The sequence below is a fragment of the Streptomyces sp. 3-6 genome (assembly GCF_056323165.1).
In genome coordinates this window covers 111,034-166,331 of record NZ_JBWHZP010000015.1, presented here as the reverse complement: position 1 = coordinate 166,331, position 55,298 = coordinate 111,034, and the positions used below count along the sequence as shown (strand labels likewise).

Annotated in this window: 54 protein-coding genes and 1 pseudogene (2 of these 55 only partly in view); 32 read left to right on the top strand and 23 right to left on the bottom strand. The window is 74.0% G+C overall.

Translation table 11 applies throughout. From position 1 onward, the window contains the following. Positions 1–119, top strand: the 3' end of a protein-coding gene (locus AC02VZ_RS20205; protein ID WP_362101243.1) for an inorganic phosphate transporter. Its footprint begins 880 nt before the window's first position; only the last 119 of its 999 coding nucleotides appear in the window; the start codon falls outside the window, past its left edge; its stop codon occupies positions 117–119. A gap of 266 nt (positions 120–385) precedes the next feature. Here the strand turns inward: AC02VZ_RS20205 and pstB are convergent, their stop codons facing one another. The 8 genes from pstB to AC02VZ_RS20165 form a co-directional block, all read right to left on the bottom strand. Continuing rightward, complete coding sequence (gene pstB / locus AC02VZ_RS20200) at positions 386–1,162, bottom strand: phosphate ABC transporter ATP-binding protein PstB (RefSeq protein ID WP_362101245.1); 777 nt, start codon at positions 1,160–1,162, stop codon at positions 386–388. 49 nt (positions 1,163–1,211) lie between these two features. Beyond that, complete coding sequence (gene pstA / locus AC02VZ_RS20195) at positions 1,212–2,273, bottom strand: phosphate ABC transporter permease PstA (protein ID WP_432054836.1); 1,062 nt, start codon at positions 2,271–2,273, stop codon at positions 1,212–1,214. Next, complete coding sequence (gene pstC, locus AC02VZ_RS20190) at positions 2,270–3,277, bottom strand: phosphate ABC transporter permease subunit PstC (protein ID WP_476476045.1); 1,008 nt, start codon at positions 3,275–3,277, stop codon at positions 2,270–2,272. The genes pstA and pstC overlap by 4 nt, the downstream gene beginning before the upstream one ends. Before the next feature lie 136 nt (positions 3,278–3,413). Further along, on the bottom strand, positions 3,414–4,541 hold the full coding sequence (gene pstS, locus AC02VZ_RS20185) for a phosphate ABC transporter substrate-binding protein PstS (protein WP_476476044.1): 1,128 nt from the start codon (positions 4,539–4,541) through the stop codon (positions 3,414–3,416). A 639-nt stretch (positions 4,542–5,180) separates the two neighbouring features. After that, positions 5,181–5,636: an NUDIX hydrolase gene (locus AC02VZ_RS20180; protein ID WP_432054833.1), complete on the bottom strand. Its 456-nt coding sequence runs from the start codon at positions 5,634–5,636 to the stop codon at positions 5,181–5,183. A 103-nt stretch (positions 5,637–5,739) separates the two neighbouring features. Continuing rightward, positions 5,740–7,023, bottom strand: a complete 1,284-nt coding sequence (locus tag AC02VZ_RS20175; RefSeq protein ID WP_476476043.1) for a CHAD domain-containing protein — start codon at positions 7,021–7,023, stop codon at positions 5,740–5,742. Next, positions 7,004–9,238: an RNA degradosome polyphosphate kinase gene (locus AC02VZ_RS20170; RefSeq protein WP_476476042.1), complete on the bottom strand. Its 2,235-nt coding sequence runs from the start codon at positions 9,236–9,238 to the stop codon at positions 7,004–7,006. Before AC02VZ_RS20170 ends, AC02VZ_RS20175 begins: the two co-directional genes overlap by 20 nt. A 471-nt stretch (positions 9,239–9,709) precedes the next feature. Beyond that, on the bottom strand, positions 9,710–10,114 hold the full coding sequence (locus tag AC02VZ_RS20165; RefSeq protein WP_432054853.1) for a GntR family transcriptional regulator: 405 nt from the start codon (positions 10,112–10,114) through the stop codon (positions 9,710–9,712). A 134-nt stretch (positions 10,115–10,248) separates the two neighbouring features. Here AC02VZ_RS20165 and AC02VZ_RS20160 point away from each other — a divergent pair, with 134 nt between their 5' ends. From AC02VZ_RS20160 to AC02VZ_RS20140, 5 genes are all read left to right on the top strand, one after another. Continuing rightward, positions 10,249–10,794: an RNA polymerase sigma factor gene (locus AC02VZ_RS20160; protein ID WP_432054830.1), complete on the top strand. Its 546-nt coding sequence runs from the start codon at positions 10,249–10,251 to the stop codon at positions 10,792–10,794. Further along, a complete protein-coding gene (locus AC02VZ_RS20155) occupies positions 10,791–11,744 on the top strand; it encodes a cupin domain-containing protein (RefSeq protein WP_432054829.1) in 954 nt (317 codons plus the stop codon). Before AC02VZ_RS20160 ends, AC02VZ_RS20155 begins: the two co-directional genes overlap by 4 nt. A 184-nt stretch (positions 11,745–11,928) precedes the next feature. Further along, positions 11,929–12,789: an ABC transporter ATP-binding protein gene (locus tag AC02VZ_RS20150; protein WP_432054828.1), complete on the top strand. Its 861-nt coding sequence runs from the start codon at positions 11,929–11,931 to the stop codon at positions 12,787–12,789. Further along, the gene (locus AC02VZ_RS20145; RefSeq protein WP_476476041.1) at positions 12,786–14,315 is read left to right on the top strand and encodes an ABC transporter permease; all 1,530 of its coding nucleotides are present in this window, start codon (positions 12,786–12,788) and stop codon (positions 14,313–14,315) included. The genes AC02VZ_RS20150 and AC02VZ_RS20145 overlap by 4 nt, the downstream gene beginning before the upstream one ends. Positions 14,316–14,371: 56 nt before the next feature. After that, positions 14,372–15,136 (top strand): ABC transporter, encoded by a 765-nt coding sequence (locus tag AC02VZ_RS20140; protein ID WP_476476040.1) that lies wholly within the window; start codon positions 14,372–14,374, stop codon positions 15,134–15,136. A 200-nt stretch (positions 15,137–15,336) separates the two neighbouring features. On the opposite strand, the gene mshD is transcribed toward AC02VZ_RS20140, so the two are convergent. Then, on the bottom strand, positions 15,337–16,263 hold the full coding sequence (gene mshD, locus AC02VZ_RS20135; RefSeq protein WP_432054825.1) for a mycothiol synthase: 927 nt from the start codon (positions 16,261–16,263) through the stop codon (positions 15,337–15,339). 238 nt (positions 16,264–16,501) lie between these two features. Between mshD and AC02VZ_RS20130 the strand changes: the two genes are divergently transcribed. Next, the gene (locus AC02VZ_RS20130) at positions 16,502–18,331 is read left to right on the top strand and encodes a bifunctional metallophosphatase/5'-nucleotidase (RefSeq protein WP_432054824.1); all 1,830 of its coding nucleotides are present in this window, start codon (positions 16,502–16,504) and stop codon (positions 18,329–18,331) included. A 288-nt stretch (positions 18,332–18,619) separates the two neighbouring features. On the opposite strand, the gene AC02VZ_RS20125 is transcribed toward AC02VZ_RS20130, so the two are convergent. The 6 genes from AC02VZ_RS20125 to AC02VZ_RS20100 all read right to left on the bottom strand — a co-directional run bounded on the left by AC02VZ_RS20125 (position 18,620) and on the right by AC02VZ_RS20100 (position 25,209). Next, positions 18,620–19,201, bottom strand: a complete 582-nt coding sequence (locus AC02VZ_RS20125) for a hypothetical protein (RefSeq protein ID WP_476476039.1) — start codon at positions 19,199–19,201, stop codon at positions 18,620–18,622. Between the two features lie 179 nt (positions 19,202–19,380). Further along, positions 19,381–20,844 (bottom strand): sensor histidine kinase, encoded by a 1,464-nt coding sequence (locus tag AC02VZ_RS20120; protein ID WP_432054822.1) that lies wholly within the window; start codon positions 20,842–20,844, stop codon positions 19,381–19,383. Continuing rightward, complete coding sequence (locus AC02VZ_RS20115; RefSeq protein ID WP_432054821.1) at positions 20,841–21,593, bottom strand: response regulator transcription factor; 753 nt, start codon at positions 21,591–21,593, stop codon at positions 20,841–20,843. Before AC02VZ_RS20115 ends, AC02VZ_RS20120 begins: the two co-directional genes overlap by 4 nt. 221 nt (positions 21,594–21,814) lie before the next feature. Beyond that, on the bottom strand, positions 21,815–22,981 hold the full coding sequence (locus AC02VZ_RS20110) for a S1C family serine protease (RefSeq protein WP_432054820.1): 1,167 nt from the start codon (positions 22,979–22,981) through the stop codon (positions 21,815–21,817). 288 nt (positions 22,982–23,269) lie between these two features. After that, complete coding sequence (locus AC02VZ_RS20105; protein WP_476476038.1) at positions 23,270–24,292, bottom strand: LacI family DNA-binding transcriptional regulator; 1,023 nt, start codon at positions 24,290–24,292, stop codon at positions 23,270–23,272. 128 nt (positions 24,293–24,420) lie between these two features. Further along, a complete protein-coding gene (locus tag AC02VZ_RS20100; RefSeq protein ID WP_432054819.1) occupies positions 24,421–25,209 on the bottom strand; it encodes a winged helix-turn-helix transcriptional regulator in 789 nt (262 codons plus the stop codon). A gap of 225 nt (positions 25,210–25,434) precedes the next feature. On the opposite strand from AC02VZ_RS20100, the gene AC02VZ_RS20095 reads away from it, so the two are divergent. The 8 genes from AC02VZ_RS20095 to AC02VZ_RS20060 all read left to right on the top strand — a co-directional run bounded on the left by AC02VZ_RS20095 (position 25,435) and on the right by AC02VZ_RS20060 (position 31,766). Further along, on the top strand, positions 25,435–26,463 hold the full coding sequence (locus tag AC02VZ_RS20095; RefSeq protein ID WP_432054818.1) for an alpha/beta hydrolase: 1,029 nt from the start codon (positions 25,435–25,437) through the stop codon (positions 26,461–26,463). A 39-nt stretch (positions 26,464–26,502) separates the two neighbouring features. Further along, a complete protein-coding gene (locus tag AC02VZ_RS20090) occupies positions 26,503–26,757 on the top strand; it encodes a MoaD/ThiS family protein (RefSeq protein ID WP_362101304.1) in 255 nt (84 codons plus the stop codon). Between the two features lie 3 nt (positions 26,758–26,760). After that, complete coding sequence (locus tag AC02VZ_RS20085) at positions 26,761–28,320, top strand: hypothetical protein (protein WP_476476037.1); 1,560 nt, start codon at positions 26,761–26,763, stop codon at positions 28,318–28,320. 248 nt (positions 28,321–28,568) lie between these two features. Continuing rightward, positions 28,569–29,309: an LmeA family phospholipid-binding protein gene (locus AC02VZ_RS20080; protein WP_476476036.1), complete on the top strand. Its 741-nt coding sequence runs from the start codon at positions 28,569–28,571 to the stop codon at positions 29,307–29,309. A 612-nt stretch (positions 29,310–29,921) separates the two neighbouring features. Then, complete coding sequence (locus AC02VZ_RS20075; RefSeq protein ID WP_355172694.1) at positions 29,922–30,002, top strand: putative leader peptide; 81 nt, start codon at positions 29,922–29,924, stop codon at positions 30,000–30,002. A 139-nt stretch (positions 30,003–30,141) separates the two neighbouring features. Beyond that, positions 30,142–30,987, top strand: coding sequence for a sulfurtransferase (locus tag AC02VZ_RS20070; RefSeq protein WP_432054815.1), 846 nt, complete (start codon positions 30,142–30,144; stop codon positions 30,985–30,987). 42 nt (positions 30,988–31,029) lie between these two features. Beyond that, positions 31,030–31,317: a DUF1416 domain-containing protein gene (locus tag AC02VZ_RS20065; protein WP_006348354.1), complete on the top strand. Its 288-nt coding sequence runs from the start codon at positions 31,030–31,032 to the stop codon at positions 31,315–31,317. Positions 31,318–31,505: 188 nt separating this feature from the next. Then, positions 31,506–31,766: a DUF3099 domain-containing protein gene (locus AC02VZ_RS20060; protein ID WP_432054814.1), complete on the top strand. Its 261-nt coding sequence runs from the start codon at positions 31,506–31,508 to the stop codon at positions 31,764–31,766. A 98-nt stretch (positions 31,767–31,864) separates the two neighbouring features. Here the strand turns inward: AC02VZ_RS20060 and AC02VZ_RS20055 are convergent, their stop codons facing one another. Beyond that, the gene (locus AC02VZ_RS20055) at positions 31,865–32,227 is read right to left on the bottom strand and encodes a DsrE family protein (RefSeq protein WP_432054813.1); all 363 of its coding nucleotides are present in this window, start codon (positions 32,225–32,227) and stop codon (positions 31,865–31,867) included. Positions 32,228–32,391: 164 nt separating this feature from the next. On the opposite strand from AC02VZ_RS20055, the gene AC02VZ_RS20050 reads away from it, so the two are divergent. The 6 genes from AC02VZ_RS20050 (at position 32,392) to ygfZ (ending at position 37,734) form a co-directional block, all read left to right on the top strand. Beyond that, entirely contained in the window at positions 32,392–33,201 is an 810-nt protein-coding gene (locus AC02VZ_RS20050; protein ID WP_476476035.1) for a hypothetical protein, read from the top strand. Then, entirely contained in the window at positions 33,198–34,034 is an 837-nt protein-coding gene (locus tag AC02VZ_RS20045) for a hypothetical protein (protein WP_476476034.1), read from the top strand. The genes AC02VZ_RS20050 and AC02VZ_RS20045 overlap by 4 nt, the downstream gene beginning before the upstream one ends. A gap of 473 nt (positions 34,035–34,507) precedes the next feature. Then, on the top strand, positions 34,508–35,353 hold the full coding sequence (locus tag AC02VZ_RS20040; protein WP_476476033.1) for a hypothetical protein: 846 nt from the start codon (positions 34,508–34,510) through the stop codon (positions 35,351–35,353). A gap of 231 nt (positions 35,354–35,584) precedes the next feature. Then, on the top strand, positions 35,585–36,160 hold the full coding sequence (locus AC02VZ_RS20035) for a heme-binding beta-barrel domain-containing protein (protein ID WP_362101329.1): 576 nt from the start codon (positions 35,585–35,587) through the stop codon (positions 36,158–36,160). 161 nt (positions 36,161–36,321) lie between these two features. Next, the gene (locus AC02VZ_RS20030; RefSeq protein ID WP_476476032.1) at positions 36,322–36,759 is read left to right on the top strand and encodes a Fur family transcriptional regulator; all 438 of its coding nucleotides are present in this window, start codon (positions 36,322–36,324) and stop codon (positions 36,757–36,759) included. 9 nt (positions 36,760–36,768) lie between these two features. Next, positions 36,769–37,734, top strand: a complete 966-nt coding sequence (ygfZ, locus tag AC02VZ_RS20025) for a CAF17-like 4Fe-4S cluster assembly/insertion protein YgfZ (protein ID WP_432054808.1) — start codon at positions 36,769–36,771, stop codon at positions 37,732–37,734. Positions 37,735–37,795: 61 nt separating this feature from the next. Here ygfZ and dtd read toward each other — a convergent pair whose 3' ends face one another. Then, positions 37,796–38,221 carry a D-aminoacyl-tRNA deacylase gene (gene dtd, locus AC02VZ_RS20020; protein WP_432054807.1) on the bottom strand — a complete coding sequence of 142 codons (426 nt, stop codon included), beginning with the start codon at positions 38,219–38,221 and terminating at the stop codon, positions 37,796–37,798. A gap of 190 nt (positions 38,222–38,411) precedes the next feature. On the opposite strand from dtd, the gene AC02VZ_RS20015 reads away from it, so the two are divergent. The 3 genes from AC02VZ_RS20015 to AC02VZ_RS20005 all read left to right on the top strand — a co-directional run bounded on the left by AC02VZ_RS20015 (position 38,412) and on the right by AC02VZ_RS20005 (position 41,851). Beyond that, entirely contained in the window at positions 38,412–39,053 is a 642-nt protein-coding gene (locus tag AC02VZ_RS20015) for an RsiG family protein (protein WP_476476031.1), read from the top strand. A gap of 72 nt (positions 39,054–39,125) precedes the next feature. Beyond that, positions 39,126–40,220: an asparaginase gene (locus AC02VZ_RS20010; RefSeq protein ID WP_476476030.1), complete on the top strand. Its 1,095-nt coding sequence runs from the start codon at positions 39,126–39,128 to the stop codon at positions 40,218–40,220. A gap of 371 nt (positions 40,221–40,591) precedes the next feature. Beyond that, on the top strand, positions 40,592–41,851 hold the full coding sequence (locus tag AC02VZ_RS20005) for a GNAT family N-acetyltransferase (protein WP_476476029.1): 1,260 nt from the start codon (positions 40,592–40,594) through the stop codon (positions 41,849–41,851). Between the two features lie 215 nt (positions 41,852–42,066). Here the strand turns inward: AC02VZ_RS20005 and AC02VZ_RS20000 are convergent, their stop codons facing one another. Next, positions 42,067–42,252 carry a hypothetical protein gene (locus AC02VZ_RS20000; RefSeq protein WP_432054803.1) on the bottom strand — a complete coding sequence of 62 codons (186 nt, stop codon included), beginning with the start codon at positions 42,250–42,252 and terminating at the stop codon, positions 42,067–42,069. A 178-nt stretch (positions 42,253–42,430) separates the two neighbouring features. Between AC02VZ_RS20000 and AC02VZ_RS19995 the strand changes: the two genes are divergently transcribed. Further along, positions 42,431–43,339, top strand: a complete 909-nt coding sequence (locus tag AC02VZ_RS19995; RefSeq protein ID WP_476476028.1) for a winged helix-turn-helix domain-containing protein — start codon at positions 42,431–42,433, stop codon at positions 43,337–43,339. Between the two features lie 188 nt (positions 43,340–43,527). On the opposite strand, the gene AC02VZ_RS19990 is transcribed toward AC02VZ_RS19995, so the two are convergent. Beyond that, the gene (locus AC02VZ_RS19990) at positions 43,528–43,716 is read right to left on the bottom strand and encodes a hypothetical protein (RefSeq protein ID WP_432054801.1); all 189 of its coding nucleotides are present in this window, start codon (positions 43,714–43,716) and stop codon (positions 43,528–43,530) included. 141 nt (positions 43,717–43,857) lie between these two features. Between AC02VZ_RS19990 and AC02VZ_RS19985 the strand changes: the two genes are divergently transcribed. Further along, positions 43,858–44,739 carry a GntR family transcriptional regulator gene (locus tag AC02VZ_RS19985; protein ID WP_476476027.1) on the top strand — a complete coding sequence of 294 codons (882 nt, stop codon included), beginning with the start codon at positions 43,858–43,860 and terminating at the stop codon, positions 44,737–44,739. Next, on the top strand, positions 44,739–45,494 hold the full coding sequence (locus AC02VZ_RS19980) for an HAD family hydrolase (RefSeq protein WP_476476026.1): 756 nt from the start codon (positions 44,739–44,741) through the stop codon (positions 45,492–45,494). The genes AC02VZ_RS19985 and AC02VZ_RS19980 overlap by 1 nt, the downstream gene beginning before the upstream one ends. Here the strand turns inward: AC02VZ_RS19980 and AC02VZ_RS19975 are convergent. After that, positions 45,485–45,667, bottom strand: coding sequence for a hypothetical protein (locus AC02VZ_RS19975; protein WP_432054798.1), 183 nt, complete (start codon positions 45,665–45,667; stop codon positions 45,485–45,487). The two genes, AC02VZ_RS19980 and AC02VZ_RS19975, sit on opposite strands and share 10 nt — an antisense overlap. 172 nt (positions 45,668–45,839) lie before the next feature. Here AC02VZ_RS19975 and AC02VZ_RS19970 point away from each other — a divergent pair, with 172 nt between their 5' ends. Further along, positions 45,840–46,772 (top strand): winged helix-turn-helix domain-containing protein, encoded by a 933-nt coding sequence (locus tag AC02VZ_RS19970; RefSeq protein ID WP_432054797.1) that lies wholly within the window; start codon positions 45,840–45,842, stop codon positions 46,770–46,772. Here the strand turns inward: AC02VZ_RS19970 and AC02VZ_RS19965 are convergent. Then, on the bottom strand, positions 46,738–47,496 hold the full coding sequence (locus tag AC02VZ_RS19965) for an HAD family hydrolase (protein WP_432054796.1): 759 nt from the start codon (positions 47,494–47,496) through the stop codon (positions 46,738–46,740). The genes AC02VZ_RS19970 and AC02VZ_RS19965 overlap by 35 nt on opposite strands. Positions 47,497–47,876: 380 nt before the next feature. Between AC02VZ_RS19965 and AC02VZ_RS19960 the strand changes: the two genes are divergently transcribed. The 4 genes from AC02VZ_RS19960 (at position 47,877) to AC02VZ_RS19945 (ending at position 53,802) form a co-directional block, all read left to right on the top strand. Then, positions 47,877–48,935, top strand: coding sequence for a phosphotransferase (locus AC02VZ_RS19960; RefSeq protein WP_476476025.1), 1,059 nt, complete (start codon positions 47,877–47,879; stop codon positions 48,933–48,935). 92 nt (positions 48,936–49,027) lie between these two features. After that, positions 49,028–51,328 carry a phosphotransferase family protein gene (locus AC02VZ_RS19955; RefSeq protein ID WP_476476024.1) on the top strand — a complete coding sequence of 767 codons (2,301 nt, stop codon included), beginning with the start codon at positions 49,028–49,030 and terminating at the stop codon, positions 51,326–51,328. A 455-nt stretch (positions 51,329–51,783) separates the two neighbouring features. Continuing rightward, entirely contained in the window at positions 51,784–53,064 is a 1,281-nt protein-coding gene (locus AC02VZ_RS19950; RefSeq protein ID WP_476476023.1) for an aminotransferase class V-fold PLP-dependent enzyme, read from the top strand. Positions 53,065–53,208: 144 nt separating this feature from the next. Further along, positions 53,209–53,802 (top strand): hypothetical protein, encoded by a 594-nt coding sequence (locus AC02VZ_RS19945; RefSeq protein ID WP_432054792.1) that lies wholly within the window; start codon positions 53,209–53,211, stop codon positions 53,800–53,802. A gap of 127 nt (positions 53,803–53,929) precedes the next feature. Here the strand turns inward: AC02VZ_RS19945 and AC02VZ_RS19940 are convergent. Together AC02VZ_RS19940 and AC02VZ_RS19935 are read right to left on the bottom strand one after the other, a co-directional pair. Continuing rightward, positions 53,930–55,011 (bottom strand): annotated as a pseudogene (locus AC02VZ_RS19940) (MerR family transcriptional regulator). 182 nt (positions 55,012–55,193) lie between these two features. Next, positions 55,194–55,298, bottom strand: the 3' end of a protein-coding gene (locus AC02VZ_RS19935) for a GNAT family N-acetyltransferase (RefSeq protein WP_432054791.1). It continues 405 nt past the right edge of the window; 105 of the gene's 510 nt are visible here — the last part of the coding sequence; its start codon lies beyond the right edge, outside the window — the gene reads right to left on this strand; its stop codon occupies positions 55,194–55,196.

Below are 55,298 nucleotides of genomic sequence, written 5' to 3'. Positions count from 1 at the left end.
TCAACGCGGTCCGGTGGGGCGTCGCCAAGAACATCGTCATGGGCTGGTTCATCACCATGCCGGCGGCCGCCCTGGTGGCCGCGCTGTCGTTCTGGGTGGTGCAGCTGGCGTTCCTGTAGCGGTGCGCGGCGCGGGGTGCCCGCGGCACGGCAGGAGACGTACGGCGGAGCAGCACGGCGGACGACCTACGGCAGAGGGCGTGCGTCGGAGGACGTACGGCCCGGCCTCCGGCGCGGGGTGCGGGCGCGGCGGGGATCCGCGGCGGACGTGCGCAGGAGTGGGGACGCGCGCAGGAGCAGGGAAAGGGCCCGCCCCCGGTTCTCGGGGGCGGGCCCTGTGCTCCTCACGGTGGCACCGCCATGCAGCACCGTGAGGGGACCGCGGGTCAGCCGAAGCGGCCGGAGATGTAGTCCTCCGTGGCCTGGACCGACGGGTTGGAGAAGATGCGCTCGGTGTCGTCGATCTCGATCAGCTTGCCGGGCTTGCCGACCGCCGCGAGGTTGAAGAACGCGGTGCGGTCGGAGACCCGGGCCGCCTGCTGCATGTTGTGCGTGACGATGACGATGGTGAACCGCTCCTTCAGGTCGCCGATCAGGTCCTCGATGGCGAGGGTGGAGATCGGGTCCAGGGCGGAGCAGGGCTCGTCCATCAGCAGCACCTTCGGCTCGACCGCGATGGCGCGGGCGATGCACAGCCGCTGCTGCTGGCCGCCGGACAGGCCCGAGCCGGGCTTGTTGAGGCGGTCCTTGACCTCGTTCCAGAGGTTGGCGCCCCGCAGGGACTTCTCGACGATGTCGTCCAGCTGCGACTTCTTGTACTTGCCGTTCAGCCTGAGGCCCGCCGCCACGTTGTCGTAGACCGACATGGTGGGGAAGGGGTTGGGGCGCTGGAAGACCATGCCGACCTCGCGCCGCACGGCCACCGGGTCGATGCCGCTGCCGTACAGGTTCTCGTCGTCGAGCATGACCTTGCCCTCGACCCGGCCGCCCGGCGTGACCTCGTGCATGCGGTTGAGGGTGCGCAGGAACGTGGACTTGCCGCAGCCGGAGGGGCCGATGAAGGCCGTGACGGAGCGGGGCTCGACCGTCATCGAGATGTCCTCGATGGCGAGGAAGGAGCCGTAGTAGGCGTTGAGGCCGCTGATGTCGATGCGCTTGGCCATGGGAATCACTGCTTCTTTCGGGTCGCCGGCGGTCGTCGCCGTGGCCGCGTCAGCGACCGGTCTGCGGGGCCTTCCAGCGGGCGATGCCGCGGGCCGCCAGGTTGAGGATCATGATGAACGCGATGAGCGTCAGGGCCGCCGCCCAGGCACGGTCGTAGGCCGCGCCGGAACCTCCGCTGTTGGCGTACTGGAGGTAGATGTACATGGGCAGCGACTCCTGCGGTCCCTGGAAGGGGTTGGCGTTGATGAAGTCGGTGCCCCACACCAGCAGCAGCACGGGCGCGGTCTCACCGGTGATGCGGGCCACGGCCAGCATCACGCCGGTGGTGATGCCTCCGATCGACGTGGGCAGCACCACCTTGAGGATGGTGCGCCACTTCGGCACGCCGAGCGCCAGGGACGCCTCGCGCAGCTCGTTGGGCACCAGTTTCAGCATTTCCTCGGTGGAGCGGACGACCACGGGGATCATCAGGATCGACAGGGCCATGGAGCCGGCGAAGCCGGACGGTCCCATGCCGAGGATCAGCACCCAGAGGCTGAGGATGAACAGGCCCGCGACGATCGACGGGATGCCCGTCATGACGTCGACGAAGAAGGTCACCGCCTGGGCGAGCCGGCCGCGCCCGTACTCGACGAGGTAGATCGCGGTGAGCACGCCGACCGGCACGGAGATCAGGGCGGCGAGGCCGACCTGCTGCAGGGTGCCGAGCATGGCGTGGTAGATGCCGCCGCCGGGCTCGGCGTCGGCGACGGTGCCCATCGAGTGGGTGAGGAAGTAGCCGTCGAGGACCTTGACGCCCTGCTCGACCGTCTCCCACAGCAGGGAGGCGAGCGGGATCACGGCCAGCAGGAAGGCGACCCACACCAGGCTGGTCGCCAGGCGGTCCTTGGCCTGGCGGACGCCCTCGACCTTGGCGGCGACGGCGAACGAGCCGCTCACGAACAGCACGCCCGCGATCAGGGCCCACTGGATGTCGCTCTGCAGCCCGGCGGCGGCGCTGATGCCGTAGCCCAGCGCGGCGGACGCGGCGGCCACCGCCCAGGGGAACCACTTCGGCAGGGTCGCGCCGCGCAGGGAGCTGCGCTGCGGGGACAGGGTTGCGTGGCTCATGCGTTGGCCCCCGAGTACTCCTTGCGGCGTGCGATGATCAGCCGCGCCGCGCCGTTGACCAGCAGGGTGATGACGAACAGGACCATGCCGGAGGCGATCAGTGCGTCCTGGCCCATCACGTTGGCCTCGTTGAACTTGCTGGCGATGTTCTGGGCGAAGGTGCCGCCGCCGGTGTCGAGCAGGCTGAGGTTGATGTCGAAGGACGGCGAGAGCACCATCGCGACGGCCATCGTCTCGCCGAGCGCGCGGCCGAGGCCCAGCATCGACGCGGAGATGACGCCGGAGCGGCCGAAGGGCAGCACCGACATGCGGATGACCTCCCAGCGCGTGGCGCCGAGGGCCAGGGCGGCCTCCTCGTGCATCCGCGGCACCTGGCGGAACACCTCGCGGCTGACGTTGGTGATGATCGGCAGGATCATGATCGCCAGCAGGATGCCGATGGTGAACAGCGAGCGCGGGGCGCCGTCGTTCCAGGCGAAGACGCCCGTCCAGCCGAGGTAGTCGTCGAGCCAGCCGTAGAGGCCGTTGAGGTGCGGGACGAGGAAGAGGGCGCCCCACAGGCCGTAGACGATCGACGGGACCGCGGCGAGCAGGTCGATCACGTAGGCGATGGTGCCGCCGAGGCGGCGGGGCGCGTAGTGCGTGATGAACAGGGCGATGCCCACCGAGATCGGCACCGCGATGATCATCGCGATGACCGACGACACGACGGTGCCGAAGGCCAGGACGGCGATGCCGAACTCCGGCGGGACGCCGGTGGGGTTCCACTCGAAGGTGGTGAAGAAGTTCGCCTCGTCCTTGCTGATGGCCAGGGAGGCGCGGTAGGTCAGGAAGGCCGCGATGGCGGCCATGAGCACCAGCACGAAGATGCCGGACCCGCGGGAGAGCCCGAGGAAGATCCGGTCACCGGGGCGGGTGGCGGCCCGTGCGGCCCGCTTCTGCTCGGCCGTGGCCGGCAGGGGGGCGGTGGGAGGGGCGGTGGGTGTCTGTGTCGTGGTGTCCATCGGGTTCTCCGGTCTGCGGAGCCGTCCGTGGCGGGCGGCTCGGTCGGAGCCGTCCGGGGGCCGGGGGCTCCTGATGGCGGTGCACCGGACGGTGTGCGGACCGGACCCGGTGGGGGGCCGGTCCGCACACGCGGGGTCAGCTCAGGCTCGCGATGGTGTCGCGGACCTTGGTGATGATCTCGTCGGGCATCGGGGCGTAGCCGGCGTCGGCCAGCAGGCCCTGGCCGTCCTCGGAGGCCATGTAGTTCAGGAAGGCCTTGGTGGCGGGCAGGGTCTCCGCCTTGTTGCCCTTGTCGCAGACGATCTCGTAGGTGACCAGGACGATCGGGTAGGCGCCCTCGGCGTTCGGGGTGTAGTCCAGCTCCAGCGCCAGGTCCTTGCCGGTGCCGACGACCTTGGCGGCGCCGATGGCCGCGGTGGCGTTCTCGACGGTGGCGGCGACCGGCTCGGTGGCCTCGGTCTTGAGGTCGACGGTCTTGATGCCGTCCTTGGCGTAGGAGAGCTCGAAGTAGGAGATGGCGCCCGCGGTCTGCTTGACCTGCTGGGCCACACCGGAGGAGCCCTGCGCGGACTGGCCGCCCTCGGCCTCCCACGACTTGCCCGGCTCGTACGTCCAGTCCTTGGGCGCGGCGGCCTTGAGGTACTTGGTGAAGTTGTCGGTGGTGCCGGACTCGTCGGAGCGGTGGAACGCCTGGATCTTCAGGTCGGGCAGCTTGGCGTCGGGGTTGAGCTTCTTGATCGCCTCGTCGTTCCAGTTGGTGATCTTGTTGTCGAAGATCTGGGCCATGGTGGCCGCGTCCAGGGTGAGCTTGTCGACGCCCGGGACGTTGAAGCCGACCGCGATCGGGCCGCCGACCATCGGCAGGTCGATGCCCTGGCCGTCGGTGCAGATCTTCTTCGACGCCTCGACCTCCTCGGGCTTCAGCGCGGAGTCCGAGCCGGCGAAGGCGGTCTGGCCCTGGGTGAAGGCGGTGATGCCGGCGCCGGAGCCGGTCGGGTTGTAGTTGACCTGCACGTCCTTGCAGGCCGCGGTGAACTGCTTCACCCACGCGTCGATCGCGTTCTTCTGCGCGGACGAGCCGGACGCCTGGAGCTGGCCCCGGGCGTCGTCGCACTTGATGTTCCCGGCCTGCGCGGCGGCGGACGCGTCGCCGCCGTTGCCGCCGGAGGTGTCGTCGGAGCCGCACGCCGTGAGGGCCAGGGCGCCGGAGACGGCGAGAGCGCCGAGAGCGAGGGCCCGCCGGTTCTTGCGCTGAAGCTTCACTTGAATTCCTTCCAGGTGCCGCCGTCCTGATTTCGGCGGCGTGCGCGAAGTGTGGGTGATGCGGACGCCCGGGCGCCGGGCCGGGGGACGGGCCGCATCGTGCACGGCCGAAATTAGGCAGAACAGGTGAAGCCGCCGATGGCCGTACATGAACGAGGGGTGAACCCCTGAGGACGGTGCGGTGAGGTCACGGAACGCTCACGTCCCGGACACGGGCCGGTACCGGCCGGAAGGGGTCGGTCCGGTGGACGCCGCCGTGACGGGGGGCGGCGCGGGGGTCGGGCACGGCGGCCGGGCACGGCGGCCGGGCATGGGGGTCGGGTCGGACCGGGTCGGGTCCGGGCTGCCGCGCCCGCCGTGGCGACCCGGTCCGGCGGGTCCGTCCGGCGGGTCGGCGGGTGCGGTGGTCCGGTGCGCCCGGCGGGTCCGGTGGGTCCGGTGCGCCCGGTGGGTCCGTGCGAGGCGGTGCGAGGCGTGCCGTCGCCCGGCCGGGCAGCCGTGTGGCCCGGGCCGGGCGTTCGCACCGGGGCCGTACGGCCGGGGGCGCACCGGGGCCGTAGCGGAGCCGTACGGGCGGGGCCGTACCGGGGCCGGGCGCAGGGCGCACCGCGCCCGGTGGCGGTGAGGGCCGAGGAGGCCCTACGCGGGGCTCGCGGGCGGCCGGCCGTCCCGGTCGCCGGAGGTGGCGAGGTGAGCGAGCAGGTCGTCCACGAGGTCCGCGTCCCGCGGTGCGGTGAGGCGGGGGCGAGCCCGGTCCGGGGGAAGCCACAGGACGCGGTCCACCTCGTCGTTCGGGGTGAAGCCGCCGGAGACGGCTCGCGCGGCCCAGTAGCGGACCCGCTTGGGCCGGCCGTCGGCCAGGTAGTGCACGGAGGGCAGCTCGGCGCCCGGGACGGCCGTGTGGCCGGTCTCCTCGGCGACTTCGCGCAGGGCGCCGGCGAGCGGGTCCTCGCCGCGCTTGAGCTTGCCCTTGGGCCAGGACCAGTCGTCGTACTTGGGACGGTGAACGAGACACAGCTCCAGCTCACCCGTCACGGGCGAGTACCGCCACAGGACACAGCCCGCCGCCTGGACCGTGAGAGTGCCGTGCGCCATGGGTGTGCCGCCTTCCTGGACCTCGGCCGGTGCTCCGCCCGCGCGGGGCAGGGGCGCTGTCCGCGGGGCCGGGGCTTCCGCTTCCGGCCTGTGGTCCGCGTGCCTACGGCGCCCCGAGGACATCCTTGCGCCAGCAGCGCTGGAACGCGTACCGCGCGGCCTCCACCTCGTGCCGCTGGTCGGCGTGGAGCACGCCGAGCGCGTACGCCGTGGCGGGGGCGATGCGCGGGGTGCGGGCCGCCTGCGCGGCGGCGGTCGCGGCCTCGGCGGCGTCCCGGTGCCGGTCCAGGGCCGCGGCGGCGGCCGGCAGACCCGCGTCGGCGGAGGCGGGCGCGGCCCCGCCCGGGAGGCCGTGACCGTGGTCGCCGCCGTCACTGTGGCCGCCGTCGCCGTCCCCGTGGCCGTCGCTGTCGTCGTGGTCGCGCAGCACCTCGCGTGCGTAGCGGTGCAGGCGCAGCAGCAGGCGGACCTGGTGCCAGGGGGCGTCCTGCGGGTGGGGGGCCGGGTCCGGGGACAGCCCGTGGATCAGCGCCTGGGCGTTGTACGGGCTGCCCGCGGTGACGAGGGGCAGCGCGGCCACGGCGTCGGCGAGGCGGTCCCGGGCGGCGGCGGCCGGGTCCCGCAGGTCGGCCCGGTGCGCGGCCGGGGCCAGCGGGACCTCGCTGGCCAGCACGGCGACCTGGTCCGCGACCGCGTGGAAGCGGGAGGAGCGCAGCGCCTGGAGGGCGGTGGAGTGGGCCCGGGTCCGGGCGAGCGTGAGCTGCCGCTCCAGCAGCGCGCCCGCCTTGACGGCGCCCACGGTCAGGTTGCCCCGGTCGGGGAGGGGGAGGGCGGTGCCGGGGGGCGGGGCCGTGGTGGTGGCCGGGGACGGCGGCGGGGCCGTCGCCGTAGCGGTGCGGGGCCGGGCCGGGGCCGGCGCGTCGGTGCCGGGGCGGGCGGGCGACGGGGTGGCGACCGGCGCCCGGGGGGCCACGGCACGGGCCGGGGCCGCCACGGGTGCGGGGGCGGCTGCCGCCTGGGCCGGGAGCACGGGGGCGCCGGAGAGGCGGTGCAGGGCCGTCAGCAGCCGCTCCAGGCGGGCCGTGCAGCCGTGCTCCACGGCCAGGGTGCCGGAGACCCAGGCGAGTTCCGGGCTGAGGGACTGGGCCCAGTCCCGGTCCAGCAGCGGCTGGAAGGTGTGCAGCCCGGCGCTGATGCGGCGGGCCGAGCGGCGCAGCGCCCGGGCCGCCTCGGCCGCCTCCTCCGGCGTGGCGCCCGGGCCGGTCTCCCGGTGCAGGCGCAGCGCGCGGAGGAAGGCGGTGGCCTGGGCGCGCAGGTGGCGCTCCAGGGCGGCGACCGGCACGGGGCCGGTCGCCGGGTGCGTCGGGTCAGGGTGTCGCTGTGCCACGCCGGCGCCTCCGGGCGTCTATGAGCATCTCCTGGATGTTGCGCAGGGGCCGGCCGTCGGCGTCGGTGGCGTGCCGGGTCCACTCGCCGTCCGCGTCCAGGTGCCAGGACGCGGTGGCGTCGGACATGCCCGTCTCCAGGAGACGGTTCAGGGAGCCCCGGTGGGCCGGGTCGGTGACCCGCACCAGGGCCTCTATGCGGCGGTCGAGGTTGCGGTGCATCATGTCCGCGCTGCCGATCCACACCTCGGGTTCGCCGCCGTTGCCGAAGGCGAAGACCCGGGAGTGTTCGAGGAAGCGGCCGAGGACGGAGCGGACCCGGACGTTCTCCGACAGCCCCGGCACGCCCGGCCGGATCGCGCAGATGCCGCGCACCCAGATGTCCACCGGCACGCCCGCCCGGGACGCCCGGTAGCAGGCGTCGATGACGGCCTCGTCGACCATCGAGTTGACCTTGATGCGCACGTAGGCGGGGCGTCCGGCGCGGTGGTGCTGGGCCTCCTTGTCGATCCGGGAGACCAGGCCGTCCCGCAGTGACTTCGGGGCGACCAGCAGCCGCCGGTAGGTCTCCCGGCGGGAGTAGCCGGAGAGGCGGTTGAACAGGTCGGAGAGGTCCGCGCCGACCTGCGGGTCGGCGGTGAGCAGGCCGAGGTCCTCGTAGAGGCGGGCCGTCTTCGGGTGGTAGTTGCCGGTGCCGACGTGGCTGTAGCGGCGCAGCGTCTCGCCCTCCTGACGCACCACCAGGGACAGCTTGCAGTGGGTCTTCAGGCCGACCAGGCCGTAGACGACGTGGCAGCCGGACTCCTCCAGCTTGCGCGCCCACTTGATGTTGGCGTGCTCGTCGAAGCGGGCCTTGATCTCGACCAGCACCAGCACCTGCTTGCCCGACTCGGCGGCGTCGATGAGGGCGTCCACGATCGGGGAGTCGCCCGAGGTGCGGTACAGGGTCTGCTTGATCGCCAGGACGTCCGGGTCGGAGGCGGCCTGCTCCAGGAACGCCTGCACGGAGGTGGAGAAGGAGTCGTACGGGTGGTGCAGCAGCACGTCGCGGCTGCGCAGCGCGGCGAAGATGTCGGGGGCGGAGGCGGACTCCACCTCCGCGAGGTCCCGGTGGGTGCCGGCGATGAACTTCGGGTACTTCAGCTCCGGCCGGTCCAGGCTGTGGATGCGGAAGAGGCCGGTGAGGTCGAGCGGGCCGGGCAGCGGGTAGACCTCGGCCTCGCTGATCTTCAGCTCGCGCACCAGGAGGTCCAGCACCTCGCGGTCGATGGACTCCTCCACCTCCAGGCGCACCGGGGGCCCGAAGCGGCGCCGCATGAGTTCCTTCTCCAGCGCCTGGAGCAGGTTCTCCGTGTCGTCCTCCTCGACCTCCAGGTCCTCGTTGCGGGTGAGCCGGAAGGCGTGGTGCTCCAGCACCTCCATGCCGGGGAACAGCTCCTCCAGGTGGGCGGCTATGACGTCCTCCAGCGGGACGTAGCGGCCGGGGGAGCTCTCCAGGAAGCGGGACAGCAGCGGCGGCACCTTCACCCGGGCGAAGTGCTTGTGCCCGGTGACGGGGTTGCGGACGACGACGGCCAGGTTCAGGGACAGGCCGGAGATGTACGGGAAGGGGTGCGCCGGGTCGACCGCCAGCGGGGTCAGCACCGGGAAGATCTGGTGCCGGAAGAGGGTGAACAGGCGGGCCTGCTCCTTCTCCGTCAGCTCGTTCCAGCGGACCAGGTGGATGCCCTCCTCCGCGAGTGCGGGGGCGACGTCCTCGTGGTAGCAGGCGGCGTGCCGGGCCATCAGCTCGCGCGAGCGGGCCCAGATCATCTCCAGCACCTCGCGGGGCTGGAGCCCGGAGGCGGAGCGGGTGGCGACCCCGGTGGCGATGCGGCGCTTCAGGCCGGCCACCCGGACCATGAAGAACTCGTCCAGGTTGCTGGCGAAGATCGCGAGGAAGTTGGCGCGCTCCAGCAGCGGGGTGTCGGGGTCCTCGGCCAGTTCGAGGACGCGCTCGTTGAAGGCGAGCCAGCTGCGTTCCCGGTCGAGGAAGCGGTCCTGCGGCAGGGCGGCGGCGCCCGCGTCCGGCAGCTCGTCGTAGCCGTCGAGGTCGGCGTCGATGTCGGGTTCCAGATCGGGGACCACGCCCGCCACGGTGTGCGGACGGTGCGCGGCGATGGAGCCCACGGAGGGCTGCGCGTGCTGTACCTGTGCCTGGGCATTCGGCTGGCTCATGGACCCATTGTTCCGCGCGGACCCCGTCCGGGGCGCGCCGGAAACCGCGGGCGACAACCGTGGGGCCGCCGGGGCGTGCCCGTTCCGCCCGTTCCGCCCCGCGGGCGGCGCCGGCTCTGACGCGACGGGATGCATGCGCCGAGGGTCCCAAGCCCGTCTGAATCGACGGTTACGGCGACATGACGTCCGGGGGAGCGCGAGGCAGAGCGCGGGGCGCCGCCTTCGGGGCCCGCGGGGGTGCGGCGGCCGCCGTGGGGGAGGGAGCGGGGGACCGTCGTGCGTGGGGCAGGGGCGCGGAGCCCGTCGTGGCCGGGGTGTGAGGCTCGTCGTGCGTGGGGCCGGGGCGGCCGGGGAGGGGGCGGTGGGAGCCGGTGAGGCCCGGCCGTTCCGGTTCCGCCCGGCGCCCCGGCCCGGGCGCCCTCGGGACAGCGGGTCCGCCGGGACAGCGGGTCCGCCGGGCGGCCGGGCCGGTCAGGACGGGTCCGGTCCGGGGGTCGTGCGGTGGTCCGGGTAGTGGGTGTCGAGGACGGCGGTGAAGAGGGCGGCGACGTCCTCCCGTTCCAGCCCGGACTGCCGGGCCCGGGCCGTCCAGTCCTCCAGTTCCGCGCGCAGCGGGGAGCCGGCGGCGGTGCCGAGACCGCGCCGGACGAAGGTGCCGAGGCCGCGCCGCGCCTCCACCAGGCCCTCGCGTTCCAGTTCGCGGTACGCCTTCAGCACGGTGTTGGGGTTCACGGCAATGGCCTCGACGACCTCCCGGGCCGTGGGCAGCCGGTCGCCGGGCCGCAGTCGTCCCAGCCGGAGGGCCTGCTTGGTCTGCTGCACGATCTGCAGGTGGGTGGCGACGCCGGAGTGCCGGTCGATGCGGTAGGCGACCACGCGATCCACCACCCTTTCCCCCACCCTTTCCCTCATTGAGTAGTGGAAGGGTGGTGGAGGGGGCCGGAGAAGTCAACGGAAATGTCCGGGGGCGGCAGTGAACCGATCGGCCCCGCTCGCGCGATGAGGGGGACGTGAGCGAAACGAGAAGCGACGGCGAGCTGTTGGCCGCCGTCGCCGAGGAGCGGGACCGGGGCGCCTTCGAGGAGCTGTACCGGCGGTACGCGCCGTGGCTGACCGCCCGGATGCGCAGCCGGTGCTCCGACGCGGGGGTCGTCGACGACGTGGTCCAGGAGACCTTCCTGGCCGTCTGGCGCGGCACCGCCCGCTACCGGGAGACCGGGGCGGACGCCGCGGGCTGGTTGTGGCGGATCGCCTCCCGGCGGCTCGTCGACGCCCTGCGCGGCGCCGGTGCCCGGGGCCGGCTGCGGCAGACGCTGGCCCGGCTGCGGCACCGGGACGAGGCGTCGGCGGAGGAGCGCGTGCTCGCCGGGGTGGAGCACGGGGACCTGGCGGGTGCGCTGGTCCGGCTCTCCCCGGAACTGCGCGCGGTGCTCCAGGCGACGGTGCTGGACGGGCTGACCACCCGTGAGGCCGCCGTGCTGCTCGGCATCCCGCCGGGCACGGTCAAGACGCGGGCGATGCGGGCCCGCAAGCAACTGCGGGAGGCGCTGGCATGACGTACACACCTTCACACGACCCGGCCGGCGACGACCGGGACGGCGGTGTGCGGGGCCCCTCCGGCGGGGACCCCGCCGGGAGCCGCGCGGGGCGTTCCTCCGGTGCGGCGACCGGCTGGCACGTGCCCGAGGAGGACCTGCGGGCCTACGCGCGCGGCGAGCTGGCGGCGCCGATGCTCTGGTCGGCCGACAGCCACCTCACCGCCTGCGCGGCCTGCCGGGCCGTGCTCGCCGAGGCCGCCGACCCCGTCGCCCTGGACGCCGGCTGGGAGCGGCTGGACGCCGCCCTGGACGCGCCCCGCACGGGCCTGCTGGAGTCCCTGCTGGTGCGGGCCGGCGTCGCCGACCACACCGCGCGGCTGCTCGCGGCCACCCCGGTGCTGCGGCGTTCCTGGCTGGGCGCGGTCGTCGTCGTCCTGGCGCTCACCGTGCTGGCGACGCACGCCACCCGGGACACCGCCTCGCCCACCCTCTTCCTGGTCCTCGCGCCGCTGCTGCCGCTCGCCGGGGTGGCGCTGTCCTACGGCCCGGCGCTGGATCCCACGTACGAGATGGCGGTGGTCTCCCCGACGCACGGGTTCCGGCTGCTGATGATCCGCACGGTGGCGGTCCTGGCCGTGGCGCTGGGCCTCAACGGGCTGGCCACCCTCGCCCTGCCCGGGTACGGGCCGCGGGCCCTGGCCTGGCTGCTGCCCGCGCTCGCGCTCACCGCCACGTGTCTCGCCCTGACCCCCCGGCTCGGCCCGGCCCTGGCGCCGCTGCTCGTCGGCGGCGGCTGGGTCGCGGTGCTGGTCGCCGCGGACGCCGTCCGGACGGGCGCCGACGACCCGCTGGCCCCGTTCACCGCGGTGGGACAGGGCGCGTCCGCCCTGGTCGCGGCGGTCGGCGCCGCACTCATCCTGCTGCTGCGCGAACGCTTCGACCTGGGCGGCGGCCCGGCGGCCGGCTGACCGGCGCCACCGGCCCGGCCGGTCCCGGCCGGCGTGACACACCGTCCCGGGCCGGCGTGACCGCCCCGCCCCACCCCGCCCTTCCCCTGCCTCCGCGGTGCGCGGCCCCGCGCCGCGCGCTCCACCCCTGCCCTTCCCACCGTCCCTTCGCGGCCCCGCGCCGCGCGATCCACGGGAGTTCCGCATGACCCCTGCCGTCTCCGCCTCCGGGCTGAGCCTCCGCTACGGGGGCACCCGCGCCCTCGACGACGTGTCGCTGACGCTGTCCACCGGCGTCACCGGGCTGCTCGGGCCCAACGGCGCGGGCAAGACCACGCTGCTGCGGGTGCTGGCCACCGCCGTGCCCGCCGACCGCGGCGCCTTCACCGTGTTCGGTCACGACCCGGCCACCTCGCGCGGACGCCAGGAGGTCCGGCGCGCCCTCGGCTACCTGCCGCAGACGCCCGGCTTCCACCCCGATTTCACCGCGTTCGAGTTCGTCGACTACGTGGCGATCCTCAAGGAGCTGACCGACCGTTCCGCCCGGCACCGCGAGGTGCGGCGGGTCCTCGACGAGGTGGGCCTCGGCGACGTGCGCGGCAAGCGCATCAAGAAGCTGTCCGGCGGGATGCGGCAGCGGGTCGCCCTGGCCGCCGCCCTGGTCGGCGACCCCGGGTTCCTCGTTCTGGACGAGCCGACCGTCGGTCTGGACCCCGAACAGCGCATGCGGTTCCGCGAGGTGATCGCGCGGGCCGGCGAGGGCCGCACCGTGCTGCTGTCCACGCACCAGACGGAGGACGTGGCGATGCTCTGCCGCCGGGTGGTCGTCCTGGCCGCCGGCACCGTCCGCTTCGAGGGCACCCCGGCCGAACTGACCGCCCGGGCCGAGGGCCGGGTGTGGAGCAGCGCCGAGCGCGCCCCCGGCGCCCGGGCCGGCTGGCGCACGGGTCAGGGCTCGTACCGCAACGTCGGTGACCCGCCGCCGGGCGCCGAACTCCTCGACCCCACCCTGGAGGACGGCTACCTGCTCACCCTCGACGGCGCCGGCGCGGAGGTGACGGCGTGACCACAGCGACCCGTACCCCGGCCCCCGCCCCGCAGGCCGTGTCCGCCGCACGCGGCGGGCACCTGGCGGCCGTGCTCGCCCTGGCCGCCTTCGAGACCCGCCGGCTGCTCCTGCGGGTGCCCGTCCTCGTCGCCTTCGCCCTGTACGCGGCCTACGTGGTGTGGCACACGCGCACGTCCTGGGACGGCTACCCCGCGCTGCACGACGCCGACCGCGCCACCCAGGGCGCCCCGCTGCTCGTCGGCCTCGCCGTCCTGCTCGGCGTCAACCAGGCCATGCTGCGGTCCCGGCGCCACGACACCGAGCGCCACCTCGGGGTGCTGGTGCTCCCCCAGTGGTGCCGTACCACCGCCCACCTGCTGTCCGTGGCGGCCGTGGCGCTGCTCACGGCGGTGTGCGTGGCGGTGCAGTTCACCTGGGAGGCCCTCAAGCCCGGCGCGGTCGGGCAGGGGGCGCCGGGCGAGCTGCTCGTGGGCCCGCTGTGCGTGCTGCTGCTCGGCGCGTCGGGTGCCGTGCTGGCCCGGCTGGTGAGGTCGGGGCTCGCCGCCCCGCTGGCGATCGTCCTGTGCCTGTTCTACGTCCTGCTGTCGTCCGCCGAGACCGGGGAGGACAGCGCGAGCCGCTGGCTGCTGCCGCTGGTCCGGGAGACCGGCGGCCACACCTACCCGTCCGTCCTGCTGGGCCGGCCCGCCGCCTGGCACGCCGTCTACCTCGCGGGGCTCGCGCTGACCCTCGCCCTGACCGCCGTGCTGCTGTCCGGCGCCGCGCGGCTGTGGTCCGTGCGGGTCGCCTGCGCGGGGGCGGCGGTGCTCACGGTGGTCGGGGCGGTGGGGCAGTCCGGCGGGCTCCCCCCGGCGACGGAGCAGGCCCGGGTGCGCTACTCGGCCACCCCGCAGGAGGTGCACGAGTGCACCGACCACGACGGCGCGCGGTACTGCGCCTTCCCCGAGTGGACCCCGCGCACCGCCGACTGGGACCGCGCCCTGAAGGGGGTCACCGCCCTCGCCGGTGACGCCGCCGGCGACCGCGCGCTGGTGGTGCGCCAGCGGGTGGAGGCCCGCCACGGCCTGTCCAGCGACTCCGCGATCCCCCCGCTCGGCGCGCCCGGTGAGGTGACGGTCGGCACGTCCTGGGGAGGCAACCACGTCCCGGAGTTCACCACCGCCGTGGCCGGTGTGCTGGTCGCGGGCAGCGAGGAGGACGCCGCGACGGTGTGCGACGGCCGGACGGTCACCGTCATGTGGCTGGCGCTCGCCGGACGGCCCGACCCGGTGGCCGACCTGCGCCGGGTGCGCCTGGACGACAGCGACACGGGCAGCGCCCTCGTCATCTCGCAGACCGAGCCGACGTACATGACGGCCGCGCACACCGAGGTGGTCCGGGAACTGCTGGACCGTCCCCGCGCCGAGGTGGCCGCGAAGGTCCGGGCGAACTGGCGGGAGCTGACCACCCCGAAGGTCACCACCGACCGGGTCGCCGAGGTGCTGGGACTCGACGCGCCGGAGGGTGAGGACTCGTGCCTGTGAGCGGACGACGGCCCTCGCCGGCCCCGGCGCCCGTGCCGGCACCGGGGCCGGCACCCGTGACCGCTCCGGATCCGGTTCCGGCCCCGGCGGGCGGGCCGGCGGCGGGGCCGGCCGGCCTGCGGCGGCTGGTGCCCGCGCTGGTGCGGCCGGTCGCGCGGACCCTGCCCTGGCGGGCGCTCGGGGCGGGGAGCGCGGTGGGCCTGCTGCTCGCCGCGATCCCCCGGATGACGCAGGACCCGTCACCGTGGTCCACGGTCAAGGCGCTGCGGGCGTCCGCCGTGGCGTTCGCGGTGGGCCTGGCCTTCCTGCTGGACGACCCGGCCCGGCACACCACGGCCGCCGTCCCCACCCGGCGTGCCGTCCGGCACACCCTGCGGCTGGTCCTCGTCGCCCCGGTCGCCGCCCTGTGGTGGACGGCCGCCCTGCTGCTCGTCCCGCCGTCCGTCCGGCCCCCGGCCGGGGACCTGACCCTGGAGGCGGCCACCGCCGTCGCGCTGGCCCTGGCCGGCGCCGCCTGCGCGGTGCACCGCTCCGACAGCCCCCGGCCGGGGCAGGCCGTCGCGGGGGCGCTGATCGCCTCGGCCGTCGTGGCACTGCTGCTGTGGCCGGAACGATGGCCGCTGTTCGTCGCCCCCGGCGACGACCGGTGGGCGGCGGCGCACGACCGGTGGGCGGTGCTGCTGGGCGCGGCGGTCCTGCTGTGGGCGGTCTGCTCGGCGGAGCCGCTGCGGCGCCGGGGTCCGCGCAAGGGCGTAGCGGGCCGCGCCGCGCCCCGCGCCGGCGGGTTCACGGGCGGTTCACGGCCGAAGGTGCGGCCGTGAATGGCCTTCTCGGGGACCGGCGGGACGGAGACGGGCGCCCGGTGGGACGGGGGTGGCCGCCGGCAGGACGTACCCGTCGGCGTGAGGTGCGGGCCCGTCCGACCCGCGGGACGGACGGCCTTCGGGACGGACGGCCTGCCGTGCCCCTGGGGTGCCCCCGCCGTGCCCCCGCGGGACGACCGTGGACGCCCGGCCGCCGGTCAGCTCTCCGTGCGGTACATGAGGTCGGTCTCGTGGGTCGTGAACCCCAGGCGTTCGTAGACCCGCACGGCCGCCTTGTTGTCGGCGTCGACGTAGAGCATCGCCGTGGGCAGTCCGCGCTCGGCGAGGTGCCGCAGGCCGACCGTGGTGAGGTACGTGCCGAGCCCGCTGCCCTGTTCGTCCGGTCCGACCCCGACGACGTACACCTCGCCGAGGCCCTCCTCCCGGTGCTCCTTGGTCCAGTGGAAACCGACGAGCCGGCCGTCCCGTTCGGCGAGGAAGAAGCCCTCGGGGTCGAACCACGGCTCGGCCTTGCGGTCGTCCAGGTCCCGCTGGGTGAGCGAGCCCTGCTCGGGGTGGTGGGCGAAGGCGGCGGCGTTCAGCGCCAGCCAGGCGGTGTCGTCCTGCCCGGGGACGAAGGGACGCACCGTCACGCCCTCGGGGGCCATCGGGTCCGGCAGCGGGAAGCCGGTCAACGGCCGCCGCATCTGGCGCAGTTCGCGGAACAGGGTGAGCCCGAGGACCTGGGCGAGGTGCCGGGCCGCGGAGTGACCGCCGTGCGCCCAGACGCGCAGCCGCTTGCCGGAGGCGGCGAGCAGCGCGGTGCCGAGGGCCCGGCCGTGTCCCCGGCCGCGGTGCGAGGGGTGCACGACCAGTTCCGCGGCGGGCGGTTCCACCGGGTCGGTGTCCTCCAGCTGTGCGTAGCCGACGAGTTCACCGTCGACCGTGAGCAGCAGGTGGGACACGCCCTCGCGGCGTCCGCCGCGCAGCTGGAGCCGTCCCTGCTCGGACACCGCCTGCTGCCCGTCCGTGCGGGCGGCCTCCGCGAGCAGGGCGAGCACCGCCTCGGTCTGCTCGGGGGAGAGCGCGTCGAGGGTCTGGAGCGAACGGGGGCTTCCGGGCCGTGCGATGTCGTCGCTGGTCATGCGTACGAGGGTAAGGGGCGGGGCGGCGATCCGGCGGGCGGCGGCGGACGGGTCGCCCGTGCGGGCGGGGCCAGGGGAGCGGACCGCCCTCCGCTGCCCTCGGGCGCGGCAAAGATAAACCAGGCTGTAACCGGGAAACCCCTGTCGCGCTACGCGCGTTGACCCTAGGCTGCTGCGCCGGGCGGCCCGCCGTGTCCCACGGCCCCGCCCGGACCCACGTCGACCCACAGGGGGGCGCATGCCAGCCACATCCCCGGCGCACCAGCCGCGCCGCAGACGCCGTACCACCCGTCTTCTCGCCGCCGCCGGTGTGCTCACCGCCGGGGCGCTGGCCGCGGCGGCGCTGCCGGGGGCGGCGAGCGCCGGCGAGCACCACGGCGGCAAGGGCGGTTCCCACGGCCACCACCACCCGAACCGCTACCAGGACATCCAGCTGCTGTCCTTCAACGACCTGCACGGCAACCTGGAACCGCCGACGGGGTCGTCCGGCCGGGTCACCGAACGCCGGCCGGACGGCACGCAGAAGACCATCGACGCGGGCGGTGTGGAGTACCTGGCCACGCACCTGCGCGAGGCCCGCAAGGGCAACCGCTACTCCATCACCGCGGCCGGCGGCGACATGGTCGGCGCCTCCCCGCTGCTGTCGGGCCTCTTCCACGACGAGCCCACCATCGAGGCGCTGAACAAGCTGGACCTCGACGTCACCTCGGTCGGCAACCACGAGTTCGACGAGGGCGCGCGCGAGCTGCGCCGCCTGCAGTACGGCGGCTGCCACCCCACCGACGGCTGCTACACGGACAAGAAGTTCAAGGGCGCCGACTTCCCCTACCTGGCCGCGAACGTCGTCGACGACAGGTCGAGGAAGCCGCTGCTGAAGCCGTACTGGGTGTGGAAGAAGCGGGACGTCAAGGTCGGCTTCATCGGCGTGACCCTGGAGGGCACCCCGGACATCGTGTCCGCCGAGGGCGTGAAGGGCCTGTCCTTCAAGGACGAGGTCGCCACGATCAACAAGTACGCCCGGGAACTGCGCCGCAAGGGCGTGAAATCCATCGTGGCGCTGATCCACGAGGGCGGCTTCCCGGCCTCCCAGGACTACAACTACGACTGCGACTCCCCGGGCGCCGGTGACGGCATCTCCGGTCCGATCGCGGACATCGCCGAGAACGTCACGCCGGACGTCGACGCCCTGGTCACCGGCCACACCCACGCCGCGTACGCGTGCACGATCCCGGACCCGTCGGGCAAGCCGCGCACGGTCACCTCGGCCGCGTCCTTCGGCCGCCTCTACACGGACACCACGCTCACCTACGACCGCCGGACCGGGGACATCGCCCGTACGGCCGTGAAGTCCGCGAACCACGTCGTCACCCGGGACGTCCCCAAGGCGCCCGACATGACGCGTCTGATCGCCCAGTGGAACACCCTGGCCGCCCCCATCGGCAACCGCGCGATCGGCCACATCTCCGGTGACATCGTGCGCGACGGCATCGAGTCCCCGCTCGGCGACCTCATCGCCGACGCCCAGCTCCAGTACGCCAGGACGCTGGACCCGGAGACCGACCTCGCCCTGATGAACCCCGGCGGCATCCGCGCCTCCCTCACCCACGCGGCGAGCGGCGGCGAGGGCGACGGCGTGGTCACCTTCGCCGAGGCCTTCACCGTGCAGCCCTTCGCCAACACGGTCAACCTCCAGACGTTCACCGGCGCGCAGCTGATCCAGGCGCTCCAGGAGCAGGTCAGCGGACCGAACGAGGCCGCCCCGAAGATCCTCCAGGTCTCCGCCGGGCTCACCTACACCCTGGACCTGACGAAGTCGGGCGCGGACCGTGTCGTGACGGACTCCATCCGGCTCGACGGCGCTCCGATCGACCCGGACGCCTCCTACCGGGTCGCCACCAACAGCTTCCTCGCGGGCGGCGGCGACGGGTTCCCGACCCTGGGCGAAGGCACCGACGACCTCGTCGGCGCCGACGACCTGACGGCGCTGGAGCAGTACCTGACGGCCAACTCCTCGGCCTCCTCCCCGCTGGCCCCGCCGGCCGCGGACCGCATCACGATCGTGCAGTGACCGTCCGATCGTCGCGGTGACCGCCTGACCCCGCCTGACCCCGCCCGGGGCCGGCACGGGACGCGTCCAGCGCCCGTACCGGCCCCGCGGCACGTCCGTCCGGTGCACGGCACGCCCCGGACGGTTCCCGTGCGCCGGGGGCCGTCTTCGGAGGACTTCACCGCCCGGCTCCGTGAGCAGTCACGCCCCGGGTGTCCGCCGGGCGCTCATCCGAGCGCACCCCGGCCGCGAGCCCGTGCGTAAGCCCGTGCGGGGCCGGACGCCCCGGGCACGCGCGGGCCGATCGGCTCACGCGGGGGCCCACGCGGCCGCCGGCCAGTCGTACGCGTCGAAGCCGTCCGGCACCGTGCCGCAGGGGGCGCTGACGGACACCGCGTAGGTTCCCGTGGGCCGGTACCAGGCCACGTCGACCGCTTCCCCGGTCCGGGGGTGCGCGAAGACGAAGCCGACGCCCGCGCGCGGGTTGTGCTCGTGCGTCAACGTCCAGCCGTCCCGCTCCAGTCGACGCCGGGCCGGCTCCAGTGCACGTCGGGCTGCCGCCTCCGGCACCCCCGTCACCCGCCACCTCAGGGTGAAGCTGTACACGTCGTCCCGATTCTCCGTGACGTGGGCGAGGGCCCGGAGGCCACGGTAGGGGCAGGTGTTCGTGTCCACGCGTGCCGGTGCGGGACGGTCCCGGGGCAGTGCCGCCTCGTCGAGCACCTGCTGGGCGTGGTCCTTCAGCCGTACGGCGACCCGGTCGGGGTCGGCGGCCGGGTACGGCTCCCCCTCCCAGAGACCGCGGGCGGTCACCGCCGCGCCGGCCAGGAGGAGCCCGCCGACGGTCCACGCGAGGGCCCGACGAAGGCGTGTCCGCATCACCGCGTTCATGATCACGACGGTAGGGGCCCCGGGGCCCTCCCCGCCCGAGTGCTCCTACTCAACCGGGGTGAGTAGGAACCCGGGACCATCAGGGACCGGGGGCCAGGGACCCGTCCGTGCCGGGCACGCGCGCAGGCGCGACCGCCGCTCCGGGCACCGCACGCCCGGGCGGCCATCACCCGCCCCGCCTACGGCACCTCCGGCGGAGGCGTCGGTGCCCCCGGCAGCCGTAGGGTCGCCACCGTGCCCTCGCCGTCCTCGGCGGGGGTGAGGGTGACGTCGCCGCCGGCCTGCTGGACGGCGCGGGCGACGATGGACAGGCCCAGGCCGGAGCCGGGGAGGGCGCGGGCGGTGGGGGAGCGCCAGAACCGGTCGAAGACGTGGGGGAGTTCGTCGGCCGGGATGCCCGGGCCGTGGTCGCGGACGGTGAGGACGCCGTCGGCCAGCCGGACGTCGACGGTGCTCCCCGCGGGGCTGAACTTCACCGCGTTGTCGAGGACGTTGACCACGGCCCGTTCCAGCGCGCTCGGTTCGGCGCGGACGTACCAGGGGTGGAGGTCGGCGGTGAGGGTGAGGTTCGGACCCCGCAGCCGGGCGCGGCGCAGGGCCGCCTCGACGGTGTCGTGCCAGGCGACGATCCGGGTCCGGCCGGCGTGCTGGCCGGTGTCGGGGCGGGACAGTTCCTGGAGGTCGCCGATGAGCGACGCCAGTTCGGTCATCTGGGCCTTCACCGAGGCGAGCAGGGCCGCGCGGTCGGCCGGCGGGATCGGACGGCCGGTCTCCTCGCTGCGGGTGAGGAGTTCGATGTTGGTGCGCAGGGAGGTCAGGGGCGTGCGCAGTTCGTGCCCGGCGTCCGCGATGAGCTGCTGCTGCAGGTCGCGGGAGCTGGCCAGGGCGGACGTCATGGAGTTGAAGGAGCGGGACAGGCGGGCGATCTCGTCGTCGGCCTCCTCGTCCACCGGGATGCGGACCCCCAGGTCCTCGGTGCGGGCGACGTGTTCGACGGCCTCGGTGAGCCGGTCGACGGGGCGCAGCCCGGTCCGGGCGACGGCGAGGCCGGCGGCGGACGCGCCGACCACGCCCACGCCGGAGACGAGCAGCAGGATCAGGGCGAGGTCGTCGAGCGTCGCCTCGGTGCCCTTCAGGGGGACCGCCACCAGGACGGCCGCCTTCGAACTCGTCAGCGTGGACGGGTTGTTGATCACCAGGGGGAGGGTGAGCACCCGGACCGGGTCGCCGTTCTGGTCGGTGCCGTCGCGGTGCACGCCGGTGGAGGCGGTGCCCGCGCTCGCGATGACCTTCCGGTCCGATCCGGTGACGTCGATCCGGCCCGCGGAGCTGGGGAACAGGCAGACGGTGCCGTCGGCGCCGACCACCTGGGAGTAGGTGTCCTGGAAGCTGCCGTCGACGGTGTCGCGGGGCGTGTCCGTGCAGGTGTTGAGGGCGCTGCGGATCTCGCCCTCGCGCTGCGGGCCCTGCAGGACGGTGGCCTTCTGCAGATCCTCGTCGAGCTGCTCGTACAGCCTCCCCTGCACGATGAACCAGCAGGTCACCGACACCGCCGCCACCGCGAACGCCACCGCGGCCGCCACCAGCAGGGACAGCCGGGCCCGGATCGGGAGCGTGCGGAAGCGGTGGAGGGGACCGCTCACTCCGCGCCGCCCTGCCGCAGGACGTAGCCCACGCCCCGCACGGTGTGCACCAGACGCGGCTCGCCGCCCGCCTCGGTCTTGCGGCGCAGGTACATGACGTAGACGTCGAGCGAGTTCGACGACGGCTCGAAGTCGAAGCCCCACACGGCCTTGAGGATCTGCTCGCGGGTGAGGACCTGGCGCGGGTGCGCCATGAACATCTCCAGCAGGGTGAACTCGGTGCGGGTCAGCTCCACCGCCCGCCCGCCCCGGCTGACCTCCCGCGTCACCAGGTTCATGCTGAGGTCGGCGAAGGTGAGGACGTCGTCCGTCTCGGCCGAGGCCGCCACGGCCGCCGCGTAGGAGCTGCGGCGCAGCAGGGCCCGGATGCGGGCGAACAGCTCGTCCAGCTCGAACGGCTTGACCAGGTAGTCGTCCGCCCCGGCGTCCAGTCCGGTGACCCGGTCGCCGACGGTGTCGCGGGCGGTGAGCATCAGCACGGGGGTGGTGTCGCCGGTGGCCCGGATGCGGCGGGCGGCGGTCAGGCCGTCCATGCGGGGCATCTGGATGTCCAGGACGAGCAGGTCGGGCCGGTAGGACGCGGTCTTCTCCAGGGCGTCCACGCCGTCGACGGCGACCTCGGTGTCGTACCCCTCGAACGCCAGACTGCGCTGGAGCGCCTCCCGCACGGCCGGCTCGTCGTCCACGATCAGGATGCGCTGGGGACCACGGTCCCGGTCACGGTCGCCGTCGGCGGGCAGGGAGCTCATGGAGTCGGCTTTCCTCTGTCGGTCGGGTGCGGGGTGCGGGGTGTGAGGTGCGGGGGTGCGGACGGTCCCGGGGGCGGGCGTCCGGTGGCCCGGATCCCGGTCCCGTACGGGTTCCGGGCCGGGTTCCGTCCGGGTTCCGTTCGGGGTCCCTCTGCGGGTGCCGTACCCGTGGTCCGGGGGCCCGGGGTGTCAAGCCTCGCACGTCCGCCGGCCGTCCCGGATCACCCGGTGGCGCCCGAGCGGAGCGCCGGCAGGTCCGCCTTGACGTCGTTCACCGGGATGGCGAAGCCCAGGCCCGCGCTGCCCGCGTCGGAGGACGAGCCGCCGGCCGAGTACATCGCGGAGTTGATGCCGATCACGTGGCCGTTCATGTCGATCAGCGCGCCGCCGGAGTTGCCGGGGTTGAGGGAGGCGTCGGTCTGGATGGCCCGGTAGGTCGTGGTGGAGGTGCCCGTGTCGCCGTTGAACTCCCGGCCGCCGTACTCGAAGGGCCAGCCCTCGCCCTGCTGCCACTGCTGCTGCCCCCGGCCCTCCTCCGTCGCGACGGTCACGTCCCGGTCGAGGGCGGAGACGATGCCGCTGGTCACGGTGCCGGTGAGCCCTTCGGGGGAACCGATCGCCACCACCTGGTCGCCGACCTTCACCGCGTCGGAGTCGCCGAGGGTGGCGGCCTTCAGCCCCGAGGCGTCCCGGAGCCGGATCAGGGCGAGGTCCTTGCCGCTGTCGGTGCCGACGACCTCGGCGGTGTAGGAGGTGCCGTCACTGGTCCGGACGGTGATCGAGGAGGCGCCCGCGACGACGTGGTTGTTGGTGACGACCTCGCCGTCCTCGCTGATGACCACACCGGAGCCGGTCGAGGTCCCCGAGCCGGTGGCGGCCTTGATCTCGACGATGCTCGGGCCGACCGCGGCGGCCACCTGGGACACGGTGCCCTTCTGCCCGGCCGGGACCGCGTTCGCGGACGAGGCACTGCCGGTGGCGACCGTGTCGGGGCCGGTGAGTTCCTGGATGCCGTAGGCGGTGCCGCCGCCCACCGCCGCCGCGACGATCGCCACGGCGGCGAGCAGGGCCGCCGGACCGCGGCGCCGCCCGCGCCCCGTGGGCCGGGGGCTCCGCTGCTCGCCGGAAGGGGGCTGCGGGGGGTGCGGGGGCACGGGCGGCCACGCCGCGTGCGCCGCACCGCCCGCCGACCGGTCCTCCGCGCCCCGCGGGCCCTCCGTACCGTCCGTCGGCAGGAACTCCGCACCGTGCGGGTCCTCCGTGCCGCTCGGGCGCTGCCGCGCCGGCGACGGGGGCTGCTGCGCGTGCGGGTACGGCTGCGGGGCGCGCGGGTCGGCGGGCCGCTCGGTCTCGTACGGGTCGCTCGGGCTGCGAAAGGTCTCGTTCATGTCAACGAGGTTCGTGTCCGTCGATGAGAACGACCTGAGGAACGACTGAGAAGTCCGGCAGAACCTCGTATGCCCGATATAAAGGCCGCCCGGCGGGCCACCCGGCGGACTGTCCGGCGGCCGGCGCCCAGCACCCGGCTGGCGCCGACGTCGGTGTCACCTCACCCGGAGCCGCCGTCGGTGTCGGCGTACCCAGCACGGAGTCCGCCGTCGGCTCGGCCCGCCCGGAGCCCGCCACCTGCCCGGCCAGCCCGGAGCCCGCCGTCGGCCCGGCCCCGCCCGCTGCCGCTACCCGCAGCCGCAGGAGCGGCGGACCACCAGGCGGGAGGGGAACACCTTGAGGCGCTCGCGCCGCGACCCGGCCACCCGCAGGCCGTCGTCGAGGACGAGGTCGACCGCGGCCCGGGCCATCGCCGAGCGGTCGGAGGCGACCGTGGTCATCGGCGGGTCGGTGAGCGCCGCCTCCTTGATGTCGTCGAAGCCGGCGACGGCCAGCTCGCCCGGGACGTCGATGCGCAGTTCGCGCGCCGCCCGCAGCACGCCGATCGCCTGGTCGTCGGTGGAGCAGAAGATGGCGGGCGGGCGGTCCGGGCCGGAGAGGATGTCGAGCCCGATCCGGTAGGCGTCGTACCGGTTGTACGGGGCTTCGAAGAGACGGCCGTCGGTCGGGACGTCGGCCTCCTTCATCGCCAGGCGCCAGCCCTCGACGTGGTCGGAGACCGGGTCGCCGACGGCGGGGGTGTCCGCGGTGCCGCCGAGGCAGGCCACGTAGGGGTAGCCGTGTTCCAGCAGGTGGCGCACGGCCAGCTGGGCGCCGCCGAGGTCGTCGGTGACGACGGCGACGTCGTCGATCGCCTCGGGGCGTTCGTGGAGCAGGACGACCCGGGCGTCCCAGGCGTCTATCTCGGCCGCGGCCAGGTCGTTGAGGGCGTGGCTGACCAGGATCAGCCCGGAGACGCGCATCCCCAGGAAGGCGCGCAGGTAGTGGACCTCGCGCTCGCCGATGTAGTCCGAGTTGCCGACCAGCACCATCTTCCCGCGCTCGGACGCGGCCTGTTCGACGGCGTGGGCCATCTCCCCGAAGAAGGGCTGCCGGGCGTCCGGCACGATCAGACCTATGAGGTCCGTGCGCCGGGACGCCATCGCCTGGGCCACGCGGTCGGGCCGGTACCCCAGTTCCTTGATCGCGGCGAGGACACGCTCGCGCGTGGCCGGGGCGACCGGCCGGGGTCCGTTGTTGATGACATAGCTGACGACGGCGGTGGAGGTGCCCGCCAGCCGCGCCACGTCATCCCTGGTTACCTTGGCCACGCGCGGAGTCTACGCGGATATACCGAATGCGGGCAGGGCGTGCGGACGGCTCCGCAGTCCACCGGACGGGTGCGTCCGTCCGGGGGCGGCGCTCGTCCGCGGGCGCGGTGCGCTCATGCGTGCGCCCCTCACGCCTCGGCCCGGACCCCGGTGGCGTCGCGGGCGGCCGTCTCGTCCGCATCCGCCCGCTTCCGGGCGGCGGACCGGGTGGACGTGGCCTTCGTCTCGTCCGGGGAACGGTCGCCCTTCTCCGGTGTAACGAATCGATAACCGACGTTCCGGACCGTGCCGATCAGGGACTCGTGCTCGGGTCCCAGCTTGGCGCGCAGCCGCCGGACGTGGACGTCGACCGTGCGGGTGCCGCCGAAGTAGTCGTAGCCCCAGACCTCCTGCAGCAGCTGGGCGCGGGTGAAGACCCGGCCGGGGTGCTGGGCCAGGTACTTCAGCAGCTCGAACTCCTTGAACGTGAGGTCCAGGACGCGGCCCTTCAGCTTGGCGCTGTAGGTCGCCTCGTCGACGGAGAGGTCGCCGTTGCGGATCTCCATCGGGGAGTCGTCCTCGGTGATCTGCCGGCGGCCCATCGCCAGCCGCAGCCGCGCCTCGACCTCGGCCGGGCCCGCGGTGTCCAGGAGGACGTCGTCGATGCCCCAGTCGGCGGTCACGGCGGCCAGACCGCCCTCGGTGACCACCAGCAGCAGGGGGGACCCGGGGCCGGTGGAGCGCAGCAGCCGGCACAGGCTGCGCACCTGCGGGAGGTCGCGGCGGCCGTCGACCAGGATCACGTCCGCGCCCGGGGTGTCCACCAGGGCGGGGCCCTCCGCCGGCGCCACCCGGACGTTGTGCAGCAGCAGACCGAGGGCGGGGAGCACCTCCGCCGACGGCTGGAGGGCGTTGGTGAGGAGCAGCAGGGAGCTCATCGCGCCCCACCTCCCCGGCCCGGGGCTTTCCGTTCGTGCACGCTTCGCTCGCCCATAACGTCTGTTCCTCCTCGGCGGTCCCTGCGAGGACGTTTATGGATTGCTCCGTGCGTTTCGACGGCCCCGTACGTCGGCGGTCTCCCGCGTCGTATACAACGCTTCCGAAAGCACAAAAGGACCCGGGGGCTTCGCTGCCCGAGTCCTCTTCCCAGCAGAATAGCGGACATGAGCAGCGGTTCGGCAGGTCGTGTGGCACGTACCACCCCTCGTCCGTACGACGGAGCACCCGGGACGGCGAACGCCGGTACGGCGGTGCGGACGTTCCTGCGCACCGCCGACGGCGTCCGGATCGACTGCCGCTACGAGCCCGGCGGGACACCGGGGCCGGGGCTCCCGGGGACGGCGGCGGGCGACCGGGAGGACGGCCCGCACGGGGTGCGCGCCGACGCCCCGGAGGGCGCCCCGGTCTTCGTGGTCGCGCACGGTTTCACGGGGGACGTGGACCGGCCGCACCTGCGCCGGGTGGCGCGGGCACTGCGCCGGCACGGGGCGGTGCTGACGTTCTCCTTCCGGGGGCACGGCGCCTCCGGAGGGCGGTCCACGGTCGGCGACCGCGAGGTGCTGGACCTGGCGGCGGCGGTCGGCCGGGCCCGGGAACTGGGGCACACGCGGGTGGTGACGGTCGGCTTCTCCATGGGCGGCTCGGTGGTCCTGCGGCACGCCGCGCTCGGCGCGGGGGCGGGCGGAGGCGGGGGGCCTGCGGGACCGGCTGAACCGTCAGGGCCGACGGGGGCTGCGGGGCCGGGTGAGCCGTCAGGGCCGGCGGGGCTGTCAGGGCTGTCTGGGCTGCCGGATCGACAGGGCCGTCCCGACGCGGTGGTGTCGGTGAGCGCCCCGGCCCGCTGGTTCTACCGGGGCACGGCGCCCATGCGGCGGCTGCACTGGCTGGTCACCCGGCCCGAGGGGCGGCTGGTCGGCCGGTACGGGCTGCGCACGCGGATCCACCACCGCCAGTGGGACCCGGTGCCCCTGTCCCCCGTCCAGGCGGTGCCGCGGATCGCGCCGACGCCGCTGCTGATCGTGCACGGCGACCGGGACGGCTACTTCCCGCTCGACCACCCCCGGATGCTGGCCGCGGCCGCCGGTGACCAGGGCGAGCTGTGGATCGAGCCCGGCATGGGCCACGCGGAGAACGCCGTGACCGAGGCCCTGCTGCACCGGATCGGGGACTGGGCGGTCTCCCGGGCGGGCTAGCCTGACCGTGTCCACCGTCAACGATTGAGGAACCAGCAGATGGCAAAGGTCACGGTGCGGTACTGGGCCGCAGCCAAGGCCGCGGCCGGGGTGGCCGAGGAGCCGCACGAAGCGGACACGCTCGCCGAGGCGCTCGACGCGGCCCGCGAGCGGCACCCCGGTGAACTCCCGCGCGTCCTGCGGCGATGCTCGTTCCTCGTCGACGGTGACCCCGTGGGGACCCGCGCGCATGAGACGGTACGGCTGGCCGACGGCGGCACGGTCGAGGTGCTCCCGCCGTTCGCAGGAGGGTGAGCGATGACCGATCAGCCGTACGAGGGCCACGACCCGTACCCACCCCGGGGGCCGTCACAGCCGTACCCGCACCAGGCCGCCCCTGAGCAGCAACACCAGTACCAGCAGCACCAATACCAACAGCCCCACGGGTACCCCCACCCGCACCCTCACTCCCCACAGCCCCAGCCGGGACACGCGCCGCCCGCGCCGCACCCGCAGCAGCGGTACCAGGCACAACAGCCGTACCAGGGGCAGCAGGCACAGCAGCCGTACCAGGGGCAGCAGGGGCAGCAGGGGCAGCAGCAGGGGTATCCGCCGCCCGCGCAGCCGCAGGCGTGGCCCGGGGAGCAGGGGCCGGCGGCCGACCGGTTCTTCGACGAGCAGCACACCCAGCAGTGGCAGGGCCAGACCTGGGAGACGTCCGTCCAGCCGCCGGTGCCGGCCGCTGCCGAGGAGACCGCCTACCTGCCGCCGCAGGGGCCCGCCGGACCGGTGGACGCACCCGCCCCGCACGCGGCCCACGGCGGCGCCGAGAGCTACGGCGGGGCCGGGAGCTACGGCGGGGCCACGCCGTACGGGGCGTCCCCGCCCGGTCCGCTGCCCCGGCCGGAGCCGATGCCCGCCGCCTCTCCCGCCCCGCCCGCGGCCCGGGCGTCCCACGCCCCCGCCGCGCCGGGCCTCGCCGGCGGGTACGGCGGGCTCCCGCACCCGGCCGCGTCCACCCCGACGCCCGCCCCCGGGCCCGCCCCGGCGGCTCCGGAGGTCGCGCCCGACGCCGAGGGACACGGGCCCGCGTACGGCCCGGCCACCCTGGCCGGGAACTCGCGCGTCACCGACGCGCAGCGCGCCCGCGCCGAGGGCCGGTCGCCGATCATCGAGCCCGGCATGCAGCCGGCCGCGCTCACCGCGGCGCTGGGCCTGCTGCTGGCCGGCGGTGCCGCGCTGGGCACGTACGCGCTGCTCCTGCCGCTGATCGCGCTCCAGGGCCTCACGGCGGCCGGCTGGTTCCGGCTGAACGGGATGTGGCCGGCCCGTCAGGGCATCGCCCTCGGCTTCCTGGGCGCGCTGGTGGCCGACGTGGCCCTGCTGGCGTCGGACCGGTCCCCCGGCGCGCTCCTCGGGACCCTGGGCGTCTGGGTGCTGCTGTCGCTGGTGCTGCAGCTGCGCTCGCACGCGGATCCCGACGAGCGGATGTACGGCCTGACGGCGACGGTCGCGGCGGCGGCACTGGCGATCCTCGCGGGCGGCTACCTGGCGGCCGACGCGGACGCGGTGACGGTCGGCGCGGGCGCGGTGGCCGTGGCGGCGGTGGTGCGGGCGCTTCCGCTGCCCACCCCCGCCTCGGTGGCTGCCGCGCTGGTGGCCGCGGCGGGCGCGGGAGCGGCGCTGGGCGGGCTGAGCGGACCGGGTGCCGGTGCCGGTGCCCTGCTGGGCGCGGGGGTGGCGGTCTGCGCCCTGATCGGCCACCGGGTCGCGAGCTACGACTACCCGTCCCGCTTCGTCCACTTCACGGCCGGCGTGGCGCTGCCCCTGGCCGCGGCTGCCCCGGCGGCGTACCTCCTGGGCCGCATGGTCGCCTGATCCGCGTGGCCGCCTGATCCGCGTGGCCGTCTGAACCGCGTGGTCGCCCGACCCGCACCCCCGCACCCCGCAGCCACGGCGGCGGGGTGCGGGGGTGCGGCCGGTACGGCACCGCCCCGGCCGCCCCCGCGCGTCACAGGTGATCCACAATCCTCGGGAGAGCGCTCCCCTGCGGGTTACGCTCGCGCTGGACGGCCGCCCCGGTCGTCGGGGACTGCCGTCGGAACGTCTAGGTGGGGGAACACCGCATGCGCGCACTGCGAATACTGCTGGTCGTCGTCGTGATACTCGGCGGGCTCTTCGTCATCGTGGACCGCGTGGCGGTGAACTTCGCCGAGGGCGAGGCCGCCGACCGCCTGAAGGCCGGCGAGAACCTGTCCTCCACACCCGACGTGTCCATCAAGGGCTTCCCCTTCCTCACCCAGGTCGCGGCCGGCACCCTCGACGACATCGAGATCGGCATCCAGGACTACGAGGCCACCACCGGCGACGACGGCCGGAAGATCCGCATCGCCGACCTGCACGCCGACATGAAGGGCGTCGAGTTCTCCGGCACCTTCAGTTCGGCCACCGCCGCCAGCGCCACCGGCACCGCGTCGATCTCCTACGACGAACTGCTCAAGACCGCCCAGTCGGAGCCCCAGCAGGTGGCCCCGGGGGTGACCGCGAAGGTCGTCGGGCTCTCCGACGGCGGCAACGGGAAGATCAAGGTCGAGGTCGAGGCCACGGTGCTGGGAGCCAAGCTGCCCGAGCCGGTCTCCGTGCTCAGCTCCGTGACCGTGGTGGACGGGAACACGGTGCGCGTGAAGGCGGACGCGCTGCCCAAGTTCGGCGGGGTCACGATCGCCGAGTCCCGGGTGCGCAGCATCACCGACTTCGAGCAGAAGATCGACGGTCTGCCCGGCGGTATCCGGCTCGACAAGGTCGAGACCTCCCGGGCCGGGGTCGGCATCACGGTGAAGGGCTCCGACGTCCGCCTGGCCGGATAGCCGGACAGCCGGCGAGGCCGGAGGCCGGGGACGAGGACCGAAGGGCAGGGGGGCTCGAAACCGACGTCGGAGGCCGAGACGACGGGACGAAGGCGCCGGGAGCCCAACTGCCGGGAGCCGCAAGGCCGAACGGCCGGGGCCCGGGAGGCCGGGAGCCGCTGGGGACGAGCGTCCAAGAGCCCGGCAGCCGACAGACCGAACGGCTGAGTGAGGCAGGAGCCGACGAACCGGGAGGCCGACCCGCTGGGGGCGAGGGGCGACGAGTCGAGGGGCCGACCGGCTGGGGCGAGGGGCGAGGGTCGACGGACGCCGACCGGCCGGGCCGAGGCGTCGACGGCCCTCGCCCGCACCGGCGCAGCGCGTCCGGCGGCTCGGGCGGGAGGACCAGGCGTCGGAACCGCGTCCCGCGGGCGGGTCCCCGCATCTCCGTCCGAGGAGCGAGACGGCGTCGTCCGCATGACAAAGGTGATGCCCGGCACATCCGGCCGAGGAGCGTTCCGCACGGGGCCCGACAGCCGCCGAACGGTCCCTGATCCCGCTATGCGGACGATCGCGTCTCACCATCCGACACACCGGTGACACGCCCGCCCCGCTCTCCTTACCATCGGGGCCATGAAGCGACAGGCGGATCTCACGAAGCGGCGGGCAGTAGACCTGTGCCGTGTCGCCGCCATGCTCTGTCGCGCCTTCTGAGCCGACGTCGTCGATGACGACGACGATGTCCGCCTTCCCCTCGCCCTGCTGAAGGGCAACCCCGCGCCTGGCCGCCGTAGCGCCGTGCGCCCTGTCCCACCCCGCACACCCCGCCGCAACTGCCCCGGAGGAGAAAAGCATGAGCCGCAGCGACGTCCTGGTCGACGCCGACTGGCTCCAGGAGCACCTGGACGACCCCAGCATCGCCATCGTCGAGGTGGACGAGGACACGTCCGCCTACGAGAAGAACCACATCAAGAACGCCATCCGGATCGACTGGACCCAGGACCTGCAGGACCCGGTCCGCCGTGACTTCGTCGACCAGGAGGGCTTCGAGAAGCTCCTGTCCGACAAGGGCATCGCCAACGACCACACGGTCGTCCTCTACGGCGGCAACAACAACTGGTTCGCCGCCTACGCGTACTGGTACTTCAAGCTCTACGGCCACGAGAACGTCAAGCTGCTCGACGGCGGTCGCAAGAAGTGGGAGCTCGACGCCCGCGAGCTGGTCCCCGGCGACGAGGTGCCCGAGCGCCCGAAGACCGACTACAAGGCCAAGCCGCAGGACACCTCCATCCGCGCCTTCCGCGACGAGGTCGTGGACGCCATCGGCAAGAAGAACATCGTCGACGTGCGGTCGCCCGACGAGTTCTCCGGCAAGCTGCTCGCCCCGGCCCACCTGCCGCAGGAGCAGTCGCAGCGTCCCGGCCACGTGCCGACCTCGCGCAACATCCCGTGGTCGAAGAACGCCAACGACGACGGCACCTTCAAGTCCGACGACGAGCTGAAGAAGCTCTACGAGGACGAGCAGGTCGACCTCGCCAAGGACACCATCGCCCTGTGCCGCATCGGTGAGCGCTCCGCCCTGTCGTGGTTCGTGCTGCACGAGCTGCTGGGCGTGGAGAACGTCAAGAACTACGACGGTTCCTGGACCGAGTACGGCTCGCTGGTCGGTGTGCCGATCGAGCTGGGCCCCGCCAAGTAAGTCCCCCGACCGACCTCTTCAGACCCCGACAGGAGCAGCTACATGTGCGGTGCGAAGGCCGGCGGCCCGGACGCCTCGACGATCAAGCCCGGTGAGACCACCATCCAGGGTCAGGTGACCCGCGACGGCGAGCCGGTGACGGGCTACGTCCGTCTGCTGGACTCGACCGGCGAGTTCACCGCGGAGGTCCCGACCTCCGCCACCGGTCAGTTCCGCTTCTACGCGGCCGAGGGCACCTGGACCCTCCGCGCGCTGGTGCCCGGCGGCACCGCCGACCGCACGGTCGTCGCCCAGCAGGGCGGACTGGCCGAGGTCGCGATCGCGGTCTGAGGCTCCGGCGAGGAACCCGGCCGCCCGGCCGCGCACCTCACGGGCTCGTGACGGCCGAAGGGCCGCGTCCCACGGGTTGGACACCCGGGACGCGGCCCTTCGGCGTGTGCCGGGGGCACCGTGCGGGCCTCGCCCGACCGGCCCGTCCGCCCTGCGCCGGGCGGGCCGATCGGACCTACGCTGGAGGCATGTACGCGCGCAGGCGGCACGTCTACTTCGCCCTGATGGGCACGTGCATCGCGCTCTTCGTCCTCGCCTGGGCCGTCGTGCGGCTCTGGTCGGTGCCGGTGGCCGTGGGCATGTGCGTCGTCGCCATGGTCATCCCGCCGGTCGCCGCGGTGCTCGCCAACCGGCGCGGGCCCGACGACCGCTGGTGGGACGACCCCTCGGGCGACCCGCAGTCGGACGAGTGGTGGGACGAACTCGACGGCAGGAAGCGGCCCCGCTGAGCGGCCGAGCCGCCGCCCGGTCCGGGACAGGCGACTCGGCAACCGGGGGCAGGCCTCGGCAGCCGTGGCACGCGTCTCGGCAGCCGTGGGCAGGCGTCTCAGTAGACGAGCGCCTGGGTGTCGTCGGCCAGCGCCTCCTGGACGAACACCTGCGCGCCCGCGATGCGGACGCCCTTCAGGACGTCCTCCTCCGTGATGTCGCGCCGGGCCGCGCACTGCGTGCACAGGGTGACCCGGCCGCCCGCGAGCAGCGAGTCCAGCAGGTCGGGCAGGGGAGCGGCGTGCGGCAGCTCGAACTCGGCGGCCCGGTCCGGGAGCGCGAACCAGGCGGACTCCCCGGTCAGCCACAGGGAGACGTCCACCCCGCTGGCCACGGCCACCGCCGCCACCGTGAAGGCCTGCGAGCAGCGTTCGGGGGCATCGGCCCCCGCGGTCACCTTGATCACGAGCTTCTTCGCCATGCCTGAATCGTAATCGCCTCGCCCACAACCACCGGTGTGACGTATGAGTCTCCTGGGAGGCGCGATACGGAACGCGCCCTTCACGTTCTGAGGGGGACTGAGTGGAAGACGCCGATAGACCCGGGAAAGCCGGATCTGCACCCGGGAAGGCCGGATCCGGCCCGGTGACGGCTGTGGTGGGCGAGATCGGGGAGATCGAGTTCGCCGGGGAGCACCAGGAGCCCGGCACCGCCGGGGAGACGGGTGACGTCGCGAGGGCGGCCCGGCGCCCCCGGGGCCGCACCACACTGATGATCGCGGCGGCCGCCGTGCTGGGCGTGGTCGCCGGCACCTGCGCCGGCTACCTGATCCAGGCCGAACGCCCGCCCACCGCGCTCCCGTCGCTGTCCCAGCCCGTCGTCCCGCGGGCGAAGGGCGAGGCGTACCCGCTGCCGGCGTCCCAGGACCGCCAGGTGCGGCTGGACGGCGACCTGCGCGAGCTGCTGATCGACCGGCCCCGCAACGCCCGGGACGTCGACGACGTGCCGGACGACGACGGCTGGATGGGAATCTCCGAGTACGCGAAGCGGTACGAGGACCCGGCGTCGACCTTCGCCGGCCTGGTCGCCGACGACTTCCGCCGCTCCGCGAGCGTGTCCTGGCGCTTCGACCAGTACGGGGGCGTCTACATCAACCTGACGCAGTTCCGCCAGGTGAGCACCCTGGGCGCGTCGATCTGGGCGGAGAACGGCTTCCACTGGGCCGGCCGCGAGGCCGGCACCCGCAGCTGGCCGATCCCGGGCACCGGGGAGCACTCCGGGACGGCGTACGTCCACGACACCCCCGACCGGAAAGCGGGGTACCTCCCGTTGTACTCGGCACAGGCGCACGCCTGGCGCGGCGACGTCTACGTCGAGATCTTCGTCTTCGACACCAAGCCGGTTCCCAAGGCGAAGATCATGGACCTGGCGAAGCGGCAGGTGGGCAAGCTGTGACCGAGAACTCCGAACCCACCCCCGAGGTCATCGAGGGGACCGTGGCGGAGCCCGCCGTCGACGGCGTGGCCGCGCGGGTCGCCCGCAGCGCGCGCGTGCGCCGCGTGGCCACCGTTGCCGGATCGGTTCTGCTCGCCGGTGCGATGATCGGCGGCGTCGCGTACACCGCGGTGACGGTGCAGGACGCGGACCGCAGTGCCGGCAAGCCGGTCTGGAAGCTCCCGCCGGCCGACGTCGGGGCCGGGACGCCCGACGGCGGGGCGGACGAGCAGGGGCTGCGCGCCCTGCTCCTGCCGTTCGAGGACGGGGCCCGCTTCCCGGGCCCGGACGTGCGGAACTTCGGCCACGACACCGAACTCAGCGGCGCCGAGGCCACGGCCCTGCGCAAGGAGTCCTTGAAGGGGCTTCCCGGTCCGGTCAGGCGGGAATTGGGGAAGCTGATCGAGAAGCAGGACATCAAGGGCATGGCCCTGCGCAGCTACGCGGTCCACGACGGCGACTACGAGGGCGAGGCCTTCACGGCCGAGGTCACCCTGCAGCGCATGGGCAACCGGTCCGCGGTGCGGAACACGGCGGGTACCGCCCAGCGGTTCATGGAGAGCAGCGGCGCGTTCCGCGAGGCGCCGAAGGTCAAGGGCCACCGGAACGCCCGGTGCTATCTGTCGCCGAAGGCGAAGAAGGACGGGCTGGAGGGCGTGTTCTGCGTCAGTCACGTGGGTGACGTCCTGGTCAACATGGTCGTGGACTCGCCCGGGCCGGTCGACCGCAAGGGCGTCACGGCGTTCTTCGCCGCTCAACTCGACCGCATCGACAACCCGGGGCTGGCCGTATGACCACCGAGCACGCACAGACGACGGCCCCGGCCGACCCGACGCCCGCCCCCGAGGGGGTTGCCCAGCAGCCGCAGACCGGGGCGCAGCCTCCGGCCGGTGCGGAGGTGCGGACCGGGGCGGAGCCGCCGTCGGGGGCCGAGGCGCGGCCTTCGGAGCAGCCGCAGACAGCTGAAGGGCCGCAGGCAGCGGTGGGCCCGCAGTCCGGGGAGCAGCCGCGGGCCGAGGCCGAGGCGCTGAGGACGGAGCAGCCGCGGACTGAGCCGCGGTCTCCGGATCAGGCACCGTCCGTGGCACCGGAGCCGGCTGCTCAGGACCGGGCGCCCGCCCCGGACACCAGCGGCGCCCCGGCAGCCCTGCCCGCCCCGTCCGACCCGGCAGTCCTGTCGGCCCCGTCCGACCCGCCAGTCTTGTCGGCCCCGGCAGCACCACCGGCCCCCGTCACCCCACCGGACCCGGACGCTCCGGGAGCCTCCGTGACCCCGGCGGTACCCGCCCAAGCCCCGGACCCCGCCCAAGCCCAAGTCCCGGACCCGGCCCCGGCCCCGACCCGGGTCCGGTTCCGGGACCGGCACCGGCTGCGGGCGGCCCTGCGCTGGACCGCCGTGGTGACCGTGTTCGCCGCGTTCGGGGCGGGCACGGCCTACGGGATCACGCGCATGGAGCGCACCGACGTCCCCGGACTGGCGACCGAACCGGACGGCCGCTGGGACTACCCGCGGATCACCAGGCCGCCCCTGCCCGCCGGCGCCGCCCCGTACGACCACGAGGACCCGGCGAGCGTCCACGCGGCCGACCTGCGGGCCCTGCTGCTGCCCGCACCGGCGGGGGCCACGGAGGACAAGGCGCTGAAGGGCGAGGACGGCTGGCTGCCCACCGGGGACTTCCTCTCCGTGTTCGCGGAGAAAAAGGACCGGGCCGAGGTGAAGCAGTTGCTGACCGACCACGGCCTGCGGCACCTGGCGGCCCGCGGCTGGACGACGCCGGACGGCACCCGTACCCGGATCTTCCTGCTCCGCTTCGCGACGGCCGAGGTGGGGGACACGGTCTACGGCGGGCTGACCGGGTACGGGGGCGCCACGTACGCCCTCGCCGGCGCGGAGCGTGTCGAGTTCGACGAGCGCTTCCCGTCGGCCGCCGACCCGGGCGGAGTCACCCGGTACGCCTACGACGAACTCAAGCCGCGCGGCGCGGAGCACGTGCGGCAGGTGTACCTGCGCGCCGGGGAGGTGGTGGCCCTGGTCGTGCAGTCCCGCAAGGGCACCGCGGACGCCGTCCCGTTCCAGCAGACGGTGACGTTGCAGGGCCAGCTCCTGAGCTGACCGGAGGCGAGGAGCGACCTCGTACGGAGGGCCGGGCCCCGGCCGCGTAAGCTGGGGCCCGGCCCTGTGCACTACCGCACCCCCCGCTCAAGGAGCACCCCGTGGTTATCTTCTTCGAAGCCCTGCTGGTCCTGGTCGCCGTCGGCGTTCTCGCCTTCGCCGGGCTGACCGTGAAGAAGCTGTATCAGGGCCAGCGCTGACCTGCCCGACCACGTCCAGGAACTGCCTCTCATGATCGAGATCCCGTCCGACCTCCACAAGGACCTCGTCCCCCTCGCCTTCCTGCTGGGCAACTGGGCGGGTGCGGGCGTGCACGACTTCCCCGGCGCCGAGAAGTGCAACTTCGGGCAGGAGGTCAGTTTCACCCACGACGGCCGGGACTTCCTGGAGTACGCCTCCCACACCTGGGTGCTGGACGGCGACGGCAACAAGGTCCGCCCCCTGGAGTCCGAGCACGGCTTCTGGCGGATCGACGCCGAGCGCAAGGTCGAGGTGACGATGACCCGGGACGACGGCGTCATCGAGATCTGGTACGGCGAGATGGCCGACCAGAAGCCGCAGATCGACCTCGTCACGGACGCCGTGGCGCGCACGCCCGCCGCCCGCCCCTACACCGGTGGCAAGCGGCTGTACGGGTACGTCAAGAGCGACCTGATGTGGGTCGGCGAGAAGCAGACCCCCGAGGTCGAGCTGCGCCCCTACATGTCGGCGCACCTGAAGAAGGTCGTCACCCCGGAGGAGGTCGAGCGCTGGGCCAAGGCCCTGCCCGACGACATGCCGGACGACGGCATCGCCTTCTTCAAGTAGGTCGCCTTCTCCGAGTACTCCGAGCCGGCCGGCCCGCGCTCTTCCCGGGCCTTCCGGCATCCCTCCCGGGCCTCCCGGGCCTCCCGGGCCTTCCGGCGCCCCTCCCGGGCCTTCCGGCGGGCCCGGTCCGATCGGGCCGGGTCCCCTCTAGACTCGTCACTGTGGTGAGCACCGACTGGAAGAGCGACCTCAGGAAGCGCGGCTACCGGCTGACGCCGCAGCGCCAACTCGTGCTCGAAGCCGTGGACACCCTGGAGCACGCGACCCCCGACGACATCCTCGTCGAAGTGCGCAAGACCGCGTCGGGGGTGAACATCTCCACCGTCTACCGCACGCTGGAGCTCCTGGAGGAACTGGGCCTGGTCAGCCACGCCCACCTCGGGCACGGAGCGCCGACCTACCACCTCGCCGACCGGCACCACCATCTGCACCTGGTGTGCCGCGACTGCACCGACGTCATCGAGGCGGACGTGGAGGTGGCCGCCGAGTTCACCGCCAAGCTGCGCGGGACCTTCGGCTTCGACACCGACCTCAAGCACTTCGCGATCTTCGGCCGGTGTGAGACCTGCACCCGGAAGGCGTCGACCACCGGGTCGTAGGCTGGAGGCATGAAGAGCCCCCTGCTGACCCTGCCGGGCGCCGTCCCCGCCGAAGGCGTGGACGAAGGCGTGGCGGCGCACTACGGCGACCTGTTCCGCGAACAGCGCGCCCTCGCCGAAGGCACCGGCTTCGTCGACCTGTCCCACCGCGGAGTCGTCGCCGTCTCCGGGGCGGAACGGCTGACCTGGCTGCACCTGCTGCTCACCCAGCACGTCAGCGATCTCCCGCCGCACCGGGCCACCGAGGCGCTGATCCTCTCCGCGCACGGCCACATCGAGCACGCGCTCTACCTCGTCGACGACGGCGAGACCACCTGGGCCCACGTCGAGCCCGGGACCCAGGAGGCGCTGATCGCGTACCTGGAGTCGATGAAGTTCTTCTACCGGGTCGAGGTCGCCGACCGCACCGCCGACTTCGCGGTGGTGCACCTGCCGGCCGGCTCCATCACCGAGGTCCCCGAGGGCACCGCCGTGCGGGAGACGCCGTACGGCCGCGACGTGTTCCTGCCCCGCGCCGACCTGGAGCGGTTCGCCGCGCAGGCTGGCCCGCCCGCCGGAATCCTCGCCCACGAGGCGCTGCGGGTGGAACAGCACCGCCCCCGGCTCGGCTTCGAGACCGACCACCGCACCATCCCGCACGAGCTGGGCTGGATCGGCGGCGCGGTGCACCTGCAGAAGGGCTGCTACCGGGGGCAGGAGACTGTCGCCCGGGTGCAGAACCTGGGCAAGCCGCCCCGCCGGATGGTCTTCCTGCACCTGGACGGCAGCGAGGTCCACCTGCCCACGCCGGGCACGGAGATCCGCGTCGCGGACGACGGCCCCGAGGGGCGGCGGATCGGCTTCGTCACGACGTCGGTGCGCCACCACGAGCTGGGACCGGTCGCCCTCGCCCTGGTCAAGCGGAACGTGCCCGTCGACGCCCGGCTGCTGGCCGGCGACACGGCCGCGGCGCAGGAGACCGTGGTGGAGCCCTGACCGGCCCGGCCCCCGCGCGGGAGCCCTGACCGGGCTCCCGGGCCGGACCCTGAGTCCTCCCTCAGATCTCCAGCAGGACGGTGAACGGGCCGTCGTTGGTCAGCGACACCCGCATCCGCGCGCCGAAGCGGCCCGTCGCCACCGTCGCGCCCAGCGCGCGCAGTTGCGCGACCACCTCGTCCACCAGCGGCTCGGCCACGTCACCGGGCGCCGCGGCGTTCCAGGTGGGGCGCCGGCCCTTGCGGGCGTCGCCGTAAAGGGTGAACTGGCTGATCACCAGGAGGGGCGCGCCGACGTCGCTGCAGGACCGCTCGTCCTGCAGCATCCGGATCGACCACAGCTTGCGGGCGAGCTGCGCCGCCTTCTCCTTGGTGTCCTCGTGGGTCACCCCGACCAGGACACACAGGCCCTCGCCCTCGATGGAGCCCACCGTCTCGCCGTCCACGACGACGCTCGCGCCGTCCACCCTCTGCACCACTGCACGCATACGACCATGATGCCGGGTGCCCCGAGGCCGTCCGAGCGCCCCCCGAGCGGGTCGGCCGGGGGTCTCCGGTCGGGCTATTTTTACTCCTTAACACCCCATCTGGGGCTGTTCGGGACCACTCGGTCACCGGGGGGCCGTGAGGGGTGGCACGATGCATGGCACACGCCGGTCGAGGGGACGGTAGAGGCACATGAGCACACCAGGGACCGGGTGTCCGGCGGGGGCCGGCACGCCCATCGGAGCGGGCGCCGGCGAACCGGCGTTCCACCGGCCGCCCACGCAGCGAACGGACAGCCCCGTGATGCCCGACAAACAGCCCGCACACGATCTGACGGCCCTGAGCCTGCCCGAATTGCGCGCCCTGCGCAGGGAGGCGCAGCGCGACGAGGCCGACCTCAGCTACGTGCGGCGGCTGCTCCAGGGGCGGATCGACATCCTGAACGCCGAACTGCTCCGGCGCACCCCGCTGGGGGCGACGGCCACCGCCGCGCCCCCGGAGATGCCGCCCGCCTCCGTGGTGGAGCGGCTCCCGGAGATCCTGCGGGACGCGCCGACGCGGCACCGTTCCTCCGCCCGCCACGTCACCCTGGGCACCCCGCAGAGCGAGGAGTACGGGCGGCTGGCGGCCGAGATGCTCGCCGAGGTGGAGCTGTCCGACCTCCGGGCACGCACCGACGCGGAGCTGCACGCGGCGATGGGCCGGCTGGTGCGGTACGAGGAGCGGGTGTCCCGGCGGCGGCAGGGCCTGCAGCGGACGGCCGACGGGTGCAGCGCGGAGATCGCCCGCAGGTACCGTGAGGGGGAAGCTCAAGTCGACGACCTGCTCGTGTGAGGCGAGGCAGGCCCGGTGATCCCGGGCCCTCGCGGTGGGCGGGTCGTCCCGCGCCCCGGAAGGCCACCGCCGATGCCCGCACCGTCGTCCCCCTCCTCGCCCGCCGCCTCGCACGCCTCCGCGCCGTCGTCCGGTCCGGCGTCCGGCCCTTCGTCCGCTCCGGAGCCCGGCCCGTCGTCCGGTCCGTCGTCCGCTCCGGCGCCCGGTTCGTTCGGAGCGGGGCCGTCGGCGCCACCGGTGCTGGCGGAGGTGGTCCGCTCCGGGTTCCTCGAAGGCCGGCACCGGGGGAACCTGGTCCTGCTGGCCGCCGACGGGTCGGTGGAGCTGGCGCTCGGCGAGGTGACGGCGCCCGTCTTCCCGCGCTCCAGCAACAAGCCGATGCAGGCCGCCGGGGTGCTGCGGGCGGGCCTGGAGCTGTCGGGCGAGCGGCTGGCGCTCGCTGCCGCCAGCCACTCCGGAGAAACCTTTCACCGTGATCTGGTCCGCACCATGCTGGCCGAGCACGGACTGAGCGCCGATCAGCTCGCCTGCCCGCCCGACCTGCCGCTGGACCCCGAGGAACGGGAGACCTACCTGGCGTCGGGCGGGGTGCGCGACCGGGTGACCATGAACTGCTCCGGCAAGCACACGGCCATGCTGGCGGCCTGCGCGCGCAACGGCTGGCCGCTGGAGGGCTACCTCGACCCCGGCCACCCGCTCCAGCGGCTCATCCACCGGGGCGTGGAGGACGCGGCGGGCGAACGGGTCGCGGCGGTCGGCACCGACGGCTGCGGCGCACCCCTCCTGGCGATCGGCCTCACCGGCCTCGCCCGCGCCTACCGCTCCTTCGTCCTGGCCGCGCCGGGCACGCCCGAACGCCGGGTCGCCGACGCGATGCGGGCCCACCCCGAGTACGTCGCGGGCACCCGCCGGGCGGACACCTGGCTGATGCGGGAGGTCCCCGGGGCCCTGTCCAAGATGGGCGCGGAGGCCGTGCAGGCGGTCGCCCTGCCCGACGGCCGGGCCCTGGCCTTCAAGGTGGAGGACGGCTCCCTGCGCGCCCTCGGCCCGGTCCTCGCGAGGGCGCTGCGGCTGATGGGGGTGGACGGACCGGTGGTCGACCGGATCGGCGCCGCACCCCTCACCGGCGGCGCGGAGGTGGTGGGGGAGGTCCGGGCGGTGTTCTGAGCGGGGCAGGCCCGGGCGGTGTTCTGACCGGGGCGGGTCCCGGCGGTTCTCCGTGGGGGGCGGGCCGGGGCCGGTGGCGGGCGGGGAGCGAGGGGCCCGCTCGGGGCGGTCCGTGGGCCCGGGAGGTCCGTGGACCCGGGCGGTCCGGGGCCGTCCTTGTGCCGTGGACCCGCGGCGGCCGACGGCCCCGAGGTGACCGACGGCCCCGCGGCGGCCGACGGCCCCGAGGTGACCGACGGCCCCGAGGTGACCGTCGGCCCTCGGCGCCCGAGCGCCCCTGTCGCCCCTGCCGCCCCGGGCGGTCGTCCGGCGGCTCCGGGCACCGGAAAAACCCCACGACACCCCGCTCCCCCTCCCCCTACCGTGGGCCCATGACGTCCCCCCGTTCCGGCCTCGACGTGCGGCCGATCACCGAGGCCGAGTTCCCCGACTGGGTCCGGGTGCTCAACACCGGGTTCCTGCGGGAGCCCACCTCGTCCGACGACGTCCTGGAGGCGCGTCGCCTGCGGTTCCGGCCCGGCCGCTCGCTCGGCGCCTTCGACGCCGGCCGCTGCGTGGCGACGCTCCGCTCGTTCGCCCAGGAACTCACCGTGGTCGGCGGCGCGGTGGTGGCCGCCGACGCCGTCTCGAACGTCGCGGTGTCCCCCACGCACCGCCGGCGCGGCCTGCTCGGCCGGATGATGGCGCAGGACCTGGCCGCGGCGAAGGAGCGCGGGGACGTGGTGGCGACCCTGATCGCCGCCGAGTACCCGATCTACGGCCGCTACGGCTTCGGCCCGGCGACCTCCGCCACCGAGTGGACGGTCGACGTGCCGCGCAGCGGTCTCGACCCGCGGTGGTCGGGTCCCGAGGACGGCGGCCGGATCGACCTCGTGGACGGTACGGACGTGCGCAAGCTCGGCCCCGAGCTGCACGAGCGGCTGCGGCGGACGCTCCCCGGCGCGGTCAGCCGGGACGAGCTGTGGTGGCAGCTGGTCACCGGTGCCGTACGCCTCGACACGTCCTGGAGCGAACCGTTCTTCGCCGTGTACCGCTCGGCGGACGGCGAGGTGCAGGGCATGGTCTCCTACAGCGCGGACGACCACTGGGGCGACGCCAAGCAGCCGCTGAACACGGTGAGCGTCGAATGGCTGACCGCCGTGACCCCGGCCGCCGAGCGGGCGCTGTGGCGGTACCTGTGCTCGATCGACTGGGTGGTGCGGGTCAAGAGCAGCTGGCGGGCCCCCGACGACCTGCTCCCGCACTTCCTGCCCGATCCGCGGGCGGCGGCGGTCACCAGTCACGTGGACTGGCTGTGGGTGCGGATCCTGGACGTCGTCCGGGCCCTGGAGGCGCGCACGTACGGGGCGGTGGGCACGCTGGTGCTGGAGGTGGCGGACGCTGCGGGCCTGACCGGCGGCCGTTACCGGCTGGAGGCGTCCGCGGACGGCGCGGGCAGCTGTACGCGGACCACCGACCGTGCCGATCTCGCCCTGGACGTCGCCGAGTTGGCGACCCTCTGGCTGGGGGACGAGTCGGCGGTGCGGCTCGCGGCCCTCGGCCGGGTCCGGGAAGAACGAGCGGGCGCCGCCCGTGAGGCCGACGCCCTGCTGCGCACGTCCAGGCGGCCGTGGTGCCCGGACATGTTCTGAGCGTCGGCGGCTTCGGCCGCCGCGCCCCTGGTGATGCCCTCTGTCGGCGCTGTCCGCTCGCCTCCTTCGTCCGGGTGCGGGTGGGTGCTCATCCGTAGCGAGCTGTTCGGTTGTGGTGGTGCCGGGTCGCGCCGTCGGCGCGACCGGTGCCGTTCGACGGGCTCCCGGCTCCCCTCCGGAGGGGAGCCCGCTCGACGGCCCGGTGGAGTGCCCGCTCAGCCGGGCTGGGCGAGCAGCAGGACGAGGACGACCGCGCCGATGCCGCTGATCAGGCCGTTCCTCGCCTTGATGCCGACGGTGAGGGCGACGAAGGCGATGATGCCCATCGTGCCGAAACGCCATTGCAGGACCTGTTCGAACCCCACGGCCAAGGCGGCGAGGACGATGGCGACGAGCGGCATGACGGTCCCCCTCACGTCGTGGTCCCCAACCGTCACCCTGGTGGCCAACCCTCCGTCGCGTCGACCATGTTGTTCAAATTGGTTACCAACTTCTCCTGAGTTATCTCCACTTGGACTCGGCTCATAACCACCTGCCCGGCAACCCCCCGAAGATGGCGTGAAGTTGTAGGGTCGGGATGTGGACCCGGAACACGGCTCCGTCCCCGGACGGGCGAGGTCACAACGGCCACGGCCCACCCCCCGTGAGGTGGCCGACGTGTTGCGCGCCCGGATCAGGACCGGAGCGCTGCGACCGGGCGACCGCATGCCCACCCAGGCCCGGCTGGCCGACGAGTTCGGGGTGGAGCGGAGCGTGGTGCGCCGTGCGCTGCGGATCCTGCAGTCCGAGCAGCTGCTCGCCAACGTCTCCAAGGGCGCCCCGGCGACCGTCGCCGAGGCTCCCCCCGGGCCGGCCCCCGTCGGCCCGGCGGCACCGCCCCAGCCCACGACCGTCGCCCTGGCCTCCCGCGTCACGGCGGCCTTCGAGGCGGACCACGTGGAGATCGACGCCGTCTGCCTGACCGCGGTGTCGCTGACGCTGGCCATCGGTGAACCGCTGCGCCGCATCCACGCCGGACGGCAGAAACCGGCCAAGGTCGACGTCCGGGTCCTGCTGCCCAGCCGGAGCATCGACCTGGCCTTCCCGGTGCCCGTCGAGCGGCACGGCGACACCGACCCCGTGCACGACCGCTGGCTGGCCATGCGCAACGCCCAGGGGCAGGTGCTGCGGCACAACCTGCTCGCCCTGCGGGCCACGCACGGGATCGACGTGCGGGTCGCCTTCCGGGCCCTGCCGTTCACGCCGCCGGTGAAGCTGTACCTGCTCAACGGGACGGAGGCGTTGTTCGCCTACTACACCCTGTCCCGCCACGAGACGCGCATCGACCAGGAGAGCCTGGAGACGTACGACGCCCAGGGCATCCGGTCCATGCTGTTCTCCTTCGCGCACGGCACGGACCAGCGGGACACCACCTTCGTCGAGCAGTCCCGCCTGTGGTTCAACGCACTGTGGGAGACCATCAGTTCGGAGCTGGAGCTCACGAGCTGACGTCTCCCAGGGGTGGAGGCGGAGCCGAGCGGGGGCCGAGCGGGGTCCGGACGGGTGGGGGCGAAGGGGCGGGCCGGTCCCGGACGGTCCGGAGGCAGACGCGGAACGTGGACACCGGGGCACCGGGGCACCGGGGCACCGGGCCGTCTGCGTCGCACCACGGCCCCTTGAGGGCGTCGGTCCGTACCTCAGAAGGCGGGCCGCGCGACCAGCAGGGCGAGCAGGACCGCCCCGGCGGAGCTGACGGACGGGCGCTCGGCCTTGATGCCGATCGTGAGCAGCAGCAGACCGAGCAGGCCGGCGGGGCCGTACCGCCACTCGACGAGCTGCTCGAAGGTGACCACGAGGACGGCGGAGAGGAGAGCGAGGACATGCACGGCGACCCCCGGTGAATGGTGTGAGTGCCAACTCGACCGAGTTGGCTGCCAACTCTGATGAAGTTGTCCCCACTTGGTGGATATCAATAAACAACTCCCCGGCAACTCCCCAAAGATGGATCAGAGTTGTAGCGTTCGGTCGTGACCCAGGAGAACGTGGCCGTGAACGGCAGCAGCAAGCTCTCCGCCCAGGAGATCGCCGAGACGCTGCGCGGGCGCATCCGCAGCGGTGACCTCAGGGCGGGCGAGCGGCTGCCCACCCAGGCCGAGCTGGCCGACGAGTTCGGCGTGGAGCGCGGCACCGTCCGCCAGGCCCTGCGCACCCTCCAGGACGCCGGTCTGCTCACCAACGTCACCAAGGGCGCACCGCCCACCGTGGCCGAACCGGCGTCCGCCCCGGAGGAGCCCCGGCCGACGATGGTCGCCCTGGCGCCCCGCCTCACGGAGGCGTTCCGCGCCGAGCACGTCCGCGTCGACGTCGTCTGCCACACGTCCGAGACCCTCATGGTCGCCGTCGGCGAGCCCCTGCGGATGATCCACGAGGACGCCCTCCGCCCGCAGTCCGTCGAGTTCCGCATCCTGCTGCCCTCCCGCAAGATCAACCTGGCGTTCCCGGTGCTGGTCGAGGACGGCGCCGACGACGAGGCGGGCGACCCGGTCCACGACCGGTGGCTGTCCATGCGCAACGCCCAGGCCCAGGTGCTGCGCCACAACCTCCAGGCGGTCCGCGCCACCCACGGCATCGACGTCCACGTCCGCTTCCGCGCCCTGCCGTTCACCCCGCCGATGAAGCTCTACCTGCTCAACGGCGCCGAGGCGCTCTACGGCTACTACCGGCTGGAACGGCGCGAGGAGGAGTGGGGCGAGCACACCCTCGACATGTACGACGTGCTCGGCTCGCAGTCCCTCCTGTTCTGCTTCGACCGCCGGGTGGGCCGGCGGGACGAGGCGTTCGTGGAGGAATCGCAGAAGTGGTTCGACGCCCTCTGGGAAACCATCACGACCGACCTGACACTCTCCTAGTGACTCCTGATACGACGCAGACCGATGCGGTGACGTCCGGGACCGGAAGAGAACTGGCCGCCGCACTGAGAGATGTGGTCACCCCCGACCGTGTCGTGCTGTGGGACTTCGACGGGCCCATCTGCCGCCTGTTCGCCGGCCATTCGGCGGAGCGCGTGGCCCGTGAGCTGGTGGAGTGGCTGGAGCAGCAGGGCCTGAGCGGACTGCTCAGCGACGAGGAGCGCGAGCACCCCGACCCACAGGTCGTGCTGCGGGCCGTGGACCGGCGCCATCCCGGCAGCGACCTGGTCACCGAGCTGGAGGCGCGACTCACCGACCGGGAGCGGCACGCGGTCGGCTCCGCCCAGCCCACCCCGCACGCCGACCCGCTCATCCGCACCTGGTCGGCGCTGGGCGGCCGGTTCGCGGTGACCACCAACAACTCCGCCCGCACGGTGCGGGACTACCTCGGCGGCCGGGGCCTGCTGGGCTGCTTCTCCCCCCACCTCTACGGGCGGACGATCCGGCTCGACCTGCTGAAGCCGGATCCGCACTGTCTGCTGCGGGCCCTGAACGCCATGGGGGCGGCCGCCGGTTCCGCGCTGATGATCGGGGACAGCCCCGAGGACCGCGAGGCCGCCGAGCGGGCGGGGGTCGCCTTCCTCGGCTACGCGCGCGACGGGGACAAGGGCGCCGCCCTGCGCAAGGCGGGCGCCCGGGTCGTCGTGGACTCGTTGGAGACGGTGCTGCACGTCCTGAGGTCCGCTCAGGCCTGAAGCAGCAGGTAGGTGAACACCACCGCCGCCCCGACCGCGTACCCGTCGTGGCGCACCCGGACGGCGACCGCGCCCGCGCACACCAGCACCAGGCCGACGAAGCCGAGTCTGCTCTGCGCCAGCAGCCCGACCGAGAACTCCAGGGCCGCACACGTCGCGTGAAAAAGAAGCATGTCCCCACCCGCGTCCCTCACCGGGTGACGGCCGCCCCTCACCCGTCCAATTGGGCTGCTTGACCAATAGTGGTTGTCCCCTGACGGAGAGATCCCCTAACCAGGCGGACGGCATCGGCCCAAATTGACGGAAAGCGGTTTGGTCCGGTGCCTTGAGCGGTACGGTCCGCATGTGGACGCGGAGCACACCGGGGAGGGCGGCGGCAGGGAGTTCAGGCGGGTCCTGGAAACCCTGCGGTCCCGCATGCTCGACGGCACCTATCCCCTGAACACCTACCTTCCGCCGCAGCGGGAACTGGCGCAGGAGCTGGACGTCTCCCGGGACACGGTCCGCCGGGTGGTGCGCGAGCTGTCCGACGAGGGGTGGATCTCGACGCGGCAGGGCAGCGGCTCCAAGGTGGTCACGACCCAGCGGATCCGGAGCACGTCCGTGCCGCCCGCGGGGGAGCAGGGAATGACCCTGGGCCGGGTCATCGGCGACGCGTTCGAGGAGGACGAGGTCACGCTCGACGTGTGCACGCTGACCTCGGAATCCCTCGGCATCCACATCCGGCTGATGCTGGACCGGATCCGGGCCGAGCGCAGCAGCGACCCGGGCCAGGCGGAACACAGCTCCCCGCGCAGCATCAGGGTCCGGCTGATGCTGCCCTCCGAGTCCGCGACCTGGCCGTACCCGATCAACGTCAGGGACCCCGACGACGACCGGCCCCGCGCCCGGCTGCGCGAGATAGCGCGTCGCAGCACGGCCACCCTGACCCAGGCCCTGGACGAACTGAAGACCGAGGAGTTCGTGCCGGACGTCGACCTGGAGATCCGGCACGCCCTGATGGTGCCGGACATCAAGGTGTACCTGCTCAACAAGCGCCGCATGCTCTACGGCACCTACAAGGCCGTCCAGCGGAAGATCAGACTCACCTCGGGCGAGTCGGTCGAGGTGATCGACGTACTCGGCCTGGACGCGGCGCTGATGTACTTCAGCGGGGACGACGCCCACGCCGTCGACGCCTACATGGTGCAGGACAAGCAGTCCTGGTTCGACGCACGGTGGGACCTGCACACCGTGGAGGGGCTCACGGCGCGGGGAGTCGCCGTGCCGCGTCCATGACCGGCGCGTGCGAGCCGACCACCCCGTCCGCGCCCAGTTCCTCCATGCGGCGCCGCTTGTCCGGGTCGGCCGTGAACCCCAGGAAGCGGACCCCGGCCCGCCGCGCGGCCTCCAGATCCGTCAGCTGGTCCCCGATCAGCAGCACCCGTGACGGGTCCGGCCCGCCGAGCAGCACCAGCGCGCAGTCCACCAGGTAGGGGTCCGGCTTCATCCGGCGCGGCTCGTCCGCGTCCCGCCCGCACACGTCGGCGACGAGACCCGTCAGCCCTTCGCGTTCGAGGTGGACGCGCACCGGTCCGGCCGCGTTGTTGGTCACCACCACGACGGGCAGCCGCAACCGCCGGAACTGCCTCAGCAGCTCACCGGCCAGCGGGGTGGGCCGGGCGGTGCGCACGGCGTCGTACTCGTACCCGGTGACGATCGCATGGGCCCGGCGCAGGGGTTCGCGGCTCAGTCCGTCGGCCCGGTGCTTGTCGGCCATGTCACCCAGCCGGGGCAGGATCCCGTGCGAGTCGTGGCAGTCCTCCACCTCGCGGTGCAGCCGGCCCCAGTGACCGCGCGCCATGGCCTTGATCTCCGCGGCCACATGTGCGGTCGGGACCGGTCCGAAGAGGTCGCAGACGGGGCCGTCGAAGTCGAGCAGCACCGCCTCGGTCCCGGCGAGCAGGTCGCGGAGTGCCGTGCCCCGTGCACGGTCCCCGACCGCCGGAAGGGTCGATGTCATTGGGCAAGGATGCACGATCCGGATCGTGTCGGCAGCCGGATCGTCAACTCCTCGCACGCGTGTCACACCCGGCGCACGGCCGGGCTCCGCACCTGTGCACCGGGCCGCACCGGACGTTCGTGAACCGCGGAACGCGCCCGCTCGTACTGGTGGACGTTCCGTCGTCCGCGCGAGCGAGGGAGGAACGTCCCCGGGAGAGCCCGCTTCTGGCACGATGCACTCGCACACGATGCACCGGCACGGTGGAGACGGGGCCCACGCCTCTCCCGCTCCCACCCTCCCGCCTCCCCCTCGTTCCGCGTCCCGCGCTGCGGCCTTCGGTGAAAGAACGGGCGATGCCACCCGAAACGGCTTCCACGACCCGACGGCGTGCCGTTGCCATGAGCGGGGACGCGAGCGTGGTGGTGGGGCCCCTGACGGGATACCACCACGAGACGTACGTGTTCCCCCTGCCCGACCCGACCGGCACCGGTCCGCAGGTGCGCTGGAAGTGCCGGGAACCGCGCCGGGGGCTGCTGTGGTTCGACCGCCGCTGCTTCGTCTCGGAGGAACTGCTGCTCCGGTCCCTGCAGGGCCGCGTCACGGGCGTCCCCGAGATCATCCGGGCGGGCAGCACCCTCCTCCAGCGCTTCGTCGAGGGGGTGACGCTGGGGACCCTCCATGAGGCGGGCAGCGCCGTCCCGGACCATCTGACGGATCAGATCGTCGGCCTGTTCCGGCAGTTGGCCGCCCTGGGCGTCGGCGACGTGCGGGCCGGGCGCCGCTGCAGACCCGAGGACCGGCCCGCCGACGGGGACACCACCGGCTTCCTCGACCGGCTGCTGCTCTTCACCGAGCACCGGGTCTACCGGCACAACAGCAAGCGCTTCGACACGCTCTTCAGGGGCCTGGGCGTGGACGCCCCGTGCTTCGACCGGCTCAGGCTGCGCCTGAGGAACCTCACCCCCAGGCCCTTCTGCCTGCTCCACGCCGACCTGCACCGCGAGAACCTCATCGTGGACGCGTACGGCGGGCTGTGGACCATCGACTGGGAACTCGCCATGGTCGGCGACCCGTTGTACGACCTCGCCACCCACCTGCATCTGATGCGGTACCCCGCCACGCAGGGTGAGGAGATGACCGCGCGATGGCGGGAGGCCGTCGAGTCCGTCCGGCCCGGCGCGTCCCGGGGATGGGAGGACGACCTGCCGAAACTGCTCGCCTACAAGCGGGCCCAGTCGGTGTTCACCGACGCCGTCCGCGCCTGCCTGTCCCTGGAGACCGCCCCGGACGACGACCCGGACACCTACGACCGCACGGCCGTTCAGCTCTACCATGTACTCACCGCCGCCGCGGATCCCCTCGGTCTGGAGGCAGTGCCGAATCCGCGCGACATCACCTCCGCCCTCACCCGCTGGTACTGGGAACACCGGGAGTCCCCCGTGCGGGGCGCGCACTGAGGCACGCGCCGCCCGTGCGGGTAGGGATGTCCCTGCCGTGCAGTAGCGTTCCGTCCCCCCCCCGCCGTCCTCATCCCCGAGGAGCGCCGCCCGTGGGCAGTCCCTCCCGCCCCTCCGTCCCCTTGTGGGTCAGGCACCCCGACGATCCGTCCGACCCCCTCGGCGCCTTCGTGGCCGACGCCCTGCGCCGGCCGCCGGCGCACAGCGGCCATCACAACGTCAACTTCGTGGTCCCGGTGACCGACGAGGTCGCCGACTGCCTCGGCGTGGCGGCCGGCACCCCGGTCACCGTCCGCCTCCGCCGGGGGGACGCCGTGCCGGTCGTCGTCCGTACCTGGGAGGACGAGGGGCGGGTGCTCCGGGCGCTGGGCGGCCGGCTGCCGCACCTGCCCCGGTTCCTGGGCCGCAGCGGCAACGTCAACGTGCAGAGCCACGTCGAGGGCGTCTCGCTCGACACCGTCTGCCCCGAGGGCACCAGGGTGGAGCGGCCACTGGTCGTCGCGCTGACCCGGTTCATGGGGCTGATGGCCACCGTGCCGGCGGACGTGCTGCCGCCCCTGCCGGACGGTCCGCCCGCCGAGGGCGACGACAGCCAGGCGTACCTGCGGCACCAGGCCCTGCTCGTCCACGAGAAGGTGTGGCTGCCCAACCGGGCCCACCACGAGCTGTTCGAGCAGCTCGGCGTGCCCGGCGACGCCATGCTCCGCTACGCCGACCGGGTGCCGGTGCTGACCCGCCGTCCGTACGGCCTGCTCCACGGCGACCTGCACCGGGGCAACCTGATCCTGCCCTACGCGGCGGACGGCACCCCGGTCTGCGTGGACTGGGAACTCGCCGGGTACGGGGACCCGTTGTCCGATCTCGCCGTTCACCTGGTGCGCATGCGGTACCCGCGCGTCCAGTGCCACCAGGTGATCACCGCGTGGCGGGCCGCGCTGCGCCGCCACCGGCCCGCCGCGGCCCACGGCCTGAGCCGCGACCTGCCCCACTACCTCTCCTTCGAACGCGCGCAGTCGGTGTACCCGGACGTCATCCGTGCCGCACACGGCCTCGGTGACTACTTCGACCAGCGCGACATCGCCGAGGCCGCGGTGACCGTCGCCCGCGCGCTCACCGCGGCCGCCGGTCCGCTGAAGCTCGCCCAGGTCCCGGACGAACACCGCATCCGCACCGCGCTGGCCGAGTGGCGGGTGAAGACCGGGGGTACTCCCGCCGACAGCCGCTCGTACTTCACCGTCCACTTCCCCCCGCCCCGCGCCCGGACGGGGGAGTCCGGCGGGCGCGGGGCGGGGGCGTACGGGCGCAAGGCCGTGCAGGACGCGCTGGACCAGGAGCGCAGCGCGCCGCCCGAGCAGGTGATCGACGGCACCGCGCACCGGGTCACCGTCGTGCGGGGCGGTGAGGCCGTGGTGCGCCGGCGGCTGCACGTCCGGCCCGGCCACGGCCGGCGCTTCCTCGACGAGAACCACGTGCTGCGCAGCCTGCAGCGCAACGGCCGCCCGGTCCGGGCACCGCGGGTGCTGGCCATCGGCGAGAGCGACGGCCAGGGCGGGTTCGCCCTGCACGACTACGTCGGCCCGGCCGGCCGCACCGGGCGCCCCGACCACCCCGTGCACGGACTGCTCCCCGGCGAGGCGGACGCCCTGGTGGACCAGCTCGCGGCGCTGACCGACCCCGGGGTGCTGGCCTCGGTCGCCGAGCTGATGGACCTGGACCGGGAGGACCTCGTCCGCACCCAGACACCCGACTTCTACAGCCGGCTGACCCGCCGGCTGGTCCGGCGGGTGCGCGCGATGTCACCCGCGACGCTGCGGCTCGCCGAGGAACTGGGCCTGCCGGACGCCAGCACGCTGCACGGCCTGCTGGGCTCCCGCCGGGTCACCGACCGCTCCCCCGCCCTGCTGCACGGCGACCTCAATCCGTGGAACCTCGTCCGGCGCCCGGAGGACCGGGCCGCCGTGGTGCTGGTCGACTGGGAGCTCGCCCGGGCGGGCGACCCACTGTTCGACCTGGTGCGCCACCTGCATCTCACGCCCACCCGGCCACGCCTGCGCACCCGGATGTTCGCCCGGTGGGAGCGGGCCCTGCCGCCCGGACACACCCGCGGCTGGCAGGAGGACAGCAGGACGTACGAGCTGCTGGAGACGGTGCGTTCCGCCTACACCGACCTCGACCGCATGGTCACCCGCACTCATCTCGACGCGCCGAAGGTGACCCGGGCGGTCGCCTCCTACGCCCGCACCCTGGAACGCGCCAAGGAGGGCCTCGGCCTCCCGCACCGCGAGGCCGCCGGCCGTTCCCTGCTGCTGCGGGCCCTGCCGTGCGGCGACACGGACGACGCCGCGTGGCCGTCCGCCGTCCTCAGACTGCGGGACGTGATCCGGGGGGCGTGACGGGGCTGCGGGTGGGGGTGGCTCGGGGCGGGGGCGGCCCGGGTTGGGGGGCGGCTCGGGCGGCGTGGGGCATGGGGCGTGGGGGGCGTCGGGGGGACGGTGCGTGCGGGGGAGGGGAGCGGGGCGGGCGGGGCTGGGGGCGTGCGGGGCTGGGGTGCGTGGAGCGGGGATGTGCGGACTCGGTCGGCGGGTGTCGTGGGGGTGTCGCGGCAGGTGTCGTGGGGCGGGCGGGGACGGTCCGGGAGCGGACACGCCTCGGCGTGCGGCAGCGTGTCGCCGACCACTCCACCGCGCTGAGCCCCGCCCGGCGAGATGGCCGCCGGTGGGCAGGCAGCGTCGTCGGCCGTCACCGTCAGGACTCCTGGGCGGCCATCCGGCCGGCCGGATGGGTAGGGTCTGCTGGCGTGCCGCCGTCGGAGGTCTGTTCCGGGCACCGGGGCCATGAGGGGAGTCAGGTGAGCGAGACCGAGGTCACCACCGCACCGCGCCCGCTGCTGCTGGCCGACGGCCGGCCGGCGGCCGACGCCTGGTCACTGGATCCGTCCCTGCGCCACCTCAACCACGGCTCCTTCGGGGCGGTGCCACGGGTGGCGCAGGAGCGGCAGCAGCGGCTGCGCGCGGAGATGGAGAGCGCGCCGGTGGTGTGGTTCCCGGCGCTGCCGCGGCGGCTCGCGGCGGCCCGTGCCGACCTCGCCGCCTTCCTGGGGGCGGACGTGGACGACCTGGCCCTGGTGCCGAACGCCAGCGCCGGGGCGAGCGTCGTCTTCGCCGCCCTGGAGCGCCGCCGCGGCGGTGAGATCGTCGTCACCGATCACGGCTACGGTGCCGTCACGATGGGCGCGGAGCGCCTGGCCCGCCGTTGGGGCGGCCGGGTCCGCACCGCCCGGGTGCCGCTCGACGCGGACGCGGACCGGGCGTGCGCGGCGGTGACCGCCGAGCTGAGCGAGGCCACCGACCTCGTCGTCGACCAGATCACCTCCGCGACCGCGCGCCGGCTGCCCGTGGAGCGGATCGCCGCGGAGACCCGGCGGCGCGGTGTGCCGCTGCTGGTCGACGGGGCGCACGCGCCGGGCCTGATCGCCGCGCCGTTGGCGGGCGAGCCGTACGACTTCTGGGTCGGCAACCTCCACAAGTGGGGCTGCGCGCCGCGCGGTACGGCGGCGCTGGTGGCGCGCGGGCCGCTGCGGGACACGCTGTACCCGCTGATCGACTCCTGGGGCGCCGGCGACCCGTATCCCGACCGCTTCGACCAGCAGGGCACCCAGGACGCCACCGGCCACCTGGCCGCCGCGACCGCGCTGGACCTCATCGGCTCCACCTGGGGCTGGCCCACGGCCCGCCGCTACATGGACGACCTCGCCGACCACGGCGCCCGCGTCATCGCCGCCGCCCTCGCCGACCTGACCGGCACCGACGGCGGTCCCGTGGACGTGGGCATGCCCGTGCCCGGAATGCGGCTGGTGCGGCTGCCGGAGGGGCTCGCCGGCACCCGGGTCGAGGCCGACGCGCTGCGCGACCGCACGGCCCGCGAGATGGGCGTGGAGGCCGCCTTCACCAGCTTCGCCGGACTCGGCTACCTGCGGCTGTCCGCCCACGTCTACAACACCGCCGAGGACTACGAGCACTTCGCCGAGCACTGCGTCCCGGTGCTGCGCGACTGGGCCCACCGGGCCCGGACGGCCGCGGGCGCCGGGGCAGGCGCGCGTCCGGCGGTCCGCCCACCCGACGCGGGGTAGGGGGACCTCGGTCCCGGCGCACCCCAGCCGTGGGGACCACCGAGTGTCCCGGGCCTCCCGGGCCCCGGATCCCTGAGCCCACCCCTGCCGGGCCCGGGTGCGTCCGGCTGCCCGCCCCGACGTGCTCCGACGGAGGAGACGAGTGTGATCACGGCGTACCAGCAGCAGCTGCGCGAGCGCTACCTCGCGGCACCCGTCCTGCCGCCGCCCGAGCCGTGGCGGTCGGTGGGGGACCGGCGGATCCCGGTCGGGGGACTGCTGGGCATCGGCTTCGCGGTGCACCCCGACAGCGGCCACGACCTCGTGATGATCGTGTCCGGTGACGGCCATGGACTCCTCGACGCGATCACCGGCGAGAAGATCGCCCGCGACCGGGACCCCGACCCCGGGACGAGCACCCCCGACGCCCACCCGGACCTCACCTGCCCCGGGCTGGGCCCGGTCGCGGGCACCCCCGTGCGCATCGCCGGCCTCTTCGGCGGGGGCCTGCACAGCACCACGCCCGACGGCTGGACCCTGGACGTCGTCAGCCCGGATTGGCCCCACCACCGCGTCATCCTCTCCGCCGACGGCGGTATGAACACGGGGCCGGCGGGAGGGACGTGGTGGCACGTCTTCCACTCCGACCACTCGGAACTCCGCGCCGCCGGCTTCTCCCCCTCCGGCCTGACCCTCGCCGTCGCCACCAGCAGTGACGTGACGCTCTGGACCCGCCGCGAGCTGCGCTACGGGGGGTGAGGCCGGCGGCGGACCGCGCGAGAACCGGTCGGGTCCCGAAGCCCGCCGGTACCGCCGTCCGGCCATGAGCGGCAACAGGACGGCGGCAGCACCCGCACCGGGCTGAGGGGCCCCGCTTCCGACGCCCCTACGGCAGCTCGACGACGTCGGCGACCACGCAACTGACGTTGTCCGGACCGCCGGAACCATTGGCCAGGGCGACGAGTTCGCGGACCGCGTGCTCCGGCTCGCCGATGTCGGTGAGCACGCGGTGGATCTCGTCGGTCGGCACGACGGTGGACAGGCCGTCCGAGCAGAGCAGATACCGGTCCCCGTGCCGGGCATCGTGCAGCCGCATCTCGGGGGTGGAGTCGGCACCCGGGGCCAAGGCGCGTACGAGCAGGGACCGTTGGGGGTGGGAGGCGGCCTCGGCCGGGCTGAGGCGTCCCTCGTCGACCAGTGACTGCACCCGCGTGTGGTCGTGGGTGATCTGGAACAACTCCCCCTCCCGGAGGAGGTGGGCGCGGGAGTCCCCGATGTGGACGAGGGCGAGCTGCGACCCGGTCCACAGCAGCGCGGTGAGCGTGGTCCCGGCGTCCTCGGCGGACGCGTCGGCGCCGGCGACGCCCTGCACGGCCTGCTCGGCCCGGTCGACCGCGTCCGCCAGAACGTTGAGGAGGTTGCCCGCCGGGAGAGTGTCGGACTCCAGGCGCTTGAGCGCGTCGACGGCGGCCGCGCTCGCGGGCCGCCCACGCTGCCATAACCGTCGGCGACGGCGAACAGGCGGGACCCCGCGTAGGCGGTGTCCTGGTTGCTGTCCCGGACGAGGCCGGTGTCGGAGAGCGCGGCGTAACGGATGCCCAGAGCAGCGGGGGACGGGTGCATGGCGGGGTCCTTCCAGGAGAGGTGGTCGACGAGGAAGGTCGCCAGGTCCCGCCGTGCGGCGGTGTCGGCCTCGACCTGCGCCCAGAACGCGCGGACCTCGTCGGCCGCAGGACCCGCCTCCAGCGCGCAGACCCGCCGGATGCGGGCCAGCGGCATCCCGAGCCTCCGGAGCCACGCGACCAGCCGTGCCCGGTCCAACTGCCCGGGTGTGTAGAGGCGGTAGCCGGTCACCGGGTCGACGCGGGCGGGAGTCAGCAGGCCGAGTTCGTCGTAGAGACGCAGTGCCTTGGGTGACAGCCGGGACGCCCTCGCGAACGCCCCGATGGTCAGCAGCTCCGACTCCATGCCCGTCCCTCCTCGTTCCGGGCACGTCGCCCGGCCCCACCGATGCTGAGGGCTCCCCCGAGGTGAAGGTCAACCACGCGGGTCTCGGGTGGCGTTCGCGGGCCACGCGCACAGGGAGGGCCCCGGGAGGTGCTTCTGGGCTGCACCGGCGGGAGCCCCCGGTACCTGCACCGCAGGAGGGATCAGGCGCTCAACGCGGCGGGGTACCGGATGGTGCCGGACGGCACGGGGCGGCTGTCGTCGAGGGCCAGTGCCATCATGGCCTCGTCGGGCACCTCGGACGGCGC

What these genes read in the sequence shown, in the direction of transcription:
- pstB (WP_362101245.1), bottom strand. Translation starts at nt 1,162, where the DNA reads ATGGCCAAGCGCATCGACATCAGCGGCCTCAACGCCTACTACGGCTCC.
- pstA (WP_432054836.1), bottom strand. Translation starts at nt 2,273, where the DNA reads ATGAGCCACGCAACCCTGTCCCCGCAGCGCAGCTCCCTGCGCGGCGCG.
- pstC (WP_476476045.1), bottom strand. Translation starts at nt 3,277, where the DNA reads ATGGACACCACGACACAGACACCCACCGCCCCTCCCACCGCCCCCCTG.
- AC02VZ_RS20180 (WP_432054833.1), bottom strand. Translation starts at nt 5,636, where the DNA reads ATGGCGCACGGCACTCTCACGGTCCAGGCGGCGGGCTGTGTCCTGTGG.
- AC02VZ_RS20170 (WP_476476042.1), bottom strand. Translation starts at nt 9,238, where the DNA reads ATGAGCCAGCCGAATGCCCAGGCACAGGTACAGCACGCGCAGCCCTCC.
- AC02VZ_RS20155 (WP_432054829.1), top strand. Translation starts at nt 10,791, where the DNA reads ATGACGTACACACCTTCACACGACCCGGCCGGCGACGACCGGGACGGC.
- AC02VZ_RS20150 (WP_432054828.1), top strand. Translation starts at nt 11,929, where the DNA reads ATGACCCCTGCCGTCTCCGCCTCCGGGCTGAGCCTCCGCTACGGGGGC.
- mshD (WP_432054825.1), bottom strand. Translation starts at nt 16,263, where the DNA reads ATGACCAGCGACGACATCGCACGGCCCGGAAGCCCCCGTTCGCTCCAG.
- AC02VZ_RS20130 (WP_432054824.1), top strand. Translation starts at nt 16,502, where the DNA reads ATGCCAGCCACATCCCCGGCGCACCAGCCGCGCCGCAGACGCCGTACC.
- AC02VZ_RS20125 (WP_476476039.1), bottom strand. Translation starts at nt 19,201, where the DNA reads ATGAACGCGGTGATGCGGACACGCCTTCGTCGGGCCCTCGCGTGGACC.
- AC02VZ_RS20115 (WP_432054821.1), bottom strand. Translation starts at nt 21,593, where the DNA reads ATGAGCTCCCTGCCCGCCGACGGCGACCGTGACCGGGACCGTGGTCCC.
- AC02VZ_RS20110 (WP_432054820.1), bottom strand. Translation starts at nt 22,981, where the DNA reads ATGAACGAGACCTTTCGCAGCCCGAGCGACCCGTACGAGACCGAGCGG.
- AC02VZ_RS20100 (WP_432054819.1), bottom strand. Translation starts at nt 25,209, where the DNA reads ATGAGCTCCCTGCTGCTCCTCACCAACGCCCTCCAGCCGTCGGCGGAG.
- AC02VZ_RS20095 (WP_432054818.1), top strand. Translation starts at nt 25,435, where the DNA reads ATGAGCAGCGGTTCGGCAGGTCGTGTGGCACGTACCACCCCTCGTCCG.
- AC02VZ_RS20090 (WP_362101304.1), top strand. Translation starts at nt 26,503, where the DNA reads ATGGCAAAGGTCACGGTGCGGTACTGGGCCGCAGCCAAGGCCGCGGCC.
- AC02VZ_RS20085 (WP_476476037.1), top strand. Translation starts at nt 26,761, where the DNA reads ATGACCGATCAGCCGTACGAGGGCCACGACCCGTACCCACCCCGGGGG.
- AC02VZ_RS20080 (WP_476476036.1), top strand. Translation starts at nt 28,569, where the DNA reads ATGCGCGCACTGCGAATACTGCTGGTCGTCGTCGTGATACTCGGCGGG.
- AC02VZ_RS20075 (WP_355172694.1), top strand. Translation starts at nt 29,922, where the DNA reads ATGAAGCGACAGGCGGATCTCACGAAGCGGCGGGCAGTAGACCTGTGC.
- AC02VZ_RS20070 (WP_432054815.1), top strand. Translation starts at nt 30,142, where the DNA reads ATGAGCCGCAGCGACGTCCTGGTCGACGCCGACTGGCTCCAGGAGCAC.
- AC02VZ_RS20065 (WP_006348354.1), top strand. Translation starts at nt 31,030, where the DNA reads ATGTGCGGTGCGAAGGCCGGCGGCCCGGACGCCTCGACGATCAAGCCC.
- AC02VZ_RS20060 (WP_432054814.1), top strand. Translation starts at nt 31,506, where the DNA reads ATGTACGCGCGCAGGCGGCACGTCTACTTCGCCCTGATGGGCACGTGC.
- AC02VZ_RS20055 (WP_432054813.1), bottom strand. Translation starts at nt 32,227, where the DNA reads ATGGCGAAGAAGCTCGTGATCAAGGTGACCGCGGGGGCCGATGCCCCC.
- AC02VZ_RS20035 (WP_362101329.1), top strand. Translation starts at nt 35,585, where the DNA reads ATGATCGAGATCCCGTCCGACCTCCACAAGGACCTCGTCCCCCTCGCC.
- ygfZ (WP_432054808.1), top strand. Translation starts at nt 36,769, where the DNA reads ATGAAGAGCCCCCTGCTGACCCTGCCGGGCGCCGTCCCCGCCGAAGGC.
- dtd (WP_432054807.1), bottom strand. Translation starts at nt 38,221, where the DNA reads ATGCGTGCAGTGGTGCAGAGGGTGGACGGCGCGAGCGTCGTCGTGGAC.
- AC02VZ_RS20015 (WP_476476031.1), top strand. Translation starts at nt 38,412, where the DNA reads ATGAGCACACCAGGGACCGGGTGTCCGGCGGGGGCCGGCACGCCCATC.
- AC02VZ_RS20010 (WP_476476030.1), top strand. Translation starts at nt 39,126, where the DNA reads ATGCCCGCACCGTCGTCCCCCTCCTCGCCCGCCGCCTCGCACGCCTCC.
- AC02VZ_RS20005 (WP_476476029.1), top strand. Translation starts at nt 40,592, where the DNA reads ATGACGTCCCCCCGTTCCGGCCTCGACGTGCGGCCGATCACCGAGGCC.
- AC02VZ_RS20000 (WP_432054803.1), bottom strand. Translation starts at nt 42,252, where the DNA reads ATGCCGCTCGTCGCCATCGTCCTCGCCGCCTTGGCCGTGGGGTTCGAA.
- AC02VZ_RS19975 (WP_432054798.1), bottom strand. Translation starts at nt 45,667, where the DNA reads ATGCTTCTTTTTCACGCGACGTGTGCGGCCCTGGAGTTCTCGGTCGGG.
- AC02VZ_RS19965 (WP_432054796.1), bottom strand. Translation starts at nt 47,496, where the DNA reads ATGACATCGACCCTTCCGGCGGTCGGGGACCGTGCACGGGGCACGGCA.
- AC02VZ_RS19960 (WP_476476025.1), top strand. Translation starts at nt 47,877, where the DNA reads ATGAGCGGGGACGCGAGCGTGGTGGTGGGGCCCCTGACGGGATACCAC.